Origin of the sequence: Anaerostipes sp. MSJ-23, from assembly GCF_018918155.1 — a bacterium.
Taxonomy (GTDB): Bacteria; Bacillota; Clostridia; order Lachnospirales; family Lachnospiraceae; genus Anaerostipes.
Genome location: NZ_JAHLPY010000012.1, coordinates 1 through 57,671 on the forward strand (window position 1 = coordinate 1; position 57,671 = coordinate 57,671).

Annotated in this window: 58 protein-coding genes and 4 pseudogenes (1 of these 62 running past the window's edge); 50 read left to right on the top strand and 12 right to left on the bottom strand. The window is 35.0% G+C overall.

Annotated elements, in window-relative coordinates; all coding sequences use genetic code 11:
- The first annotated feature begins 155 nt into the window (after positions 1-155).
- Complete coding sequence (locus KQI71_RS08440; RefSeq protein WP_442859895.1) at positions 156-254, top strand: IS3 family transposase; 99 nt, start codon at positions 156-158, stop codon at positions 252-254.
- A gap of 89 nt (positions 255-343) precedes the next feature.
- Here the strand turns inward: KQI71_RS08440 and KQI71_RS08445 are convergent, their stop codons facing one another.
- From KQI71_RS08445 to KQI71_RS08465, 5 genes are all read right to left on the bottom strand, one after another.
- Complete coding sequence (locus KQI71_RS08445) at positions 344-1,204, bottom strand: hypothetical protein (protein WP_216435474.1); 861 nt, start codon at positions 1,202-1,204, stop codon at positions 344-346.
- A 133-nt stretch (positions 1,205-1,337) separates the two neighbouring features.
- The gene (locus KQI71_RS08450; RefSeq protein WP_216435475.1) at positions 1,338-1,730 is read right to left on the bottom strand and encodes a hypothetical protein; all 393 of its coding nucleotides are present in this window, start codon (positions 1,728-1,730) and stop codon (positions 1,338-1,340) included.
- Positions 1,731-1,816: 86 nt separating this feature from the next.
- On the bottom strand, positions 1,817-3,130 hold the full coding sequence (locus KQI71_RS08455) for a GntP family permease (protein WP_216435476.1): 1,314 nt from the start codon (positions 3,128-3,130) through the stop codon (positions 1,817-1,819).
- 71 nt (positions 3,131-3,201) lie between these two features.
- Positions 3,202-4,749 (bottom strand): acyl CoA:acetate/3-ketoacid CoA transferase, encoded by a 1,548-nt coding sequence (locus KQI71_RS08460; RefSeq protein WP_216435477.1) that lies wholly within the window; start codon positions 4,747-4,749, stop codon positions 3,202-3,204.
- A 30-nt stretch (positions 4,750-4,779) separates the two neighbouring features.
- On the bottom strand, positions 4,780-5,556 hold the full coding sequence (locus tag KQI71_RS08465; RefSeq protein ID WP_216435478.1) for an enoyl-CoA hydratase-related protein: 777 nt from the start codon (positions 5,554-5,556) through the stop codon (positions 4,780-4,782).
- Positions 5,557-5,847: 291 nt separating this feature from the next.
- Here KQI71_RS08465 and KQI71_RS12870 point away from each other — a divergent pair, with 291 nt between their 5' ends.
- The 21 genes and pseudogenes from KQI71_RS12870 to KQI71_RS08550 all read left to right on the top strand — a co-directional run bounded on the left by KQI71_RS12870 (position 5,848) and on the right by KQI71_RS08550 (position 23,056).
- Positions 5,848-6,081, top strand: coding sequence for an acyl-CoA dehydrogenase family protein (locus KQI71_RS12870; protein ID WP_330655374.1), 234 nt, complete (start codon positions 5,848-5,850; stop codon positions 6,079-6,081).
- Complete coding sequence (locus KQI71_RS12995) at positions 6,059-6,283, top strand: hypothetical protein (RefSeq protein WP_334300763.1); 225 nt, start codon at positions 6,059-6,061, stop codon at positions 6,281-6,283. The genes KQI71_RS12870 and KQI71_RS12995 overlap by 23 nt, the downstream gene beginning before the upstream one ends.
- The gene (locus tag KQI71_RS12875) at positions 6,219-6,470 is read left to right on the top strand and encodes an acyl-CoA dehydrogenase family protein (protein WP_330655375.1); all 252 of its coding nucleotides are present in this window, start codon (positions 6,219-6,221) and stop codon (positions 6,468-6,470) included. The genes KQI71_RS12995 and KQI71_RS12875 overlap by 65 nt, the downstream gene beginning before the upstream one ends.
- Before the next feature lie 24 nt (positions 6,471-6,494).
- On the top strand, positions 6,495-6,986 hold the full coding sequence (locus tag KQI71_RS12880) for an acyl-CoA dehydrogenase family protein (RefSeq protein ID WP_330655376.1): 492 nt from the start codon (positions 6,495-6,497) through the stop codon (positions 6,984-6,986).
- Between the two features lie 102 nt (positions 6,987-7,088).
- Positions 7,089-7,358, top strand: coding sequence for a hypothetical protein (locus tag KQI71_RS08475; protein ID WP_216435479.1), 270 nt, complete (start codon positions 7,089-7,091; stop codon positions 7,356-7,358).
- Between the two features lie 19 nt (positions 7,359-7,377).
- The gene (locus KQI71_RS08480) at positions 7,378-7,797 is read left to right on the top strand and encodes a MarR family winged helix-turn-helix transcriptional regulator (RefSeq protein ID WP_216435480.1); all 420 of its coding nucleotides are present in this window, start codon (positions 7,378-7,380) and stop codon (positions 7,795-7,797) included.
- A gap of 109 nt (positions 7,798-7,906) precedes the next feature.
- Positions 7,907-8,938 (top strand): LacI family DNA-binding transcriptional regulator, encoded by a 1,032-nt coding sequence (locus KQI71_RS08485; RefSeq protein WP_216435481.1) that lies wholly within the window; start codon positions 7,907-7,909, stop codon positions 8,936-8,938.
- A gap of 175 nt (positions 8,939-9,113) precedes the next feature.
- Complete coding sequence (gene iolG / locus KQI71_RS08490) at positions 9,114-10,127, top strand: inositol 2-dehydrogenase (RefSeq protein WP_216435482.1); 1,014 nt, start codon at positions 9,114-9,116, stop codon at positions 10,125-10,127.
- Positions 10,128-10,187: 60 nt separating this feature from the next.
- Entirely contained in the window at positions 10,188-11,579 is a 1,392-nt protein-coding gene (locus KQI71_RS08495; protein ID WP_216435483.1) for an MFS transporter, read from the top strand.
- Between the two features lie 42 nt (positions 11,580-11,621).
- Entirely contained in the window at positions 11,622-12,521 is a 900-nt protein-coding gene (gene iolE, locus KQI71_RS08500; RefSeq protein WP_216435484.1) for a myo-inosose-2 dehydratase, read from the top strand.
- Between the two features lie 162 nt (positions 12,522-12,683).
- Positions 12,684-13,862 (top strand): MFS transporter, encoded by a 1,179-nt coding sequence (locus tag KQI71_RS08505; protein WP_253288002.1) that lies wholly within the window; start codon positions 12,684-12,686, stop codon positions 13,860-13,862.
- 23 nt (positions 13,863-13,885) lie between these two features.
- Complete coding sequence (locus KQI71_RS08510) at positions 13,886-14,722, top strand: class II fructose-bisphosphate aldolase (RefSeq protein WP_216435486.1); 837 nt, start codon at positions 13,886-13,888, stop codon at positions 14,720-14,722.
- A gap of 50 nt (positions 14,723-14,772) precedes the next feature.
- Positions 14,773-15,249 (top strand): annotated as a pseudogene (locus KQI71_RS12500) (MATE family efflux transporter); the annotation flags it as partial.
- 216 nt (positions 15,250-15,465) lie between these two features.
- Positions 15,466-16,056 carry an MATE family efflux transporter gene (locus tag KQI71_RS12505; RefSeq protein WP_330655382.1) on the top strand — a complete coding sequence of 197 codons (591 nt, stop codon included), beginning with the start codon at positions 15,466-15,468 and terminating at the stop codon, positions 16,054-16,056.
- 125 nt (positions 16,057-16,181) lie between these two features.
- Positions 16,182-17,207 carry a LacI family DNA-binding transcriptional regulator gene (locus KQI71_RS08520; RefSeq protein WP_216435487.1) on the top strand — a complete coding sequence of 342 codons (1,026 nt, stop codon included), beginning with the start codon at positions 16,182-16,184 and terminating at the stop codon, positions 17,205-17,207.
- 188 nt (positions 17,208-17,395) lie between these two features.
- Positions 17,396-18,400: a Gfo/Idh/MocA family protein gene (locus KQI71_RS08525; protein ID WP_216435488.1), complete on the top strand. Its 1,005-nt coding sequence runs from the start codon at positions 17,396-17,398 to the stop codon at positions 18,398-18,400.
- A gap of 109 nt (positions 18,401-18,509) precedes the next feature.
- Positions 18,510-19,340, top strand: a complete 831-nt coding sequence (locus KQI71_RS08530) for a sugar phosphate isomerase/epimerase family protein (protein WP_216435489.1) — start codon at positions 18,510-18,512, stop codon at positions 19,338-19,340.
- A gap of 15 nt (positions 19,341-19,355) precedes the next feature.
- Positions 19,356-20,789 carry an MFS transporter gene (locus KQI71_RS08535; protein ID WP_216435490.1) on the top strand — a complete coding sequence of 478 codons (1,434 nt, stop codon included), beginning with the start codon at positions 19,356-19,358 and terminating at the stop codon, positions 20,787-20,789.
- Between the two features lie 56 nt (positions 20,790-20,845).
- Positions 20,846-21,739, top strand: a complete 894-nt coding sequence (iolE, locus tag KQI71_RS08540) for a myo-inosose-2 dehydratase (protein WP_216435491.1) — start codon at positions 20,846-20,848, stop codon at positions 21,737-21,739.
- A 21-nt stretch (positions 21,740-21,760) separates the two neighbouring features.
- A complete protein-coding gene (locus KQI71_RS08545; RefSeq protein WP_216435492.1) occupies positions 21,761-22,675 on the top strand; it encodes a sugar phosphate isomerase/epimerase family protein in 915 nt (304 codons plus the stop codon).
- 15 nt (positions 22,676-22,690) lie between these two features.
- Positions 22,691-23,056 carry a PTS glucitol/sorbitol transporter subunit IIA gene (locus KQI71_RS08550; protein WP_216435493.1) on the top strand — a complete coding sequence of 122 codons (366 nt, stop codon included), beginning with the start codon at positions 22,691-22,693 and terminating at the stop codon, positions 23,054-23,056.
- Between the two features lie 46 nt (positions 23,057-23,102).
- On the opposite strand, the gene KQI71_RS08555 is transcribed toward KQI71_RS08550, so the two are convergent.
- Positions 23,103-23,864 (bottom strand): DeoR/GlpR family DNA-binding transcription regulator, encoded by a 762-nt coding sequence (locus tag KQI71_RS08555; RefSeq protein WP_216435494.1) that lies wholly within the window; start codon positions 23,862-23,864, stop codon positions 23,103-23,105.
- A 183-nt stretch (positions 23,865-24,047) separates the two neighbouring features.
- Between KQI71_RS08555 and KQI71_RS08560 the strand changes: the two genes are divergently transcribed.
- The 3 genes from KQI71_RS08560 to KQI71_RS08570 all read left to right on the top strand — a co-directional run bounded on the left by KQI71_RS08560 (position 24,048) and on the right by KQI71_RS08570 (position 25,452).
- A complete protein-coding gene (locus KQI71_RS08560; RefSeq protein WP_216435495.1) occupies positions 24,048-24,647 on the top strand; it encodes a cytidylate kinase-like family protein in 600 nt (199 codons plus the stop codon).
- Between the two features lie 160 nt (positions 24,648-24,807).
- Positions 24,808-25,167, top strand: coding sequence for a PTS glucitol/sorbitol transporter subunit IIA (locus KQI71_RS08565; RefSeq protein WP_216435496.1), 360 nt, complete (start codon positions 24,808-24,810; stop codon positions 25,165-25,167).
- A 51-nt stretch (positions 25,168-25,218) separates the two neighbouring features.
- Positions 25,219-25,452, top strand: coding sequence for a helix-turn-helix domain-containing protein (locus KQI71_RS08570; RefSeq protein WP_253288003.1), 234 nt, complete (start codon positions 25,219-25,221; stop codon positions 25,450-25,452).
- Between the two features lie 156 nt (positions 25,453-25,608).
- On the opposite strand, the gene KQI71_RS08575 is transcribed toward KQI71_RS08570, so the two are convergent.
- Positions 25,609-25,767 carry a hypothetical protein gene (locus KQI71_RS08575; protein WP_216435498.1) on the bottom strand — a complete coding sequence of 53 codons (159 nt, stop codon included), beginning with the start codon at positions 25,765-25,767 and terminating at the stop codon, positions 25,609-25,611.
- Between the two features lie 145 nt (positions 25,768-25,912).
- Here KQI71_RS08575 and KQI71_RS08580 point away from each other — a divergent pair, with 145 nt between their 5' ends.
- The 3 genes from KQI71_RS08580 to KQI71_RS08590 all read left to right on the top strand — a co-directional run bounded on the left by KQI71_RS08580 (position 25,913) and on the right by KQI71_RS08590 (position 28,647).
- Entirely contained in the window at positions 25,913-26,773 is an 861-nt protein-coding gene (locus tag KQI71_RS08580; protein ID WP_216435499.1) for an AraC family transcriptional regulator, read from the top strand.
- Positions 26,774-27,002: 229 nt separating this feature from the next.
- Complete coding sequence (locus tag KQI71_RS08585; protein ID WP_216435500.1) at positions 27,003-27,485, top strand: DUF2798 domain-containing protein; 483 nt, start codon at positions 27,003-27,005, stop codon at positions 27,483-27,485.
- Between the two features lie 133 nt (positions 27,486-27,618).
- Positions 27,619-28,647: a LacI family DNA-binding transcriptional regulator gene (locus KQI71_RS08590; RefSeq protein ID WP_216435501.1), complete on the top strand. Its 1,029-nt coding sequence runs from the start codon at positions 27,619-27,621 to the stop codon at positions 28,645-28,647.
- A gap of 42 nt (positions 28,648-28,689) precedes the next feature.
- Here the strand turns inward: KQI71_RS08590 and metE are convergent, their stop codons facing one another.
- Positions 28,690-30,963 (bottom strand): 5-methyltetrahydropteroyltriglutamate--homocysteine S-methyltransferase, encoded by a 2,274-nt coding sequence (gene metE, locus KQI71_RS08595; RefSeq protein ID WP_216435502.1) that lies wholly within the window; start codon positions 30,961-30,963, stop codon positions 28,690-28,692.
- 356 nt (positions 30,964-31,319) lie between these two features.
- Here metE and iolC point away from each other — a divergent pair, with 356 nt between their 5' ends.
- The 5 genes from iolC (at position 31,320) to KQI71_RS08620 (ending at position 37,695) form a co-directional block, all read left to right on the top strand.
- Positions 31,320-32,342: a 5-dehydro-2-deoxygluconokinase gene (gene iolC, locus KQI71_RS08600; protein WP_216435503.1), complete on the top strand. Its 1,023-nt coding sequence runs from the start codon at positions 31,320-31,322 to the stop codon at positions 32,340-32,342.
- Between the two features lie 21 nt (positions 32,343-32,363).
- Positions 32,364-34,292, top strand: coding sequence for a 3D-(3,5/4)-trihydroxycyclohexane-1,2-dione acylhydrolase (decyclizing) (iolD, locus tag KQI71_RS08605; RefSeq protein ID WP_216435504.1), 1,929 nt, complete (start codon positions 32,364-32,366; stop codon positions 34,290-34,292).
- 17 nt (positions 34,293-34,309) lie between these two features.
- Positions 34,310-35,095, top strand: a complete 786-nt coding sequence (locus KQI71_RS08610; RefSeq protein ID WP_216435505.1) for a 5-deoxy-glucuronate isomerase — start codon at positions 34,310-34,312, stop codon at positions 35,093-35,095.
- A 104-nt stretch (positions 35,096-35,199) separates the two neighbouring features.
- Positions 35,200-36,351: an iron-containing alcohol dehydrogenase gene (locus KQI71_RS08615; protein ID WP_216435506.1), complete on the top strand. Its 1,152-nt coding sequence runs from the start codon at positions 35,200-35,202 to the stop codon at positions 36,349-36,351.
- Positions 36,352-36,522: 171 nt separating this feature from the next.
- A complete protein-coding gene (locus KQI71_RS08620; protein WP_216435507.1) occupies positions 36,523-37,695 on the top strand; it encodes a MalY/PatB family protein in 1,173 nt (390 codons plus the stop codon).
- A 29-nt stretch (positions 37,696-37,724) separates the two neighbouring features.
- On the opposite strand, the gene KQI71_RS08625 is transcribed toward KQI71_RS08620, so the two are convergent.
- Positions 37,725-38,216, bottom strand: coding sequence for a hypothetical protein (locus KQI71_RS08625; protein ID WP_216435508.1), 492 nt, complete (start codon positions 38,214-38,216; stop codon positions 37,725-37,727).
- Between the two features lie 4 nt (positions 38,217-38,220).
- Positions 38,221-38,577, bottom strand: a complete 357-nt coding sequence (locus KQI71_RS08630) for a cupin domain-containing protein (RefSeq protein WP_216435509.1) — start codon at positions 38,575-38,577, stop codon at positions 38,221-38,223.
- A 194-nt stretch (positions 38,578-38,771) separates the two neighbouring features.
- On the opposite strand from KQI71_RS08630, the gene KQI71_RS08635 reads away from it, so the two are divergent.
- From KQI71_RS08635 to phnX, 8 genes and pseudogenes are all read left to right on the top strand, one after another.
- Positions 38,772-40,055: a M18 family aminopeptidase gene (locus tag KQI71_RS08635; RefSeq protein WP_216435510.1), complete on the top strand. Its 1,284-nt coding sequence runs from the start codon at positions 38,772-38,774 to the stop codon at positions 40,053-40,055.
- A complete protein-coding gene (locus KQI71_RS08640; RefSeq protein ID WP_216435511.1) occupies positions 40,055-40,723 on the top strand; it encodes a YoaK family protein in 669 nt (222 codons plus the stop codon). The genes KQI71_RS08635 and KQI71_RS08640 overlap by 1 nt, the downstream gene beginning before the upstream one ends.
- Positions 40,724-40,795: 72 nt before the next feature.
- Positions 40,796-41,260: a TspO/MBR family protein gene (locus tag KQI71_RS08645; protein ID WP_216435512.1), complete on the top strand. Its 465-nt coding sequence runs from the start codon at positions 40,796-40,798 to the stop codon at positions 41,258-41,260.
- A gap of 130 nt (positions 41,261-41,390) precedes the next feature.
- Entirely contained in the window at positions 41,391-42,269 is an 879-nt protein-coding gene (locus KQI71_RS08650) for a MurR/RpiR family transcriptional regulator (protein WP_216435513.1), read from the top strand.
- Between the two features lie 161 nt (positions 42,270-42,430).
- Positions 42,431-43,264: pseudogene (locus tag KQI71_RS13000) on the top strand (ABC transporter ATP-binding protein).
- Positions 43,236-45,884, top strand: a pseudogene (locus tag KQI71_RS08660) (extracellular solute-binding protein). The pseudogenes KQI71_RS13000 and KQI71_RS08660 overlap by 29 nt, the downstream one beginning before the upstream one ends.
- 4 nt (positions 45,885-45,888) lie before the next feature.
- Positions 45,889-46,989, top strand: coding sequence for a 2-aminoethylphosphonate--pyruvate transaminase (gene phnW, locus KQI71_RS08665; RefSeq protein ID WP_216435514.1), 1,101 nt, complete (start codon positions 45,889-45,891; stop codon positions 46,987-46,989).
- Positions 46,982-47,758 carry a phosphonoacetaldehyde hydrolase gene (phnX, locus tag KQI71_RS08670; protein WP_216435515.1) on the top strand — a complete coding sequence of 259 codons (777 nt, stop codon included), beginning with the start codon at positions 46,982-46,984 and terminating at the stop codon, positions 47,756-47,758. Before phnW ends, phnX begins: the two co-directional genes overlap by 8 nt.
- Positions 47,759-47,844: 86 nt before the next feature.
- Here phnX and KQI71_RS08675 read toward each other — a convergent pair whose 3' ends face one another.
- Complete coding sequence (locus tag KQI71_RS08675) at positions 47,845-48,387, bottom strand: HD domain-containing protein (protein ID WP_216435516.1); 543 nt, start codon at positions 48,385-48,387, stop codon at positions 47,845-47,847.
- A gap of 209 nt (positions 48,388-48,596) precedes the next feature.
- Between KQI71_RS08675 and KQI71_RS08680 the strand changes: the two genes are divergently transcribed.
- The 6 genes from KQI71_RS08680 to putP all read left to right on the top strand — a co-directional run bounded on the left by KQI71_RS08680 (position 48,597) and on the right by putP (position 54,914).
- Entirely contained in the window at positions 48,597-49,703 is a 1,107-nt protein-coding gene (locus KQI71_RS08680) for a prephenate dehydrogenase (protein WP_216435517.1), read from the top strand.
- A 2-nt stretch (positions 49,704-49,705) separates the two neighbouring features.
- Positions 49,706-50,983 carry a 3-phosphoshikimate 1-carboxyvinyltransferase gene (gene aroA, locus KQI71_RS08685; protein ID WP_216435518.1) on the top strand — a complete coding sequence of 426 codons (1,278 nt, stop codon included), beginning with the start codon at positions 49,706-49,708 and terminating at the stop codon, positions 50,981-50,983.
- Positions 50,984-50,994: 11 nt separating this feature from the next.
- On the top strand, positions 50,995-51,771 hold the full coding sequence (locus KQI71_RS08690) for an HAD hydrolase family protein (RefSeq protein WP_216435519.1): 777 nt from the start codon (positions 50,995-50,997) through the stop codon (positions 51,769-51,771).
- A gap of 18 nt (positions 51,772-51,789) precedes the next feature.
- The gene (locus KQI71_RS08695; RefSeq protein WP_216435520.1) at positions 51,790-53,049 is read left to right on the top strand and encodes a glycoside hydrolase family 10 protein; all 1,260 of its coding nucleotides are present in this window, start codon (positions 51,790-51,792) and stop codon (positions 53,047-53,049) included.
- Between the two features lie 21 nt (positions 53,050-53,070).
- Positions 53,071-53,259 carry a PspC domain-containing protein gene (locus KQI71_RS08700; protein WP_216435521.1) on the top strand — a complete coding sequence of 63 codons (189 nt, stop codon included), beginning with the start codon at positions 53,071-53,073 and terminating at the stop codon, positions 53,257-53,259.
- 128 nt (positions 53,260-53,387) lie between these two features.
- Positions 53,388-54,914, top strand: coding sequence for a sodium/proline symporter PutP (gene putP / locus KQI71_RS08705; RefSeq protein ID WP_216435522.1), 1,527 nt, complete (start codon positions 53,388-53,390; stop codon positions 54,912-54,914).
- A gap of 114 nt (positions 54,915-55,028) precedes the next feature.
- Here putP and KQI71_RS08710 read toward each other — a convergent pair.
- Positions 55,029-56,840 (bottom strand): annotated as a pseudogene (locus tag KQI71_RS08710) (ABC transporter ATP-binding protein).
- A gap of 212 nt (positions 56,841-57,052) precedes the next feature.
- Between KQI71_RS08710 and KQI71_RS12510 the strand changes: the two are divergent.
- The 3 genes in view from KQI71_RS12510 to KQI71_RS13090 are tightly spaced (each overlapping or abutting the next) and all read left to right on the top strand, a layout consistent with a single transcriptional unit that may run on beyond the window.
- Complete coding sequence (locus tag KQI71_RS12510; protein WP_253288005.1) at positions 57,053-57,265, top strand: spore coat associated protein CotJA; 213 nt, start codon at positions 57,053-57,055, stop codon at positions 57,263-57,265.
- Positions 57,262-57,522, top strand: a complete 261-nt coding sequence (locus tag KQI71_RS08720; RefSeq protein ID WP_216435523.1) for a spore coat protein CotJB — start codon at positions 57,262-57,264, stop codon at positions 57,520-57,522. The genes KQI71_RS12510 and KQI71_RS08720 overlap by 4 nt, the downstream gene beginning before the upstream one ends.
- Positions 57,523-57,671, top strand: the 5' portion of a protein-coding gene (locus tag KQI71_RS13090) for a manganese catalase family protein (protein WP_330655381.1). The gene runs 139 nt beyond the window's last position; only the first 149 of its 288 coding nucleotides appear in the window; the start codon lies at positions 57,523-57,525; its stop codon lies off the right edge, out of view.

The following is a 57,671-nucleotide window of genomic DNA, read 5'->3' on the forward strand; positions in this document are numbered from 1 at the left end:
CGTACAATCTTCTTTTTGAATTCTGGTTCATAGTGTTTACTCATTTGTAACATACCTCGTTTCCTCCTAAGATTATATCTTATTAGGTCGAGGTGTTACAACTATGTTATATCACAACAATAGTTTATTATAGCTATTAATAATTAAAATCAGAAATAGAACGATATATAAAGTATTACAATGAACGGAGAATAAAAGAGAAACTAGGCTGGAAGAGTCCTGTACAATACAGACTAGCTCTCATGGTTGCATAAAAAATGCGTAACAGAAATCAATCTGTTACGCAATAAAAGTCTAACTTTTCGGGGCCAGCTCATTTGCTTCCTGGTTATTTTTATATGTTTTATCCTACTAATCTGGAATTTACACCGTAGAACCAAGGGGATTTATAATCATAGTTTGATGTATGAACATGAGCCCATCCTGTTTTCTTTCCGTACTGGAATTGAACATAAACAATACCATCAGATAATGTCACTTTCTTTAAAGTCAGAGTTGTTTTTGCAGGAGCAACGAAACCTATTTTCTTTCCATTATAGAAAGTTAATTTCTTTGCAGTTACAAACTGATTTTTATTAAATAAAGCAGTGTATTTGTCTTTTTTATAATTTCCAATGACACTTTTTACATTACTTGATGTAGAGCTTGCTGCCACTAATTGATTGTTTGTATATTTATATGGAAGTGTCCATGTGATATATCCTGTTTCAGCAGGCTGAGTAGAGTGTTTGATTGTGATATAATTCTTTGATGCAGCAGTGATTTCTCCAGCAGTTGCAATACCCTGATTCAGAGAACTTACAGATACCAGTTTTTTAGATTTGGTATTGTATTTGTAAATCTGATTCATTGCGAGTGAATCACTATCGCCATAACCAATAATCTGGATAAATTCTTTGCTCTTTGACATGCTTGCATATTTTGCACTAATAAAGCTAACAGAACCTGATTTTAATGCTTTTGTGTAAGCGGTTTTTTTGTTGACAGAAACTGTAATTTTGCTTACATAACCTTTACTTTTGGTTGTTGTGATTTTGATCGCATCGGCTTTCCCGTCTCCGTTGATATCAGCAGACGTAGAATATACATTTTTTGACTGTGCAGGAATTTTTTTCGTAGCTGCTTTGGCCATTGTAGGGAATGATACCCCAAGAAGTAATGCGAAAGCTGATGAAACCATTAATTTAGAAAAATTTCCCCTCATAGTAAAATACCTCCTTAATAATACTAAATGTGGGTTGTAAAAAGTTTCATTATCCTTTACAACGTGACTCTATTATAGCACATTTTTTTTAATAGGAACAAACATTTATGTATTTTTCCTGGTACAAAAGAGATTAGGGAGTGGAAGTTGCTCTTGGGGAAAATTTTATCAAAAAAACAAAAATCATACCAAGCAAGAGAGAAAGCACACTCCAAAAATTAAATCCTTGAGAATGACCGGAATATTGATATCCTAAAATTGCAGCGGTGAAATAAAACATACTACTTGTGAAAGAACCAGCGTAGATTATATTTGTATCATCAAGACAATTTTTTTTCCTTGTTATGATACTAATGATTCCCGCAAGAAAAAAACAACCAGCAATTAGAAAAGGCGTGGTACCACCTGGATGGTTCCTAAAATCAAAAGGATGATGGTTTGTAGATGATGTATAAATCAAAAATAAGATAGCACAGCTAATAGAAAAGATTCCAAGAACAAGTTTGATCCGGTGTATTTGTTTCATAGAAATTCCTCCTTTTTCGATCTAGAATTATAAAGAAAGAGACGGCTTAAAGAAACCGTCTCTTAAGTGATAAAGTGTGTATCTGATCAAAGAAAACTTGTTAAAATGATAAAGAGTCCACAATCAATAAAAGGGATAATGATTTGTGTAACTGCGATATCCCAGTAAGCTTCTTTATGTGTTGTTTTGCAAATACCTAATAATGTAATCTGTGCACCCTGGTGAGGGAGGGTATCCAGAGTACCAGCAGCAATCGTAGAGATTCTGTGAATATCTGGAAGGGTAGCACCGAGCTGAAGATAGGTATTTTTTAGGGCTTTAAATGCGACACCCATACCACCGGAGGCAGATCCACAAGCACCGGCGCAGATAGCGACAGTTACCATGACAAAGATCAAAGGTGGCATGGAAAGATGTTTTAACCCAGCAACCAAATCTGCAAATCCCTGGGTTTCTGATACAACTCCGCCAAATCCTACAACAATGGCCGTATTCAAAATAGAAACACCAGAATCAGCAGCTCCTTTATTAAAAATATTGATCCATTCATTCATTCCGTTAATCCGTTTAAACATGAGGATTGTAGCCAAGGCAACACCAGCAAAGACAGAGGTTTCTACTGGAAAAGGATGCCATGGATTGTTAAACAGTACAAGAATTACAAGAATAGGAAGAACTGCAGTAAATGCATTTGGAAGATCTGGATTTTCCTCATCAGAAGGAAGTTCATCTTCGGATAGCTGATATTTCAAAGTAGGATCAAAAAAGCCAAATCCTTTTTTACTAAAAGAACGGGCACGCCATTCCAGCCAGAGGAAAATCATAAGAAACATACCAATGGCTGTCAGTAAAGAAGGAACAAAGGCAGCAGTTGATGTTGTTCCGAGACTGTTCATTGCGATGACATTCTGGACAGAAGGAGAACCAGGACCACTCATCGACCATGTCCAGCATCCTGCAGAAATTGCTGCTGGAATCAACCGCCTCGTTAAATTAGCTTCTTTAAAAAGATTCAGAGCGATTGGGTAGATTACAAAAAATACTACGAAACCGCTTACACCTCCGTAAGTTAAAAGACCGGTAATGATCATAATAATTGGAGCAACAAATTTTCCATGACAAAGTCCAGCAATTGCACGGGCAATTGACTCTGCCGCACCGGTGTACTGATATACCGCACCAAATAGGGCTCCGACAAAAAATACTAAAAAATAACTAGTTACATACTCTGCGGCAGCTGGCATGAAAAGTTTCTTTAAACTATCAAGAACCGGCATACCAGAGCAAATAATCACAAATGATGTCACGAGTGGAGCCAGAATAAGAGCGCTCATTTGTCTGAAGGCTAAAACACCAAACAAAATGATCGCAATTATCAGCACAAGAATATGTAAATTCATATATACATCTCTCCTTTTCTGAGGCGCATTCACGAGCATTTTTCTTTATTCAGTTTTCCATTTCAAAATTTTTATTTAAGACCCATAAGCTCATCTTTAAAAATACGTTCGTCCATAAGTTTAGGTTCTCCATCCATTTTTGGTGTAAATCCCATGTGATCGATGATTTGCGTCTGAATGTCAATTCCAGGGGCCACTTCTATAAGGTAAATACCATCTTCGCGAAGTTCAAATACAGCGCGTTCTGTGATATACATAACCGGTTGTCCAACTTTATTTGCATATTTACCAGAAAATGTAATCTGCTCTACGGCATCAATAAACTTATCAGATTTTCCTTCCTGGTCAATGATTAGTTTTCCATCTTTTGTAGAACATTTTAATCCGCCAGCAGTGAAAGTCCCACAGTAGTAAACACGTTTTGCATTCTGCGTGATATTTACAAATCCACCACATCCAGCAATACGAGGACCAAATTTACTTACATTGATATTTCCATCTTTATCAGCCTGTGCAAGACCTAAAAATGCGTCATCAATTCCACCGCCATCGTAAAAATCAAATTGTGCAGGCTGATCCAAGATTGCTTGGGCATTGACAGAACCACCAAATTGAGGACCACCTTGAGGAACACCACCGACAGGTCCGGCTTCAACGGTTAATGTAAAACGATCATTGATACCTTCTTCGCTCGCAACCATGGAAATATATTCTGGAATACCAATTCCAAGATTTACGATTGTATTTTCTCTTAATTCCATAGCGGCACGGCGTCCAATGATTTTCTTTGGAGAAAGAGAAGGATAGTCAAGACTTCCTAAAGGAACACGGAAATCTCCAGTCATAGATCCGTCATAATCACATCCGACACATTGTGTATGATGTTCCTTATTTTGTGTTACAACAACGGCATCTACATAAATACCAGGGATTTTTACAAGTTTTGGATCGGTATCTTGTACAACTTTTTCAACTTGAACGATAACCTTTCCACCGCAGTTTTTAGCTGCCTGGGCAATGGCAGTCGCCTCTGCAGTACAACATTCATGTTCCATTGTGATATTTCCTTGTTCATCCGCATAAGTTCCACGGATGAGAGCGACATCTACAGGGATTGCTTTATAAAGAAGACGCTCTTCACCACAGATATTTACAACTTCTACAATGTCTTCAGTGGTGACATCATTTAATTTTCCACCTTCTACACGTGGGTCAGCAAAAGTATAAAGTCCAACATGAGTTAATGTTCCAAGTTTTTTTCCGGCAATATCGCGGTAAAGTTGTGACAAAGTTCCCTGTGGAAGATTATAAGCTTTAATTTTATTTTGCATGATCAGTTCACCAAGTTTTGGAGCCATGTTATAATGACCGGCAATAACAGTCGAAGTCATACCTTCATGAGCAAAATGATCGGCACCGCTACCATCACGGTTTCCCTGTCCAGCAGCATAAAAATATGTAAGATTTTTTGGAAAACCAGTTTCCAAAAAACGTTGTTCGAGTGCACTGGTAAGTTCTTCTGGTAAGTCACAGGCTACAAATCCGTTTGTAGAAACAGTCATTCCATCTTCTATCAAATTTGCAGCTTCTGCGGCAGTCATAATTTTAACTTTTGCCATAATTGAATCCTCCTCAAGATTGAAACGCTTTTAAAAATCTTTTAAATTAGCTTTACGTTTTTCAAGGAAAGCGGTCATTCCTTCTTTTTTATCTCCTGTGGAGAAGGCAAGACCAAACAAATCAGCTTCTAAAGTTAATCCGCTAGAAAGATCTGTTTCTGTTCCTGTATTGATTGCTTCTTTAGCAAGAGAAATGGCATAGCTTCCTTTTGTCATAATTTTTTCTGCCATAGCTTTACATGTATCAAGCAATTCGGCCTGAGGGACAACTTTATTGGCAAGACCAATTCTATAAGCTTCCTGTGCATCGATCATATCGCATGTAAAGATCAGTTCTTTTGCACGTCCTTTTCCAATTAGACGTGGAAGACGCTGTGTCCCTCCAAATCCAGGAAGAATTCCAAGGCCAGTTTCTGGCTGACCAAACTTAGCGTTGTCAGAGGCAATGCGGATATCACATGCCATAGAGATTTCACATCCTCCACCAAGTGCAAATCCATTGACAGCAGCAATGGTAACCTGAGGCATTGTTTCAAGTTTTAAGAAAGCTTCTTTTGCAAGCATTCCCATTTTTCTTCCTTCAGCAGGTGTTGCATTGACCATTTCGGAAATATCAGCTCCAGCAACAAAAGCCTTTGCTCCAGATCCTGTTAAAATGACAACTCTGATATCTTTTCGTTCCGCAATTTCGCTAAAACATTGATCAAGTTCAGCTAAGGTTTCACTGTTTAATGCATTTAAAGACTTTGGTCGATTGATTGTAACAACTGCAATTTCATTTTCGACTTCCATTAATAAATTGTTCATGACGTATCCTCCTTAAGATAAAAATAACATATGTTTGTTAAGCAGTAGTGCTCATTGCTTCATAATACAAATAATTAGTATGCGAATAACTTGTATGTTTATAATATGCACTTTTCATAGGGGTCTGTCAATAGGTTTTAGTAAATTTGTATATTTTTGCGAAAAAGTAAAAAAGACTATTGACAAAAGTTACAAAAGAAAATATAATTAGTACGCAAACTATTAGTATACGATATCTAAGCACGCTAATAATTAACACAGATAAGACGTTCTATAAAAGGAGATAAGACTATGGATTTTGAATTAACAAAACAACAAGCTGCAATTCAGGAGACTGCAAGAAAATTTGCACAAGAAGAGTTACTTCCAGGTGTTCTTGAAAGAGATGCAAAAAGTGAATTTCCAGTAGAACAATATCATAAAATGGGAGAGCTTGGTCTGGTAGGACTTCCATATCCAACGGAAGTAGGAGGTCAGGGGGGCAGATTATCTGTCCTATGTATTGGCAGTAGAAGAAATTTCTAAAGTTGATGCTTCTATAGGAATTGGATATTCGGTAGCAACTTCCTTATATGGGGGAAGTATTATGAATTCCACAGCTCCAACGGAAAAGAGAATTTCTGGAAGATGTATTATCTGGAAAATCTTTTGGCTCTTTTGGCTTGACAGAACCAAATGCGGGATCAGATGCCGGAGGATGCGTTACAGTTGCAGAAAAAGATGGTGACGAATATGTATTAAATGGATTAAAATGCTTTAATACGAATGGACCACTGGCAGATTATACGGCTGTTTATGCATTAACAGAGCCAGAGAAAAAAGCAAAAGGATTATCCTGCTTTGTTGTAAAAAAAGGAACTCCTGGTTTCAGCGTAGGAAAGATTGAAGATAAGATGGGAATTCGTTCTGCTTAGGTATCAGAGATGGTTCTTGAAAATATGAGAGTACCAGCAAAAAATATGATTGTAGAATCTGGACAAGGATTTAAACTTGCAATGAAAACACTCGACGGAGGTCGTATTGGTGTTGGAGCGCAAGGCCTTGGAATTGCAGAAGGTGCATTTGAAATTGCAAAAGAATATTTAAAAACAAGAGAACAATTTGGAAAACCATTATATAGAAATCAATATCTTGCATTTAAAATGGCAGAACTTGAGATGGAAATTGAAGCTGCTAAATTAATGCTTTATAAGGCGGCAACTTATAAACAAGAAGGAAAACCATATTCGCTTCCAGCAACAAAAGCAAAGTATTTATGTACAGAAGCTGCAATGCATGTGACAACAGAAGCAGTACAGATGCTTGGCGGAAATGGATATATGAAAGAATATCATGTAGAAAGAATGATGCGTGATGCTAAGATTACTCAGATTTACGAGGGAACTAATGAAATTCAGAAGTTGATCGTAAGCGGAGCAATTTTTAGATAAATTAAATATTTCCCGAATTAACCAGCAAACAAGAGAAACTCCTTCTTTAGAAGTGTCGGTTAATTCCTCCAAACACAGATCGTCATTATAAAGAATAAAATTATGATGGCGATTTTTCTCATAAAATATAATAGGGAACGTCGCTTCTATTCTATGGCGATTGTCTTTTTACGAAAGATGATCACTGATAAAGCGTTACATGCATGGATCAAAGTCATAGAACAGGAAGAAATATATGATCAGATGTGGTTAACTGTTACGACTGTCAGAAGCTACTTCCATAGGAACGACTGTACTGCATGGGAGAGTAATTCACTAGTAAACTTGACAATGTTTTTAAAGAACGCTAGAATCAATGTAGTTAGCGTATGAACGATTAAAGGAGAAAAAATTGGAATTAACACAGTGTATTAATTATTTATTGACGACTGCACAACATAGAGTATTTCAGGAAATGAGTGCTCGTCTGGAACCGTTTGATGTAACTCCGGTACAATATGGAGTTATGTATTGCTTGTGGATGAAACATAAGACAAAACCAAAAGAGATTGCAGCAGAACTTCAACTTGAAAACTCTACAATCTCTGGAGTTTTAGAACGAATGGAAAAGAAAGAATTGATCAAACGCCAGGTAAGTAAAGAAGATCGTCGTTTTATTGAAGTAACATTAACAGAAAAAGGGAAAGCACTAAAAGATCCGATTCTTGAGACGGTAGAAGAAGTAAATCGGGATGTACTAGCAATTATGTCAGAAAAAGAACAGGAGGAACTCAAAGATTCTTTACGTGCATTGGCAGGAATTGCAAAATGAAGATTTTAAAAGAAAAGATGTATCTTGTGGATGCATCTTTTTTTAAGATTGAAATTAAAAATATGCTGTTGTATACTCAAAATAGAATATTAAAAAAAGCAGGTAAAAAATGAAAGTTACAATTCGACAAATAGCAGAAGCGGCTGGGGTATCTAGGGGAACCGTAGATCGTGTATTAAATAATCGTGGAAAAGTTCGTCCGGAAGTGGAAGAACGTGTCCGTAAAATTGCAGACGAACTTGGCTACAAACCCAATCTTTTAGGACGCGCGCTGATTAAAATGAAAGAAGACATTAAAATTGGAGTTATTATTCAGAATACTGGGACACCATTTATAAGTACAGTTTCTGATGGAATTTCTAGAGCAAAGGCAGAGGTAGAAAATTTTGGCGGAACTGTTTATGTTCATCCAGTAGATTATGGGAATGTAGATCAAATGCTTTATGCGATGAATGAGATGAAAGAATATGGTGTTCGTGGGCTTGCATTAATGCCAATTGACGATGAGAAAATTCGTAAGGTTATCAATCGGTTTTCTGCAGAGTATCATATACCAGTCGTTACATTGAATGCAGACATTGCTGATACAAGTAGAATTTGTTTTGTTGGGCAGAATGCAGAACAAAGCGGTCAGACGGCAGCAGGGCTGATGTGTGATGTTTTAAATGGACATCCAAAGAAAATTGCTATTATTTCTGGTATTGAGAGCAATACTTCTTTAAGTCGCAGAATCCGTGGATTTCGCAAAGAAATGGGATTGTTATCTGCAGATACAATATTACTTCCTACAAAATATTGTTTTGAAGATGATAAGACATCTGAGACTATTATTACAAATATTTTAAGGGAACATTCAGATTTAGACGGAGTTTATATTACAAGCCATGGAGAAAAAGGAATTTGTGATGGAATAAAAAAATTGGGGAAAACAGGGAAAATTAAAATTATTACGTGTGATTTATCAGAGCAAAATTATGAATATTTAAAAACTGATGAAATAAAGCTTATAATTGGACAAGATGGTGTTTATCAGGGATATGAATCTGTCATGGTATTGTATCGCTTATTATTTAATAATGAAAAACCGGAACAAGAATACAATTATACAGAAATTGTAATTAAGACCAAATATAATATTTAAGGGAGCAGGGAACCGCAAAAAGTGGTTCCTTGTTTGGCATAATGAACAAAAAAGAGAAGAATATTTTGGTTAAATTACCAATTGTGTGCTCGAACACACAATGTTATAATACAAAACATAAAAGATGTGCTCGAACACAACAATAAAAAGAACGTAAAAGAAAAGGAGATAAGTTATGGTTAATGTAGGAATTATTGGAGCAGGAAGAATCGGACAGGTACATATGAATAGTATTGTAACAAGAGTGCCAAATGCAAAGATCAGAGCAGTCGCAGATCCGTTTTTGAGTGAAGCAGCAGATAAAAAAGCAAAAGAAGCAGGAGCAGAGTATACAACAAAAGATTATAAGGAAGTACTTGCAGATCCTGAAATTGATGCAGTTATTATTTGTTCATCTACAGATACACATTCACCGATTTCTATTGATGCAATCAAAGCAGGAAAACATGTATTTTGTGAAAAACCAATCGATCATGATGTAGAAAAGATCAAAGAGGTAATAGAAACATTAAAAGGAACCAATTTAAAATATCAGGTTGGATTTAATCGACGTTTTGATCACAACTTTGAAGCAGCACAGAGAGCAGTTGCAGAAGGAAAAATTGGAGAACCTCATATTATTAAAATTACATCAAGAGATCCAGAACCACCAAGTGCAGAATATGTAAAGGTATCTGGAGGAATTTTTCTTGATATGACAATTCATGATTTTGATATGGTTCGTTTTTTAGCAGGATGTGATGCAGAAGAAGTTTATGTTCAAGCAGCTAATTTGGTAGATCCTGAAATTGGAAAAGCAGGGGATGTAGATACTGCAATTATTACATTAAAGATGGAAAATGGAGCTCTTGCAGTGATTGATAATTCTCGTCAGGCAGTTTATGGCTATGACCAGAGAGCAGAAGTCTTTGGATCCAAAGGAATGGTAGATATTAAAAATGATTCTGATTCTACAGCAGTGATCAGTAATGCGGAAGGTGTCACAGGAGAAAAACCGCAGTTCTTCTTCCTTGAAAGATACATGGATGCTTATGGAAAAGAAATGGTACAGTTTATTGATGCAATTGAAAATGATAAGGAAACTCCTTTAGGAGTAGAGGATGGATTAAAGCCAGTATTAATGGGGCTTGCAGCAAAGAAATCGTTAGAAGAAAATCGTCCGGTAAAAATTTCCGAAATCGCATTCTAAATCAAAGGACTTCGTTCATACGGACGGACGCTGCCAGAGAAAAAGAAAAGGAGTTAAGAAATGGAGAAACATACAACAGATACGATAGATGAGCAAATGAGACCACTAACCTGGGGAACAAGGGTATCTTATGGATTAGGAGATACAGCCTGTAATGTTGTTTATGGTATGGTTGGAAGTCTGCTGACAATCTTTTATACAGATTATGTAGGAATTAGTGCAGCAGCTATTGGATTGATCATGTTGATTTCCCGTGTTTTTGATGGATGTTCGGATGTGATTATGGGATTTATCGTAAATAAAACTCATTCCAAATGGGGACAATCAAGACCATGGATCCTGTGGATGGCAGTGCCGTATGCGTTGTCAGCGGTTCTGCTATTTACGGTACCGCATACGACAAGTAATCTGCAATTGATTTATATTTTTGTTACTTATAACTTTACTGCAACGATCTGCTATACGGCGTTAAATCTTCCATATGGAAGCTTATCTGCAATGATGACCAGATCTTCAAGAGAAAGAGATATGTTAAGTATTGTACGTATGGCATTATCACCAATCGGAAGAATTATGGCAGTTACTTTTACAACACCATTGGTAAAAGTATTTGGGAATGATCAGGCTGCATGGGTAAAAACAATGTCAATTTGGGCAGTTCTTGCTTTGATTATGCTGATCATCTGTTTTAAAAATTGTGAAGAAAAAGTTCAGATAAAGGCAGTAAAAAAAGAAAAAGTTTCTGCATCAAGAGCAGTGAAAGCACTCCTTACAAATCAATATTTTTGGGCAGTTTTAGTTCTTTGGATGATGCAAAATGTTATCACAAGTATTACAGGAACCATTCTTCCGTATTATTGTAAATATATTCTTGGAAACGATACATGGATGTATAGTGTTTTATATATGATAGAAACATTGGTATTGATTGCAGCAACTTTGTTTAGTCCGCTTCTTTTAAAACGACTTGGTAAGAGAAATATGTCCTTGATTGGCTGTATTGGTTGTTTCATCGGACAGCTTGTATTTATGATAAACCCTGCAAACTTTTATTGGCTGCTTGGATGCTGTATTATTCGAGGAATCTGCTTTGCACCTTTAAATTCGGTTATCTTTGGAATGCTTGGCGATGTCGTTGAATTTGGACAGTGGAAGAGTCATTTAAGACAGGAAAGTTTCATATTTGCCATTGGTTCTGTAGGAACAAAACTTGGAAATGGTATTACAGCAGCTATTTTAACACAGTTATTATCATTTGGTGGATATGTGAGTAAAGTTGGAGTTACTACACAACCGCAGTCAGCAGTTGATATGATTATGAATATTTATAAAGTTGGCCCAATGATTGTATGGATTTCTGTAATTATTATTCTTGTATTATATCGTCTGGATAAGAAATATGATGGAATTATGAAAGATTTGGCAGAAAGAGAAGCAAACGGAGAACTTTAATTTTTAAATATAGTGTGCACGAACACAGAAAGGAATAGAAAAATGTTTAATAAAGAAAAAGTAAAATTAGGAATTGCACCAATTGCCTGGACAAATGATGATCTTCCAGATCTTGGAGCAGAAAATACATTTGAGCAGTGTGTCAGTGAAATGGCACTGGCTGGATTTACAGGTTCAGAAGTTGGAAATAAGTATCCAAAAGATCCTGAAGTATTAAAGAAAGCATTGGATCTTCGCGGAATTGAAATATGCAATCAGTGGTTTTCTTCTTTTCTTATTACAAAACCTATAGAAGAGGTAGAAAAGGATTTCAGAGCACAGCTTACTTTCTTAAAAGCAATGGGCGCCAAGATTATTGGAGCTTCAGAGCAAAGCTACAGCGTACAGGGACAGCAGGATACACCAATTTTTGGACATAAATATATTATGAATGATCAAGAGTGGGACACTTTTTGTAAAGGAATGAACTATCTAGGAAAAATTGCAAAAGAAGAATATGGAATTTCTCTGACATTCCATCATCATATGGGAACGGTTGTACAGGATCCAGATGAAGTAGAACGCATGATGGAAAATACAGATCCAGAATATGTAAGTCTGTTGTTTGACACTGGACATTTTACATACTGTGGTGCAGATCCATTAGAAATGGTAAAAAAATATATAAACCGTATCAAACATGTTCACTTAAAAGATATTCGTCCAGAAGTTGTAAAGGAAGTGAAAGAAAATAATTTAAGTTTCTTAGACGGTGTAAGAAAAGGTGCATTTACAGTCCCTGGAGATGGATGTATTGATTTTGATCCTATTTTTAAAGTTCTGGAAGAAAATGATTATGAAGGATATATGTTAGTAGAAGCAGAACAGGATCCTGCAAAAGCAAATCCATTGGAATATGCAATGAAAGCCCGTAAATTTATTCGTGAGAAAACAGGATTATAAAATGCATATATAATAGAAGAAAGCGCTGTATTTATTGATATGGTGCTTTCTTTTTTTACAGTAAAATTGATTGACAATATTATCATAAAGTGATACATTATAACCATAATATAACTAAAAGTTACTCAAAATATAATCAAAAACAAAGAAAGGAGGATGAAAATGAAGCAAAGAAATGGAATGATGGCAGCAGGAGCTTTTGCAATCTTGTTTACCGGATTTCCACATGTGTGGTCTATTTATCAGCCATACGTTTTAAAAGAAACTGGATGGACAGAAAGTATGGTATCCATATGTTTTTATCTTCCAACATTATTTTTTGTATTTGGGAATATTTTCGGTGGAAGAATTTATGATAAAGGATATGTAAAATCAGTGCTGATAGGAGGTGGACTAATCTTTGCGGGAGGTATGATTTTATCTGCATTGATGTTAGGAATTCATCCAATGCTTACCTATATAACGCTTGGAGTGATGCAGGGAATTGGGCAAGGAATGGTCTATGCGGTTATTCTTGCAACCGCACAGAAATGGTTTCCAGACAGGACGGGCTTTGCGTCGGGAGTTGTTATTACAGCTAATGGGCTTTGTGGATTCATATTATCCCCGTTTAGTAAGATATTGTTAGAAAATGGTGGTGCGAAAATTGCACTGACAGCAGTTGGAGGATTGATTTTTCTATCAACGATCATTTCTTCCTGTTTTGTAAAACAACCTGTAGATCTTGGAAATAAAAAGGAAAAACAATTCACATATGAAACTGGAAAACAATATACGTCATCACAGATGATAAGAACAAAAAAATTTTATTATTTGGTTGCAACGATGATGTGTGGTTTGATGCCATATTATCTTGTATCACCGATTTCACAAACTTTACAAATAGATCGTGGAGTTGCACAAACAATTGCAGTTGGTTCAGTTATGGCAGGATCTATTTTTAACGCTGGAATTCGTCTGGTGCTGCCTTCTATTGCAGATAAGGCAGGACGTATTCAATGTATACAGGGAGTTTTCATAATGGCGATGGTTGCTATGGCATTTTTGCTAAGCGGAAGTGGAACGCTTACAACGGTAGCAATTGTTGTTGCATATGGATGTTTTGGTGGAATTATGGGAAGTTTTCCATCATTATCGAGTGAAATTTTTGGGCTGCGTTATGCAGGACAGAATTATGGAATTATTATGTCAGGGATTGTGATTGTAACCATTGTTTCGCCGGTTATTTCTAATATTGTGCAAAATTATGGAATGTCAGAATCTGTAAAGTTTGTTCTTGGCCTTTGTTTTGGTGTGGCCGCCATGATATTTAGTATGTTATTAAAAAGAGAAATAAAATAAATTAGGAAAGGAAGTATAAAGTTATGTCACTTGTAAAAATGAAAGATCTGCTCCTTAGAGCACAAGAAGAAAACAGAGGATGTGGTGCATTCAGTGTCGGAAATATGGAAATGGTCAAAGGTGCCATTCAGGCAGCAGAGGAGCTGAATACACCGATCATTCTACAGATTGCAGAAGTAAGACTAGGACATTCCCCTCTTCACTTAATGGGGCCAATGATGTTGGAAGCGGCAAGAAAGGCCAAAGTAGATGTTGCAGTTCATTTAGATCATGGACTTAAAATTGAAACAATTAAACAGGCACTAGAATATGGATTTACTTCTGTAATGTTGGATGCCTCCAGGGATTCTTTTGAAGACAATATTGAAAAGACAAAGAATGTTGTAGAACTTGCAGCAAAATATGGAGCAACGGTAGAAGCGGAACTCGGATTGGTTGGAGGAAGTGAAGATGGAAAGAGTGATCATGGGATTCGCTGTACCAATCCAGAAGATGCAAAAATTTTCTGCGAAAAAACAGGAATTGATGCACTAGCGGTTGCAATTGGAAATGCACATGGGGACTATCCAGTTGCTCCACAGTTAGAATTTGGTGTTTTAGAAGAAATTCATAAAAAAACAGGAACACCGCTTGTTCTTCATGGCGGAAGCGGAATCTCGGATGCAGATTTTCAGAAAGCAATTTCTCTGGGAATTCGAAAAGTTAACATAGCAACGGCAAGTTTTAAGAGTTTGACTGCAGAAGTTGAAAAATATCTTGCAACAGAAGGGGAACATAATTATTTTGATATGAATGAAGCAATGGTTCTTGGAACTTATAAAAACGTGAAACACCATATTGAGGTATTTAATTGTAAATAAAAAAGGAAAAGAAAATGATTCGGGATAAAGGATTTTATAGATTGTTTTTTATGCTTGCATTGTCACTTGCTTTGAAAAATTTTCTTGTATATAGTGTAAATTTTGTTGATAATGTTATGCTTGGTTCTTACAGCGAAAATGCTTTGTCTGGATCAGCTCTTTGTAATCAAATTCAGTTTTTTCTTCAGATGCTTGTGACGGGAGCTGGCTAAGGTGTTATTGTTATGGGAAGTCAGTATTGGGGCAAAGGAAAAATGGGACCAATTGTTCATTTGATTGGAGTTACACTCCGATTTGGAATAACAATTTCAATATTCTTATTTTTGATTGCTTTGGCAGCTCCATCACAGCTTCTTGGTCTTTTAACGAATGATTCAGCGGTGATAGCAGAAGGGATAAAATATCTTCAGATTATATGTTTTACCTATCTAATTTTTACTGTGACTAATATTTTGACAGCATCTTTACAATCTATAGGAATTGTTTCTGTTGGATATCTTACATCTGGTGTAACATTAGTATTAAATATCTGTTTGAATACATGCTTGATTTATGGAAAATTTGGATTTCCAGAATGTGGAATCCAAGGAGCTGCTTATGCAACGCTTGTGTCAAGATGTGTGGAACTCATCATTGTTATTTTTTACTTGAAATATAGAGAACATCAGCTGAATCTTACCATAAAAAAATTAATACATATTGATAAATCTTATATAAAAGATTATATTCATGTTTCCCTTCCGGTGCTTTTGAACCAGGCACAGTGGGGACTTGCACAGATGATTCAAACAGCAGTGCTTGGCCATTTAGGAGCTGCTGTCATTGCGGCAAATTCTATTGCGGTAATTGTATTTCAAATGGTATCTGTTTTTGCATATGGAGCAGCAGGAATCGTGATTGGACGAACCATTGGAGAAAATAATATGAAAAAACTTCGGCAGATGGTACGTACATTGGAAATCCTATTTTTGGGAATTGGAATTTTTTCTATTAGGAATTTTGTCCTTGAATTTTATCATATTTCCGGGCAAGCTTCTTTCATGGCAAAGAATTTTATGTGTATTCTTGCAGTGACTTCTGTTGGGACAGCTTATCAGATGGCCTGTGATAATGGAATCATTCAGGGTGGTGGTGATACCAGTTTCAGTATGAAAATGAATTTAATCAGTATGTGGCTGATTCTTGTTCCATGTGCGTGCATAGCGGCATTTGTAAGAAATGATTCCGCACTCATTGTATTTTTTATTTTGAAATCGGATCAGTTGTACAAAATTATTCCTGTAAAATTAAGACTAGAGCGATGGAAATGGGTAAAAAAAGTGACAAGGGAATAAATAATAAGCAGGTATTGGAAAAATTTTTCTAAATAGCTGCTTTTTTCTTTTCAAAGATGAAAAGTATCGTTATAATATAAATGTAATAAATGCGTGCACGATAACGCAAGAAGGAGGATGGAAAAATGGCAGTAACAATGCAACAAATTGCAGATCTTGCTGGTGTGTCTAGGGGAACCGTTGACAGGGCATTAAATAATCGAGGACGAATTCGGCCAGAAGTTGCTCAAAAGATTAAAATGATCGCAAAACAACTTGGTTATCAGCCTAATATTGCAGCAAAAGCACTTTCAACAGCAAATCATACTTTAAGGATTGGTGTAATTCTTCAGTATGCGGATACTCCAACAATACAGACGGTGTTTGAAGGAGCACAGGATGCCAAGGAAGAAGTGGAACGCTTTGGAGGACGTGTAATGATTGAACAGATCAAAGGCGGTGATGTCAAACAAGTATTATCAATTATGTCCAGTTATAAAAAACTTGGTGTCAAAGGAATTGTTTTGATGCCGACGAATGATGAACTGTTGAAAAAAACGATCAACCGTTATGTACAAGAAGAGATGGAAATTATAACCATCAATTCTGATCTCGAAGATACAAAAAGAAGATGCTTTGTTGGACAGGATAATTATGCTGGAGGCAAGGTAGCAGGAGGTCTTATGGGAGAAATCCTGCCAGAAGGTGGAAAAGTTATGATTATATCGGGTTCTGCGGATAATACAGCAACCGTGAAACGTACGAATGGATTTGTAGGAGAATTGAAACAGCATTATCCACAGATTGAAGTTATGGAACCAAGATTTGCATATGATGATGATTGGGTAGCGGGAAAACTTCTGGAAGAACAGCTTGAAATTACTCCGGATTTAAAGGGAATTTATATGCCGGCACAGGGAGAAAGTGGTGTGTGTAAAGTCTTAGAAAAATATGAGATGGATAAAAAGATTAAGGTGATTGCACATGATTACGAAGGGGAAAATAGAGAAAATTTAAAAAAAGGCATCATTAATTTTGTATTAAGACAAGATGCATATGCACAAGGATATGAGTCAGTCATGGAAATTTTTCATAGTCTTTGTGGAAATCCGGGACATAGAGAAGAATTTTGGTATGAAGATATTGTTATAAAAACGAGATGTAATCTTTAAAAGAAAATGGAAAGGTGAAGGAGACCTTTCCGTTTTTTTAGCTTATAAAAAAGGATTAATGATACAATTTCACAAAAAACAAATCAAATCATTGTGCAGCTTTGACATTGCGTGCACGCGCACGCGATGATAAGATAAATACATCAAAAGGAAAGCAAATAAAAAACATATGTAACGGAGGTAGAAAAATGTTAAATGTAGGTGTTATCGGATGTGGCGGAATGGGAAAAGATCATATCAAACGACTGACAGAAAAAATTCAAGGAGCGCAGGTTGTTGCAGTGTCTGATGTATTCGAAGAAGGTGCAAAAGAAGCAGCAAAAATAGCGGGAGGAGCAAAGATTTATAAGGATGGAAAAGATCTGATTAACGATCCGGAAGTTGATGCAGTATTTATTGTTTCTCCTGGATTTGCTCACGCAGATTCTTTATTACAGGCAATTGAAGCAGGAAAAAGAGTATTTTGTGAAAAGCCGTTGGCTACAACAGCAGAAGATTGTAAGAAAGTAGTAGATGCGGAAGTTGCTTCAGGTAAACATCTGATCCAGCTTGGGTTTATGAGAAGATATGACAAGGGGTATGTTCAGGTAAAAGAGGCATTGAAATCGGGAGAATATGGAGAGCCATTAATCCTTCATTGTACACACAGAAATCCTGAAGTTGGTACAAATTATAATACACCAATGGCAGTTCATGATACGGCAATTCATGAGATTGATACACTGCATTGGTTGGTAGATGATGAATATGAAAGTGCTCAGGTTCTTATGCCAAGAGTAACAAAATATTCTCATTCAGAATTAAAAGATCCACAGATTATGTTGCTTCGTACAAAGAAAGGAATTTGTATTGATGTTGAAGTATTTGTAAATTGCAAGTTCGGATATGATATCAACTGCGAAGTTGTCTGTGAAGATGGAGCAATTAAGATGGCACAGCCTCCATATCCATCAATCAGAAAAGATGCTGCAGTTTCTACAAAGATTGATACGGATTGTTTTGTAAGATTTAAAGATGCATATGACACAGAAGTACAGAACTGGGTAGATTGTGCAGCGGAAGGAATCATTAACGGACCAACCGCATGGGACGGATATTTGGCAGCTGTTACAGCAGATGCACTTGTAAAAGCCCAGGAGACTGGTAATGTGGAACCGATTCATACGGATGAAAAACCAGATTTTTATCGATAAGTTTTATTATGGGAAAAAGAATGGATGCTGATGAAAGCAGTCATCAGCATCCGAAAGTTATAAAAAAGGGAAAAAATAAAATTGTGTGTTTTATCAGGAGGATAAGAATATGAAGATTGGATTTAATGAAGCAACAGCACTTGAATGTAAAGGACAGTCTTTAATTGCAGATTTGGAAGCATGTGAAAAATATGGATTTGATTATATTGAAATCCGTTTTGATTGTATCAAAGATTATTTAAAAGAACATATATTAGAGGAACTAGCAGATTGGTTTCAGAATCATCATTTAAAACCATGGGCATATAATACTTTGATTTTCTTTAATCAAAGAGATGAAGAAGGGGTAAAGGAAATTGATGAAGAGACAGATTTTATTATTGAAGTATGCAAAGCAATTGGAATGAAAATGTTGATTACAGTACCATCTTTTGATGTAAAGGATAAAACCATAACAGAAATTAAGGATGAAGCTGTTGAAAGACTTCGTTACTTATCTGATAAGGTAGGAAAGGACATTAAGATTTCTCTAGAATTTTGTGGTGCTCCAAATTGTTCGATCAATCAGTTTGGAATTGCTTATGATGTTGTGAAGGCAGTAGATCGTGATAATGTTGGAGTAACGGTTGATACTTTCCATTTCCATGAAATGTGTTCAAAACTGGAAGATTTAGAAGCAGCAGATGGAAATAAAATTTTTGCATATCATTTAAATGACTGTGAAGATTTACCACTTGGATCTTGTGGAGATGATAAACGTTTATGGCCAGGAGAGGGTGTTGTTGATCATGCAGGTATCGCAGCAGCTTTAAAGAAAATTGGATTTGACGGTGTATGTACTATTGAGGAATTTAGACCAGAATATTATGAAATGTCGCATGATGAAAATGTAAAAAAATCTGCAGAGGTAACAAAAGAGTTTGTAGAAAAATACTTCTAAAAAGGGGGTACATCAATGTCTGTAAATGAACAAACACTCCATGTAAACCCGGAGGAAAATTTTGAAGAACTTGATCAAGAATTTGCAAAAGTAAAGTTATCAGAAAAACTTGCTTATTGTGTAGGCGATCCAGCGTTGACGGTTGTTTACACACTAGCAAATACTTTATTGGTTTATTTCTATACAAATGTCATTGGATTATCAGCCGGAATTATTGGTATGATTATGCTATTATCCAGAGGATTTGATGGTGTTTCCGATATTATCATGGGTACGATCATTGATCGTACCCACTCAAAATATGGAAAAGCCAGAGTATGGATTTTAAGGTTGGTTGTTCCGTATGCTATTGCTGCAGTGTTATTAATGACGGTTCCAAATACAAGTACAACATTGCAAGCTATCTATGTGTTTATTACCTATAATCTGTTAAATACGGTAATGTATACTGGAATCAGCCAGCCATTTCATACACTTGGTTCTTTGATGAGTCGTGATAAACATGAAAGAGAAACGATCAGTAATATTCGAATGGCTCTTTCTATTACAGCAAGTATGATTGTTACAGCGTGGACTTTGCCGATTATTAACTGGACAGCAGATAAGATCCATAATACACAACTTGCATGGATTATTGTTACAACTGCTTTTGCAATCATTTCGGTTCTTATTTTATTAAATACATTTCGATGTTGTCAGGAACGTGTAAAGGTTGGAGAAAAAACAGAAGAAAAAATTCCAGTATTAACAGCGTTAAAAGCAATGGTACAAAATCGTTATTTTTTGATTTCGCTTGGTTTAATGTTATTTTATACGATTTATCAAATTATTCTTGGAATTGATTTAACTTATTACTGTCAATATGTAATGGATGATGTCAATTTAGTAATGCCGCTTTCCATGGCAGAAAAAATTCCAATGATTTTTATTATTTTATTACTACCAAAATTAATTCCAAAGTACGGAAAAAGAAATCTGATTGTATCTGGATGTATTCTTGGAATAATTGGACAGATTATGTTTCTGTTTAATGATACAAGCATTCCACTTGCAATTATCTCTTCCATTGTACGTGGAGTTGGAATGTCTCCTTTCTATGGAGTACAGTACTCACTTCCAAGTGATGCAATTGAATATGGACAATGGAAAACAGGAAAGCGTATTGAAGGATTGATGTTCTCTTCTATGAGTTTTGGTCAAAAATTTGGAGCCGGAATCACGAATGCTATTTTAGGTGGTGTTTTATCAGCAGTTGGATATAATGGACTTGCTAAAACCGCGGCAGATCAAGCTCCAGCAGCAATTTCTGTAATCAAATTTACATATTTATATATACCAATTGCTGTGTGGGTAATTATGATGCTCATTGCTATGTGTTATAAACTTGATAAAACTTATAAAGAAATGATGGCAGAGCTATCTGTGAGAGAATTGTCAGGAAAATTATAAGGAGATATCTTTCAGAGGAGAGACCTCCGATATTTTGAAAATGAAAGGTGAAAAAGATGTTAGATAAAAAGAAAGTAAAATTAGGAATCGCACCAATTGGATGGACCAATGATGATATGCCAGATCTTGGAAAAGAAAATACCTTTCAGCAGTGCGTCAGTGAAATGGCACTGGCTGGATTTACAGGATCAGAAATCGGAGGAAAATATCCAACGGATGTTAAAGTATTAAAGAAAGCATTAGATCTTCGAGGAATTCAAATCTGTAATTGCTGGTTTTCAAGTTTTTTGATTTCAAAACCATACGAAGAAACAGAAAAAGAATTCATAAGACAAACAGATTTTTTAAAAGCAATGGGAGCGAAAGTTATAGGTGTTTCTGAACAAAGCTATAGCATTCAGGGAAAAGATCAGCCAATTTTTCAAGGAAAATATATCATGAATGATGAAGAATGGAAACTTCTTGTAGATGGTCTGAACAAACTTGGTAAAATTGCAAAAGATAAAGGGATGATGCTTACATTTCATCATCATATGGGTACGGTTATACAAACGGAGGAAGAAATTGACCGTTTTATGGCGGAAGTAGATCCAGATCTTGTATATTTATTATTTGATAGTGGCCATTGTTCTTTCGCAAGAATTGATCCTGTAAAAGTATTGAAGAAATATATTGATCGTACAAGACATATTCATTTGAAAGATTTAAGATCGGATGTTGTTGCACAGTCAAAAAAGGAGGGATGGAGCTTTTTAAAAGGAGTTAGGGAAGGAACATTTACCGTTCCTGGAGATGGTGATGTGGATTTCGCACCAATTTTTGATATTATTGAAAAAAGTGGTTATGAAGGATATGTTGTTGTGGAAGCAGAACAGGATCCTGCAAAAGCAAATCCACTGGAATATGCAATAAAAGCGAGAAAATATATTGCGGAAAAAACGGGTTTATAAAAGAAAACGGAGGTATGAGAAATGAAAATAGCATTTGATGTTGACGTTCTTGCAAAACAGATGGACATTAATCGGATGGTTCATCAGGTTGCAGATTGGGGATATCGGTATATTGAACAGTCTCCTCATCCAAGAATCAATCCTTTTTATAAACATCCTCTGTTTTCAAAAGAATGTGAGGCAGAATATCGAAAAGCACTCCGGGAGACCGGAGTGGAGATTTCCTCCTTTATTGTCGTTTATCGATGGTCTGGCCCAATGGAAGAACAGAGAAAAATGGCAGTAGAAAATTGGAAACAGATGATTGAGATTGCAGTTGACATGGGAGTACCCGTGATCAATACTGAATTTTCTGGTGATCCGAATCAGCAGGAAATTTGCAATGGAATGTGGTATCGTTCGATGGAGGAATTGTTACCAATCATAGAAAGGGAAGGGCTTCGAGTGGAAGTACAGTCTCATCCGTATGATTTTTGTGAATTAAATAAGGAAGCCTGTGATCTGGTAAAATCGTTCCGTTCACCAAACCTTGGTTATGTATATTCTTCTCCGCATGGATTCTTCTATGATGAAGGAAAAGGGGATGTCAGAAGTATGCTTCGATATGCTGGAGAGGAACTGACCCATGTATTGTTCGCAGATACCTTTAACCAGACATTGGATTGTCGTTATATTGCAAATCCGCCATGGTTAAACCAGAGAGGGAAATCGGATGTAACGATTCACCAACATTTGGCTATGGGAGAAGGAGATGTGGACTTTGAAGGGATCTTTGAGACATTGAGAGAAATGGATTTTGCAAATCGACAGTTAAAAGAAGATGCGCCGAAGGTTGGAGGCGATAATATTGCTTGTGTTTCGATGTTTGGATTCCCGGAAAAGATGGATCGTCAGGCGCCAGAAGCAAGAGAAAGAATTGAAAGAGAATTGCTCTAGAAAGGAATCCAAGGAATGAAAACAATTTATGAAACAACAGTGAAAAACTTTGGAAGCGACGTAGCAGCGTTTGCACAAAAAGGCTTTTTGATTACATTTGGTCATAAAACATTAAGTACGTTGAAGGATTTTTGCTATTTTGTTGAAGTAGTCCCTTTGGAAGAAAATATTGAACCTGGAGATATTCTAAAAATTGATGATCAGAAATATGAAATTTTAAGAATAGGAAGTATTGCATCTGATAATTTGTCCACACTTGGTCATATTACTATTTTCTTTACAGAAGAAGGAGAATGCCTTCCTGGAAGCATAAGGGTAAAAGGAAACAAATTTCCGGTTATTAAAAAAGGCAGCATCATAAAAATTCAAAGAAATTCTTAAAAAGAATGAAGCGTGTAAGTCGAGTGAAAACTTACACGCTTTCTTTTTATATAGTTTCAATTTCAATCGTATTATTTTGACAAAAATCTAGAAATTCTTGCTCAGGTAACTGATCAGTAAGAATATAACTAGCATCTTCGAGAGGGCAGTAGGTCATTAAAGAAAAACTTCCAAATTTGGAATGATCAGCAAGAATATATCGATAAATACTGTTTTCAACAACTGCTTTTTTTACAAGATATTCTTCCTGAGATGCATTGGTAAGACCGCTTTGAATGGAAATTCCGGTACAGGACATAAAAGCTTTTCCAATATTGTAAGATTTGACATAGTCTGCAATTTCGCTGTCAACAAAAGATAAAGTTTCTCTTTTGAGAAAACCAGGGAGAGAAATTACCGTTAGGTTTTCGTATGGAAGAGCTTTTAAGGATACTTGCAGACTATTTGTGATAATAGTACATGTTTTGTTTGAAATAAAATCAATAATACTATGACAAGTTGTTCCGCTGTCAATGAAAATAGTATCGCCGTCTTGAATATGTGTGGATGCGAGATGACAGATTGCACGTTTTTCTTTCATGAACTGTTGATGTCGTTCAGAAAAAGGAATAAGTGTTTTGGAAGAAGCACGATCTGCAATCGTTACACCTCCGTAAACTTTTTTAATTTTTCCTGTTTTTTCAAGAGCAGCAATATCTCTTCGGATTGTATTTTTTGATACTTGGAATTGTTCACACAAAGTATCCAGGGAAACAGATTTCTTCTCTTTAATATATAATTCAATTTCATCAATTCGTTTCGTACGCATAAAAACCTCTGATTTTTTATTTCGCAAAATGCGATTTTTTTTCTTTTCTAATTATAATATATTTGTGTAAAAATAGAAAGAGGAAACAAGAAAATGAATTGACAAAATGCCTAAAAAATGATAAATTATAACCAAAAGATGACCGAAAAATAACAATAAAATACTCAAAAGAAAGGAAAGGTTATGGGAAATACGTTAATTACCATTAGTAGACAGCATGGAAGTGGTGGGAAAAAAGTTGCAGAGATTTTAGCAGATAAACTTGGTGTTTGGTATTATAATAGAGAGATTCTTTATATAGCAGCAGATAGGATTGGGTATGATTCTTTCGATGAAGCTGCTATGAATGAAATTAATTATAAAAAAGCTTCCAAATATATGGAAGGATTGAGTATTATGATGGGCTCAGGAAGTCATATTCCGGTATATAATCAGATGTTTCAGGAACAGTCAAAAATCATTAAAAAACTGGCTGGGTATGGTTCTGGTGTATTTTTAGGAAGATGTGCAGATTACGTATTGAAAGATGAACCAGGGGTGTGTTCTGTATATCTTTATGCGGATGAAGAATACAGAGTAAAACATCTGTCAGAAGTAGAAGGAAGAAATGTAACTCTAGAAGAAATTAAAAAAGAGGATAAAAGTAGATCTTCTTATTATAATTATTATACTGGAAGAAATTGGTATTGTATGGAAAATTATCATCTTGCAATTAATCTTGCAACGATTGAAGCAGAAGAAGCAGCTGATCTGATTCTTGATTATATGAAAAAAAGGAAATAAATAATTAAAGTGTTTATTCAGTTTAACTCAATTGCCCAAAGAAAGATGTGTGCTTAAAAAGTGCACATCTTTCTTGCTGTATTGAATATTCTTTCTTGATTCTTTGATCAGAAAGGTATAGTATAAAGCCAGCACGTTGTTTGACTTAGAAGGAGAAAAAATGATTTTTGAGACAAAGGTAACCGGGATTGGAGAAGAAGCTAAGTACTTTTTTGAAAAAGGGCAGCTGATTACTTTTGGAGAACATGTATTGGAAACATTGAAAGATTTTTGTTGTTATATTGAACTTCGTCCGGTAGAAAAGAAAATAAAGCCGGGACAAAAATTTGTGATTGATGGAAATAGTTTTGAAATTCTTAACGTTGGAGAGATAGCTGAAGACAATTTAAAAAAACTTGGACATATAGTTATTAAATTTGTACAAGAAAAGCAAACAGATTATCTGGCAGGAGGAATTTGTGTAAAAGGAAGTAAAATTCCAGAATTGAAAGTTGGAACAAAAATTTCCATTGAAGAATAATAAAGTAGAAAAGGAATAAGAATGAAAATAACGATTAAATAGATTGCCGAGATGGCAGGTGTGCATCGTTCTACGGTAGATAAAGTATTGCATAACAGGGAAGGCGTCAGTCAGGAAGTAAGAGAACGGGTGCAGAAAATTATTGATGAGTACCAATATAAGCCAAATCCAATTGGTCAGGCTTTAAAAAAACAAGAAAAACCGATAAAAATTGGAGTTCTTTTATGGAATTGCAATTTTAGGTGTATTGATGATCGTAATTTTTCTTTTCTACCATTTAGATAAAGAATATCCGACAATTATCAAAGAATTACTTGATCGCGAAGCAAAAGTAATTTTAAAAGAATAATGTTAAAATGAAATAAAAACAGCAGGTATACCTATCATTTGGATACCTGCTGTTTATGTTACCTTTCTCGTTTTTGACATTCCTTTCCTCCTTTATTTATCAAGAGGGATATAGCGTCCGCCGGTCATTGCTGCAGTTGCACTATTAAAAAGTTCAGCATTGTCGATCAGATATTTTACAAAACGTTCTTTCAGAGAAAGTTTTTTTGTATGTGTAAATTTTGCGTTTACAGTCTGTGTTGTAGTTGTCATAATGAATTCTCCTTTCTACAGTTTTATATTTGTTTTTTACGGTTCATATGGTATCATGACAGATAGAAAAAAAGTAGATGGTTTTTTGACTAATTATTAGGGCAATATTGATCTCATGGGAAAAAGAAGGAAGGAATTTTAATTTATGTATGAGATGCTGTACAGAATGGAGCGAACTGGAATCGACATTAAATACTGGACAAATCGTGGGCAGTATACACCGCCACATTGGCATGGAGCAATTGAACTATTGTATATCCTGAATGGAGAAGGTGCTGTTACATGCGATGGAAAAGAATATCTTGTACAAGCGGGACAGTTTATAGTAATAGATTCGGATAAAATTCATGAGATGAAATGTGCCAAAGTTTCTATGATGTTGATCATTCATTTTTCAAGAAAAAGGATGGAAAATTATGTACATGATTTAGGACAATTTGAGCTTTTTTCATGCGAAGAGATTTATGAGAAAAAAGATGAAAAAAAATATCAGGAGATTTGTCAGATGTTAAGGAGCCTTGTTCCGTTATATGTAAGAGAACCTGTTGGGTACCTCTTAAAAAGTCAGGCGATCGCTATGGAAATTTTATTTGAACTTTTAAATCATTTTTCCAGAAAAAAAGAAAAAATAAAAAATGGAAAAGATGAAGAAACATTAAAAAGATTAAAGGAGATTACGGATTATATTGAACAACATTATAAAAATACAATTACTTTGGAGGAAATTTCTTCTTCTTTTTTTTTGAGCAGAGAGTATTTTAGTCGCTTTTTTAAGAAGAATATGGGAGTAGCATTCTCACGTTATGTAAATCAGATTCGGCTCATGCATATTTACTATGATATATGTAATAGTGATGAAGGAATTATGAAGCTTGCAGAGAAACATGGATTTCGAAATTATAAAATGTTTAATAAGATGTTTCATGAGACATATGGCTGTACACCAAGTCAGGCGAGGAAGCAAAAGCTTTCTATGTATATACAAAGTAACCAATGGAATGAATGAAAGAAAAGAAAAAATTATTAAAAATAATGAAAACATCGATGTATAGAAAAAAAGACTTATGAGGGAAGAAAAAAATATGTATAATAATCAACGATAAGCAAGAAGAATCAATAGATAAACGCAGTGAGATTGTACACAGATAGTGGAGATTGCAACGAGTTTGTAGTTTCTGCTATTTTTTTGCTTGTTGTAAAATTGTAAAAAAGTTGAAAATTAAGGAGGAGAAAAAATGCCGCAAAATAAAAGAGAAAGTTTAATTTACACAGTCATGATGTGTTTTACCATGGTATTATGGATGAGTATGTACAACGTATCTCTTCATATGGGAAGTTTATCGTTGGAGACAATAAAAGAGGGATGGGTAGGGTTCCCACTGGCCTATATCGTAGCAATGTGTTGTGACTGGTTTCTTGTTTCTGGATTAGCCAAAGGATTTGCTTTCCGTTTTCTTGTAAAGCCAGAAAGTAGTACAATGCGTAAAGTGATTTGTGTTTCGTGTTGTATGGTAGTTCCAATGGTAATTCTTATGTCGCTTTACGGGGCATTGGAGGTTAGTATTACTTCAGGAGATATGACACATGTTGGAGTGATATGGCTAACAAATATTCCAAAGAACTTTGTAATGGCATTACCATTTCAGTTAATGATTGCAGGTCCACTGGTTCGTTTTGTTTTTCGTAGTGTTTTTCCGGAAGGAAAAGTGTTGGCGTAAAAATGCAAAAGAGAAAATTCGAAAGAGAATTTTCTCTTTTTTTGTTTGGATTTATTTACTTTTTTATAAAAGAAAGATATAATGTAAGAAAAATGTGCTATTTGTGTGCAATAAAAAGAAATGAGGAAAGCACATGGCGGGAACAATTAGAGAAATTGCAGAGAAGGCAGGGGTATCTCGTGGGACAGTGGATCGTGCTCTGAATCACAGAGGACGTGTCAATCCGGAAGTGGCAGAGAGAATTTGTCGTATTGCTGAAGAAATGGGATATAAATCTAATCGGAAGAAAAAAAGAATACAGAATTCCGGGCAAGGAATTCGAATCGGGATTATTACACAACTTGCAAAATCTTCTTTCATAGAACCGATTCATAAAGGGATTGCTCAAGCAAGAAAAGAGTTGGAAGATTTTGGGGCAGAAATTTTTTTGAAAGAAATCGATAGTGTTGATGAAAACGCACAGTTAAAAGCAATCGATGATCTTATTGCAAAAAATGTCAATGGGCTTGCGATTATGCCAGTTCAGTCAGCAAGAATTAGAGAAAGAATCAATCAGCTGATTGAAGAAAAACAGATTCCAGTTGTGACGTTTAATTCTGATATTGTCGGTACAAATCGTACTTGTTTTGTTGGCCTTGATAATGAACGAAGTGGAATGACAGCGGCAGGTCTTATGGGAATGCTGACGAGAGGTATTGGCAAGGTTCTTGTAATTACTGGATTTTTTACGAATAGCGTAAATAATCTCCGAGTAGATGGGTTTGTGAAAGAAATTAAACAATCCTATCCAGAGTTGGAACTTCTTGGGGTTCAAAGTAGTTTTGATGAAACAAAAGAAGTAGAAAAAATTATTGAAAATACAATAGAAATTGCACCGGATCTGGCAGGGATTTTTGTTGTATCAGGTGGACAGTCAGGTGTTTGTATGGCATTGGAAAAAATGAATCTTGTGCAGCGGCCATATGTTATTGTGTATGATGCAACACCAAAAAATGTAAAGGCTCTCAAAGAAGGAAAATATGATTTCCTTATTGATCAGGAAGGATATGAGCAGGGTTATCGTCCTCCGCACATTCTTTATAACATGATTCAAAAAGGAGAGCCAGCGCCAAGAGAATATTTTTATACGGATATTAAGATTAAAACAAAATATAATTTATAGAAAAAATGAGAACTTCAAATTCATGAGGTTCTCATTTTTTATTTATTTATAATTTTTTCTTAATTCTTTTGCTGCAGCAACAAGATTTACAAGACTCTTCTTTGTTTCTTCATTGCCTCTTGTTTTTAAACCACAGTCAGGGTTTACCCAAAGTTTTTCAGGTTCAATTTTTTGAAGTATTTTTACCAGAGCTTCTTTGATTTCTTCTGTAGAAGGAACTCTTGGAGAATGAATATCGTAAACACCAGGTCCAACTTCTGTTTTAAAATGATTTTCTTTTAAGGAATCCAGGATCAGAAGATCAGATCTGGAAGCTTCAAAGGTAATAACATCTGCATCCATGTCATCAATAGCAGGAATGATATCTGTAAATTCGCTGTAGCACATATGAGTATGGATCTGAGTTTCTGCCTTTACTTTGCTATGTACAAGACGGAAAGCAGGAATTGCCCAGTCAAGATATTCGCTATACCAGTCAGATTTACGAAGTGGTAATTTTTCACGAAGAGCAGCTTCGTCAATCTGAATTACACGAATTCCATTTGCTTCAAGATTCAATACCTCATCACGAATAGCCAGTGCAATTTGATAAGTACTTTCTTTGATAGAAATATCTTCTCTTGGGAAAGACCAGTTCAAAATAGTAACAGGTCCTGTCAACATACCTTTCATTGGACGATCTGTCAAGCTTTGTGCATAAACAGACCAATCAACGGTCATTGGTTCTGTGCGGGAAACATCACCCCAGATAATTGGTGGTTTTACGCAGCGTGTTCCATAGGATTGAACCCATGCTTTTTCTGTAAATAGATATCCATTTAATTTTTCACCGAAATATTCTACCATATCATTTCGTTCAAATTCTCCATGAACAAGAACGTCAAGATCAATTTCTTCCTGAAGAGCAACGCATTCTGCAATTTTTTCTTTATTAAACGCAATATATTCTTCTTTGGAAATATTTCCTTTTCGGAAAGCTGTTCGATTTGCACGAATATCGCTTGTCTGAGGAAAAGATCCAATGGTTGTTGTAGGGAAGAGTGGTAAATGGAAAACTTCTTTCTGAATTTTTTCGCGTTCATAAAAATCAGGAAAACGTACAAAATCATCTTCGTTAATTTCATTTACTCGTTTTTGGACTTCTGGATCATAACAATTTTCTCTATGATCAAACAAACTTTTGTTAGCTAAAAACGCAGGATGGGATTCATAAGAATCAAGCTCGCTTAATACTTTTAAATCCGCTAATTCAGTTAATTTTTCTTCTGCAAATGCAAAATGTTTTGTATAAGTATCTGCAAGTTTTGTTTCATTTTTCAGTGTATATGGAACATGCAATAAGGAACAAGATGTATTAATGACTGTATGAATACCTGCGCTCTTTAACCATGCCAGAATAGACAAGGAATCTCCGTAATGATTTCTCCATATATTTTTTCCATTGATGATACCGGCAAAGAGGATTTTGTTTTCTGGGAAATCGTTTGCTTTCAAGAGAGAAAGTGTTTCTTTTCCTTCAATAAAATCAAGACCGATTCCGTCGAAATCAAGAGAAGTAAGTTCTTGGTAAATATCACGAACATCTCCAAAGTAAGTCTGGATTAAAATTTTTACAGATCCTTTATTGGAAAGTATGGTAGTATAAAGCTGTTTAAACAGATCAATATCTTCTTTTGAAAGATCATGAACCAGATATGGTTCATCAAACTGTAACCAGAGGGCATCTGTTTTTTGCAATTTTTCAAGGACTTCTACATAAGCAGCAGCTAAATCTTGTGCAAAATCTTTTGCTTGTTTGACTCCTGTATAACGAATTAACTTTAATAAAGTAAAAGGTCCTGTAATTACAGGTTTTGTTTGGATGCCAAGGTTTAAGGCTTCTTCAAATTCATCAAAGAGTTTTGTACCAGTCAGGCGAATCGCTGTATCGTCTTCGATTTCGGGTACCATGTAATGATAATTGGTATTAAACCATTTTTTCATAGCAAGTGCACGAACATCTCTATGCTCCTTCTGATATCCTTTTGCCATGGCAAAATAAGTATCAAGTTCTGATAAGTGAAGATCTTTATAACGTTTAGGAACAATATTAAATAAAACAGCAGTATCAAGAACATTATCATAAAAAGAAAAATCATTTGATGGAATAAAATCTAAACCACTTTCTTTTAAAATGGACCATTGTGTTTTTCTAATTTCTTTTGCTGTTTCCTGTAGTTCTTCCTGTGTAAGATTTTGTTTAAAATATTTTTCAGTTGCAAATTTTAATTCTCTTAAAGTTCCCACGCGAGGATAACCAATGATTGATGTAAGCATATATATCTCCTTTTTTATTTTGCTTACTGTTATTGTATATGCACATAAAAAAAGTGTAAAATATGGAAAAAATAAAGTTCGCTATAACTATAAGTTATGGAAAACGATGTGTGTGAATTTGAGAAAGCACACAAGAAGAATAAAAATGTGCTTTTGCGTGTCAAAACACTATAAATAGTGCAAATTAAACAAAAAATCAGCAAAAAGATATGCAAATATACAAAAAGAAAAAAGATCAAAAAAAGGACTTGCACATTTTATGCGTGCGTGTTAATATAAGCACATAAAGAAAACACGCAATAATAAAAATGAAAGCACACAGAAGCACGCAAATAAAGAATAATGAGGTGAAAGTTATGAAGTATGTGGAATTTGATGAAACAAGACCTATGGATTTAATTTTACTGGGACGTGTAGCGATTGATTTTAATCCATCGGAAGAAGAACCTTTTGGACCACTTGAAAATGTAAGAACTTTTAAAAAATATGTTGGAGGATCTCCTGCAAATATCGCTGTTGGTGTTACAAGACATGGTTTGAAAGCAGGATTTCTTGGAAAAGTTTCAGATGATCAATTTGGAAAGTTTGTTGTTGATTTCTTTAAGAAAGAAGGAATTGATACAAGTCATATTACCAAGTGTACAAATGGAGAAAAACTTGGACTTACTTTCACAGAAATGTTATCAGAAAAAGAAAGCAGTATTTTAATGTATCGTAATTGTATCGCAGATTTACAATTATCTGTAGATGATATCGATGAAGATTATATCAGACAGTCAAAAGCAATTTTGATTTCAGGAACAGCACTTGCAGAAAGTCCTTCCAGAGAAGCAGCATTAAAAGCAGTTATGCTTGCAAAGAAAAATAATACAAAGATTATTTTTGATATTGATTATAGAGAATATAATTGGAAAAATACAGATGAAATTTCTATCTATTATTCCATGGTAGCAAGAGAGGCTGATATTATTATGGGATCTAGAGAAGAATTTGATTTAACAGAAAAACTGATTCAGCCAGGAAGAACAGATGAAGAAAGTGCAGCGGCATGGCAAGCATATAATGCGAAAATTGTTGTTATCAAACATGGAATGAAAGGTTCTACAGCATACACAATTGATGGACAGAATTTCTCAATTAAACCATTTCCAGTAAATGCAAGAAAAGGATTTGGAGGAGGAGATGGTTACGGATCTGCATTCCTCTATGGAATTTATCAGGGATGGGAAGTAATTGATTGCTTGGAATTTGGATCTGCAGAAGCTTCTATGATGGTACGAAGCAATTCTTGTTCAGAAGAACTTCCAAATCCGCAGCAAGTAAAAGATTTCATTAAAGAAACAAAAGAAAAATATGGTGAAATGATTGCTAGAGTTTAGATCGATTGGAGGAGAAGAAAAATGGCGAAAACAACAAGAATGACAGTTGCACAGGCAATTGTAAAATTTTTAGATAATCAGTATGTTTCCATGGATGGAGAAGAAACAAAATTTGTAGAAGGTTTCTTTACAATCTTTGGTCATGGAATTGCAGTAGGACTAGGAGAAGCATTAGATACAAATCCTGGAAATCTTCGTGTTCTTCAGGGAAGAAATGAACAAGGAATGTGTCATGTAGCAACTGCTTATGCAAAACAAAATGGAAGAAAAAAGATTATTCCTTGTGCCTCTTCTGTTGGACCTGGAGCAGCTAATATGGTAACAGCATGTGCAACAGCAACTGTAAATAATATTCCATTGTTGGTATTTCCAGCAGATACATTTGCATCCAGACAGCCAGATCCAGTACTTCAGCAGTTAGAACAAAGCAATAGTCTTTCTACAACAACAAACGATGCATTCAAACCAGTATGTAAATATTGGGATCGTATTACAAGACCGGAACATATTATGACAGCATTGATCAATGCAATGAGGGTATTAACTGATCCTGCAGAAACAGGAGCATGTTGTATTGGGCTTTGCCAAGATGTAGAAGGTGAATCTTTTGATTTTCCAGATTACTTTTTTGAAAAAAGAGTTCACAGAATTACAAGACCAGTTGCAGTAGAAGAAGAAATAGAAGATGTTGCAAAAGTTATTGCAGGGGCAAAGAAACCGCTTGTCATTGTTGGTGGAGGTGTTCGATACTCAGAAGCTGGAGAAGAAGTTGAAAAATTCTGTGAAGAATTTAAGATCCCATTTGGAGAAACACAGGGAGGAAAGAGTGCATGTAAATCAAGTCATCCATATTGTATGGGAGGAATTGGTGTTACTGGTACTTATGCATCGAATGTACTTGCAAAAGATGCAGATGTTGTTATTGCAATTGGAAGCAGAATGTCTGATTTTGCAACAGGCTCTAAGAGACAGTTTGCAAATCCAGATGTAAAATTTGTATCGATCAATAATAGTAGGTATCATGCATATAAACTGGATTCTGTAAAGGCCGTTGGAGATGCAAAAGTAACGGTAAAAGCATTAACAGAAAAATTGAAAGAAATGGGATATGTTTCTTCTTATCATGGAGAAATTGAAGAGGCTAAGGCTGTATGGGAAAAAGAAATGAAGCGCTTAGCTGAGTATAAATATGATGAAACATTTGAACCAATGATTAAAAGTCTAGATCCTAGAACGATTCCAGAATTTGTAAAACTTACAAAAGGGAAAATTACACAGACAGCAGCTCTTGCAGCAATTCGTGAAGTAATTGATGATGATGCTACGATTATTACAGCAGGAGGAAGTCTTCCAAGTTGTATGCAGCGTGTATGGACAACAGATAAGAGAGGCGGATATCATGCAGAATATGGATATTCTTGTATGGGATATGAAGTGGCAGCAGCTCTTGGCGTAAAACTTGCAGAACCTAACAATGAGGTTTATGCAGTTGTTGGAGATGCTAGTTTCCAGATGTTACATAGTGAAATTATGACAATGATGCAGGAAAAACAGAAAGCGAATATTCTTGTTTTTGATAACTGTGGATTTGGATGCATCAACAATCTTCAGATGACACATGGAATTGGATCTCTTGCTACAGAATTCCGTTATAGAGAAGGAAATAAACCTTGTGGAGATTTAATCCCGGTAGATTATGCGAAAGTAGCAGAAGGCTATGGATTAAAATCTTACACATGTAAGACGATTGATGAGTTGAAGGCAGCATTAGAAGATGCAAAGAAACAGACCGTTGCATGCCTGTTTGATTTAAAAGTTATTCCAAAAACAATGACAGATGGATATGAATCATGGTGGAATGTTGGAATTGCTACAACTTCCGAAAAAGAAAGTGTAAGAGAAGCATGCGAAGAGGTTATGCAAGGTAGAAGAGAAGCAAGAGCTTACTAGGAAAGAAGGAAGAATAGATGAGCAAAGTGTTTGGATATCCGGAATTTAATGAAAATGGAGAACAAATTTTAACAACATACGACAATGATTATAAAGCAATGCTAATGGACATTCGTGTATATCGAATGAAAGCCGGAGAAGAAAAAATTTTCCAGAAAGATGGAGAAGAAACAGCAGTTCTTTTATTAAGTGGAAGTATTGAATTTGAATTCGATGGTCAAAAAGAGAAAGCAGATCGCAAAGATGTGTTCACAGAAGGCCCATGGTGCGTACATGTCTGCACTGGCTCAAAAGTTAGTGTAAAAGCGCTGGTTAACAGCGAAATCCTTGTTCAATCCACAAAAAATAACACAAAGTTTGCATCAAAATTATATAAACCTGAAGATGCACCATGGGGATACTCCTGTGTTGGAAAATTTGGGAATGTAGCGAAACGCCGTGTGAATACAATTTTTGATCATGATATTGCACCATATTCTAATATGGTACTTGGAGAAGTATTAAATGATCGCGGAAATTGGTCTGGATATCTTCCTCACAGACATCCACAACCGGAAACTTATTATTTTAAATTTGATCATCCGGAAGGATTTGGAGCAAGTTTTGTTGGCGATCAAGTATTTAAGAGTACAGATGGAAGCTTTTCAGCAATTCCAGGAGGAGAGCTTCATCCACAGGCAGTGGCACCTGGGTATCAGATGTACACATGTTGGATGATTCGCCATTTGGATGGAAATCCATGGTTACAGACAGATCGTAATGAAGATGAAAGATATTTATGGCTTCATGATGCAGAATTCTAAAAAGAATAAAGAGATATAACCTATACCTGTAAGCTGTGCAGGTAGCACTGCATAGCTTACGATTACATACAAATTTGAACTAAAAAAACAGGAGGAAAAACGAAATGGCAAGAGAATTTATCGCCCCAGGAAATATTTTTACAGGTGCTGGTGCACTAGATATGGCGGAAGAAAAATTAAGCCAGTTAGGAAGTAAAGCTTTAATTGTTACGGATAAAGTTATGGTAGAGCTTGGAAACTGTGAAAAAGTAGAAACAGCTTTAAAAAATCAAAAGATTGATTATATTGTATATAGTGAGATTAATGGAGAACCAACCGATACAATGATTAAGAATGGATTGAGTCTTTATCAAGAAGACGGATGTGATTTCTTGATTGCATTGGGTGGAGGAAGTCCGATTGATTCTATGAAAGCGATCGCAGCTCTCGCAGCAAATGGTGGAAATATTTCTGATTATATGGGAAAAATTATTGGGGGAGATCTTCCAACAATGGTAGCAATTCCAACAACTGCGGGAACAGGTTCTGAAGCAACACAGTTTACCATTATTACAGATACAGAAAATGATGTAAAAATGTTATTAAAAGGTGCTGTATTAATGCCAGATTACGCGATCATTGATCCACAGTTTACAATGACAGCACCTCCAAAAATCACAGCTGCAACAGGATTGGATGCCCTCACCCATGCTTCTGAAGCATATACATCCAAACTTGCGCAGCCATTATCTGACACATTCGCTCTTTCTGCAATTAAAAGAATTTTTAAATATCTTCCAATTGCTTTTCATGATGGAAAAAATGTAGAAGCAAGAGAGCAGATGTCAATTGCAGCATTGGAAGCAGGAATTGCATTTAATAATGCATCTGTAACACTGGTTCATGGAATGAGTCGCCCAATAGGGGCATTATTCCATGTTGCTCATGGACTTTCCAATGCTATGCTGTTAAAACAGTGTTTTACTTATGCATTAGATGGTGCATATGATCGATTTGCTGATCTTGCAAAAGCAATTAATGTAGCATCAGATAGCGATTCTGATCAAGAAGCAAGTGAAAAATTCTTACAGGCTGTTGTTGGTATTTGTGATGAACTAGAAACACCAACATTAGAAGAATATGGAATTGATAAAGAAGAATTTTTCAATGTCATTGATAAGATGGCGGCAGATGCTATGGAAAGTGGAAGTCCATCTAATACAAGAAAAGCAATGACCGTAGAAGATGTAAAAGAAATTTATAGAAAACTATGGTAATTATAATTCCTCTTCGTCCTAACAACCAAATAATTTGATAAACTTTTTTGAAACCGTGAGACGGGATACCATCTGGCTGAAACATACAGCTGGCTGGTATCCCGTTTCTCGTAGAATAAAAAAAGAAAATCTGATAAAATAAAAAGAAGTTCACAAACAGGAGGAAATTTCATGGAAAAAAATCTTGATTTTGATAAAATTGAAAATAGAAGGAATACAAAATCACTAAAATATGATTTTGCCAAGAAAAAAGGAATGCCAGAAGATGTACTTCCTTTATGGGTAGCTGATATGGATTTTCAGACGTCTAGTTACATTAAAGAAGCATTGAATCATTATATTCAAAAAGGAATTTTTGGATATAGTGAAGTACAGACATCATATTTTGAAATTGTCAGAGATTGGATGAAGCGACATCATGAGTGGAATATTGAAGAAAAGTGGCTTGTTAAGACACCAGGGGTAGTTTTTGCACTTGCAATGGCAGTTAGAGCTTTTACAAATCCAGGAGATCATGTGATGATTCAATCACCAGTATATTATCCATTTTCTGAAGTAATTAAAAATAATGGAAGACAGGTTGTCAGTAGTGATCTTGTGCTAAAAGAAGATCATCGATATCATATAGATTTTAAAGATTTTGAAAAAAAACTCATAGAAAATGATGTGAAATTATTTCTGCTTTGTAATCCTCATAATCCGGTTGCAAGAGTATGGACAAAACAAGAGCTTGAAATGATCGGGGATCTTTGTCTGAAACATAGTGTTATGGTTGTCAGTGATGAAATTCATGCAGATTTTGTTTTTAAAGGAAAACATCAAGTATTTGCAAATATCAAAGAAGCTTATAAAAATATAACAGTCACTTGCACATCGCCAAGTAAAACGTTTAATTTGGCTGGATTGCAGATTTCTAATATTATAATTGCAGATCCTAAAATGCGCAGAGCTTTTAGAAAAGAAATACAGGCAGCCGGAGCAGGGCTTTTAAATACATGTGGATTGATCGCATGCGAAGCTGCTTATACGAAAGGTGAAGTATGGTATGAGGAAATGAAAAAGTATGTAGAAGCAAACATTCAATATACAAAGGAGTATGTACAAAAAAATCTTCCGGGAGTGACGATGATCGATCATGAAGGAACCTATCTTGTTTGGCTGGATTTTAGAAAAACTGGATTCAGCCATGAGGAGTTGGAAAAGAAGATCATTTACGAAGCTAGATTATGGTTGGATAGTGGAGCGATTTTTGGAAATTGTGGAAGAGGATTTCAGAGGATCAATGTTGCCTGTCCGAGGGCAACGTTAAAAGAAGCATTGAAAAGAATCCAAATGATCTTATAAAAAAGGAAGGAGAAATCATCCTTCCTTTTTTATTGGTTTCTTAAAAATTCGTAGTATTCACCAAGTTCTAGAACAACGTCATACAATTGTTTTTCGTTCCAGTCTTCTGAAAGAACAAAGAGTGCTTTGTGGAAAAAGAAGAAAATTTTTTCGTCAAAAGTTTCTTCTTGGCTTTGGCAAATTACATAAGAAGCCATGGTTTGGATGCCAAGCAAAATAGAAATTTTTAACCTCCGGATTTCTTTTGGGGCTTTCCATAGTCTTTTCATGTCATAATTATCAGAATTTCCACATGGTGCTGCGCAGCCTTCACACATTGGAGCAACTCTTGACTTTTCACGTTTTATTTGCAAAATAGTATTTTGCAAAGCATCTTCTGTAATATCTGGCTTTTTAGAATCTGCCAGTGCAGAAAGAATTAGGAGATCTGTTTGGCTTGTTTTTGTATGCATAGAACAAACTTTAGAAAGTCCTATTATGCAACCAAGAAGCTGATCACGTAGTGATGAAAGAGAAATCATAATTTTATATGTCCTGTTCTAATGGGAAAATGACAACAAGCATCATTTTAAATGCTTCTGGTGCGTGGACAGAATGTGGTTTTTTCGCAGGCATAACGAGTGATTCACCAGCATTTAAGAAATATTCTTTACCGTCAACAACGAATTTTCCAGTTCCTTCCATAACAGTAACCATAGCATCTCCAATGGAATCGTGGGTACCGATTTCTTCTCCTTTTGCAAATGAAAATAGAGTAACACTTACATAGTCATTTTGTGCAAGAGTTTTACTAACAACCTGACCTTCTTCTGCATGTACTTGATCAGCTAATTTTAAAATTTCTTCGTGACGAATATTTTTGATATATGGATATGTGTTCATAATAAAAACTCCCTTCATTTTTTATGTTTTTATTATAAGCAAAAGGAATAAAAAAGTCTGTTGTTTTAACAACAAAAACTTGACAAAATTCTTAATTGCATAACCATCATATGAAATTCATATGATGGCGCTTCTTTCTTTTCTAATATAAGTATGATAAAATATTCGTTAAGAAATTTTTGGGAGGCTTTATCGTGGAACAAAGCGTGAAAAACTTATTGAAATTTATCGAAGAGAGTCCAAGTTGTTTTCATGTAATTGATAACGTAAAAAAAAGATTTTTGGATCATGGGTTTATACAACTACAAGAAAAGAAACATTGGAATCTGAAAAAGGGTGAGAATTATTTTGTTATAAGAAATGGAAGTACCATTCTTGCATTTCATATGCCGGAACGTGATTTTTCTGGTTTTCATATTGTAGCAAGTCATAGTGATTCACCGACGTTTCGAATCAAGGAAGATCCAGAAATTGAGGTTGAAAAACATTATACAAAATTGAATATTGAAAAATATGGTGGGATGATTCCTGATACATGGTTTGACCGTCCTTTATCAGTTGCTGGGCGTATTATAATAGGAAGAAATGCAAAAATTGAAAGTCGTTTGTTTCATGTAGATCGTGATTTGCTTATAATTCCTAATTTGGCAATTCATATGGGAAATCGTGGACCAAGAGAAATAAATCCACAAAAAGATTTGCTTCCATTATTCGGAGGACTTTTGGAGAAGGATGCATTTACAAAAATGATTGCAAAAGAAGCAGCGATTTCGGAAGAAGAATTGTTATCATACGATTTGTTCTTGTACAATCGTATGAAAGGAACAGTTCTTGGAGAAGAAGAAGAGTTCCTCTGTGCGCCAAAACTAGATGATCTTGAATGTGTCTTTTCCTCTGTAGAAGCAATGTTAAATAGTCAGTTATCGGATGACTATGTAACGATGTGTTGCATTTTTGATAATGAAGAAGTTGGAAGTGGAACAAAACAAGGAGCAGGTTCAACATTTGTACCAGAGATTTTAAAACGTATTTGCTGTTTGTCTGGAAAAACACAAGAAGAATATTTTATGGCAGTGGCGGATAGCTTTTTAATGTCGGCAGATAATGCACATGCAGTGCATCCAAATTATGTGGAAAAGACAGATCCATCAAATCGTCCTTATATAAATGAAGGGATTGTTTTAAAATATAATGCGGCACAAAAGTATACAACGGATGCACAATCAGGTGCACTTGTAAAATACTTATGTAAGAAATATGAAATACCATACCAGGTTTTTTTCAATCGCTCTGATATGGCAGGAGGTTCTACGCTTGGAAATATTCTGACGGGGCAGGTTTCAATGAAAGCTGCAGATATCGGACTTCCACAACTTGCAATGCATTCTGCTTATGAGACTGCAGGCATTCGAGATCTTCATAGCATGATTCGTTTGTTAAAAGCGTTTTATGAACTTGGAAAGGAAGTGGAAATCTGATGGAAAAAGAACATCTACAAATGTCAGAAAGTTTTTTCCTTTCGGCAATTCTTGCAGTCGTGGGTGGCTTTTTAGATTCTTACAGTTATTTGATGCGTGGACATGTATTTGCAAATGCCCAGACAGGGAATATTGTTATGTTTGGTGTCTATATAGAAAAAAGAAATTTTGAGCAGGCGCTTTATTATCTGATTCCTATTCTCGCATTTGCACTTGGTGTTGTCCTTGTAGAATTTGTAAAAAAGTTTTATAAGGAGGAACATAGAATTCATTGGAGACAAAGAGTAGTCGTTTTGGAAGTGATTATGTTAACCATCGTTGGATTTATTCCATTTGGTAAGATGAACGTAATTGCTAATGTGTTAATTTCGTTTGTATGTGCCATGCAAGTTGAAACATTTCGAAGAGTGCATGGACATCCATTTGCGAGTACGATGTGTACTGGAAATTTAAGAAGTGGAACAGAGTCATTTTTCCAATTTTTTAAAACAGGGGATTCTTCTTATAGAAATAAGGGATTTCATTATTATGGAATCATAGCCTTTTTTGTTTGTGGTGCAGTCATTGGCGGCTTTTTAACTGGAAAGGCAGGAGAACATTCCATTTTTATCTGTAGTGTTTTGTTAGCTATTTCTGTAGTGCTAATGATCAAAGAATATAGAAATTAAAATTTACATAAATGAAAATAAATATCTTTGCATACAATAGGTACTATAAGATTGTATGTGGAGGTATTTTTTTTGAAGGTAAAATGGAAAACACTGGTGATTTGTTTGGCAATTCCTTTGATTGCAGGGACTTTATCGGGGGCACTTGCAGGAAATAGTATGGAAATTTTTGAGAATATGAAAAAACCACCATTGTCACCACCCGGATGGGTTTTTCCTGTTGTTTGGACGATTTTATATCTTTTAATGGGGATTGCTTCTTATTTAATTGCAGTATCGTCACAATCAACTCAGCGTATACAGGCCCTTCGAATATATGGATGGCAGTTATTTGTTAATTTTTTATGGCCAGTACTCTTTTTTCAGAAACAATGGTACTGGTTTTCTTTTTTCTGGCTTGTGTTATTGTGGTATCTTATTTTAACCACTATGATTCATTTTGGAAAAATTTCGAAAGATGCGGCAAAACTCATGATTCCTTATCTTTTATGGGTTACATTCGCTGGATATTTGAACTTATGGATTGCAGTTTCTTGAAAAAATTTTATTTTACGAACATTTAACAATTTTGCTGATTTTTCTATTTGGTGCTCTGATAAAATAGAAGAAAACAAGATGCCAGTAAAAAAATACAAAAGTTTGTAATAAAAGTACAGGAGAGGATCTTATGAAGAACGAATTTATTTTGCGAATAGAAACAAGATATGGAGATATGAGAACATCAGAACAGAAAGCGGCAGATTATGTAATACAAAATTTAAAGGAAGTAGCAGATATGTCCATTGGTCATCTGGCAAAAGAATGTGGAGTAAGTCAGCCGACGATTCTTCGTATGTTGCATGCCATCGGTTTTCATGGATATAAGGAATTTCGTCATGCTTTAATTAAGGAACTTGCAAGAACTCAAGATTCTAGAAATAGTGAGACATTATTATATGGTTATTCTTTAAGTAAAGAAGATCAATTAGAGGATATTCCAAAGAAGATTGTAACAACAACAGCAAAAATCATGGAAGAAAATTTAAAAAATATTTCCTTGAAAACGTATGAAAAAGTAATTGAAGTATTGAATCATGCAAGACTTATTGATATATACAGTGTGGAGAATTCCAATGTTACAGCAAAAGATCTTTTGACGAAACTTTTATATTTGGGACTGAATTGTCGTCATATGGATGATGTTTATCATCAACGAATTTGTGCTAGCAATCTTACACCACAGGATGTTGCGATTGGAATTTCCTACAGTGGATGTTCACAGGATACTGTGGAAAGCATGAAAGCAGCCAAAAAAAGTGGAGCAACAACGATCGTTATTACAAATTTTAAAGATGCGCTCATTAGCCGGTATGCAGATCTTTTGATTTGTACCAGCCAGGAACAATTATTTTATGGAGATGCTATTTTTTCAAGAACATCGCAGCTTGTACTTGTAGATATGATTTATATGGGATTGCTTGTATCTGACTATGAAAAATATTCCAAATGTTTAGATAAGAGCAGCAAAGTCATAAGAGATAAAGCATATATAGACGAACATCTGTAATTTTACTACAATTTTTCAAAGTAAAAACCATGTGAAGTTTTACGTGAACTTTACATGGTCTTTATTTTTTTATGATAGTTGAAAAAAAAAGCATATTGTTATAATGGGTCGTGTTTGAAACAGAAAAATAATTGAAAAAAGCAGGAAAAAGGAGCTTTAAAATGTTAAAACTGGAGAATATAAAGAAATCCTATGATGGAACGATAGTTCTTGATGGAATTAATCTCGATATTGAAGATGGAGAAATTGTTTCAATTCTTGGTCCATCAGGATGCGGAAAAACAACATTATTAAATTTAATTCTTGGAATTACAGAAGCAGATAGTGGAAAAATTATTTATAACGGAGAAGATATGACGAATCTTCCAATGGAAAAGAGAGGATTTAATATCGTTTTTCAGGATTATGCCTTATTTCCGAACTTGAATGTTTATAAAAATATTACATATGGATTAAGAAATAAGCCAGGAATTTCAACAAAAGAGGAAGTAGATGATTTGATTGATTTACTTGGCCTTCGGGAACACTTATCCAAAAGAATCGAGCAATTATCTGGTGGATAAAAACAACGTGTAGCACTGGCAAGAACCATGGTAATGAAACCAAAAATCCTTCTTTTAGATGAGCCATTAAGTGCGTTGGATGGGGTTATTAAAGAATCAATTAAAGATCGTATTAAGACGATAGCAAAGGAATATCATTTGACGACAATTATCGTGACACATGATCCTGAGGAAGCGCTTACTTTATCTGATCGTGTACTAATTGTTCATGAAGGAAAGATTGCACAGTTCGGTCATCCGGAAGAAATTATTCATAAGCCAAGTGATACCTTTGTAGAAAAATTTATTTTAAATCAGTTAAAGATTAAAAGAAATAATATTTATACGCTGTTTGAAGAAAATCAGACAAAGCAAAAAAAGAGCGGACAGTCAAGTATCATAGAGTATAAGAAAGGAGAGAAAAATGAAAAAGAGAAAAAACCTGGAAATTAAAATCATTTATACTGTGATCGTATTACTCTTTCTTGTATTTCTTGCAATTCCTTTTGTAAATCTTTTGAAGCAGGCATTTCTTGGAGATGGAAGTTTTACAATTGGATATTTTAAAAGTGTACTGACATGATCTGGATTTTTAAAAGCGTTAAAAAATAGTTTGATTGTTTCACTAAGCAGTGCATTGATTACAACGGTACTTGCCTTTTTGCTGGCATATACGATTCATTATGCGAATGTGTCACAGAAATGGAAGAGACTCGTTCATTGGGTAGCACTTCTTCCAATGTTGCTTCCAACAATTACTTATGGATTTGCGATTATTTATTCTTTTGGAAAACAAGGACTTTTAACTCGATTGTTTGGTCATGAATTTTATATGTATGGATACCCTGGACTAACACTTGGATATGTCATCTATACAATACCGACAGCATTTATGTTGATTTATAATACGATGAGTTATATTGATAAAAAATTTGGTGTTGTGTCTAAATTGATGGGAGACAATGCAATTGCAAATTTCTATATATCGGTTCTTCGCCCATTATGGGGGACTCTTGCAACATCTATGATTCAATCGTTCTTTTTAAGTTTTACGGACTTTGGTATTCCAGCATCGGTTGGAGGGCGTGTTGATACAATCGCAGGTATTTTGTATCAAGAAATGCTTGGAAGCATTCCAGATTTTAATCGTGGAGCTGTTGTTGCTCTTGTTATGCTAATGCCATCAGTGATTAGTATTATTATTTTGAAATGGCTGGAACGTTACAATATCCGGTACAACAAGATTTCTGCGGTGGAAATAGAAAAAAATATGATAAGAGATGGTATTTTTGGAGTACTTAGTGCTGGAATCATGCTTTGTATATTATCAATTTTTGCAGTTATCTTTGTAATACCATTTGTAAAAGAATGGCCGTATGAAGTTCGATTTAGCCTAGAACATGTAAAATCTGTAATTTCCGATCCAGATCTTTTAGGGGTTTATACAAACTCATTGTTTGTGGCAGTTGCAACAGCGGTGATTGGTGTGTTGGTAAGTTATGGGGCAGCATTAGTAACAGCAAGAAGTACTTTAAATTCAAAATTAAAGAATGTTTTGGAGGGAATTGCACTTGTGATTAATACAATTCCTGGAATGGTACTTGGTATTGCATTTTTTACCTTTACCGGAACAAGTCTTCAAAATACGTTTATAATTTTAATTATTTGTGATGTTGTCCATTATTTTTTTACACCATATCTTATGGTAAAAAATTCTCTGTCTAAGATGAATGCATCTTGGGAAACGACAGCAATGTTGATGGGGGATTCCTGGTTAAAAACGATTATTCGTGTAGTAACACCAAATGCAATAGGAACGATCATTGAAGTGTTTAGCTATTATTTTGTTAATGCAATGGTAACGATCAGTGCCGTTATTTTCTTAGCAGGTGCATATACGATGGTTATCACAACAAAGATTAAGGAACTTCAATACTACAATAAATTTAATGAAGTTTTTGTATTATCAATTTTGATTTTAGCAACCAATATCATTGCAAAGTATGTATTTCAATGGTTGGCCAACAGAAAAACACAATCTAATAAAGGAAGGAAACAAAAAAACATGAGAAAATTTGTAAAAAAAGCTGCGGTTATTTGTGTTGCAGGTCTTATGGCAGTCACGGGTATTGCTATGACAGGCTGTAGTTCTAAAAAGACAGATAATAAAGTTGTTATCTATTCTAACGCTGATGATGAAGCAGTGGATGCGATGAAAAAAACATTAGATTCTAATGGATATAAAGGAAAATATACATTCCAGACTTTTGGTACATCCGAACTCGGTGGCAAGCTGATTGCAGAAGGAAAACAATTGGAAGCAGATTTGATTACGATGAGCACGTTTTATGTAGAGAGTGCGCAGAAGAAAAACCATATGTTTAAAGATTTGACATTTCAAAGAAATCTGTTGAAAGAAAATGATTTTGCATCATATGAATCTCCAATTACGGCACAGGAGGGAACTTTAATTTTGAATACAAAAGTAATGAAACAAAATCACCTTCCAACTCCAAAGTCAATCAAAGATCTTGCGAAACCAGTTTATAAAGGATATATTTCCGTAACAGATGTAAAAGCATCTTCAACGGCATGGTTACTTATTCAGGGATTAGTATCACAATATGGAGAAAAAGGAGCACAAAATATTTTAAAAGATATCTATAAAAATGCAGGCGATCATATTGAAGATTCTGGGTCAGGGCCGATCAAAAAAGTGAGAGCTGGAGAAGTTGCCATTGGATTTGGTTTAAGACAACAGGCAGTTGCAGATAAAAAGAATGGGCTTCCAATTGATTATATTGATCCAACAGAAGGAAACTTTACTTTGACAGAGTCCGTAGCTGTATTAAATAAAAATGATAATAAGAGTAAACTTGCAATGAAAATGGCAGAATGCATTGTTAAAAAAGGAAGATCTGAAATAATCAAGAATTATCCAGTGCCTCTTTATAAAGGAGAGAAAGAAGCAAAAGATCAGATATCAGGAAATCCAAAAACATATAAAGAAAAATTGACATTGGATTTATTAAAGAAACATCAAGAATTATCAGAGAAAGCGATGGGAAAATAAAACGATGAAAAAATATAAATTATTAACACCAGGACCACTGACAACAACAGATACAGTAAAGAAAGAAATGTTATTTGATCATTGTACATGGGATGATGATTATAAAAAGATTACACAAGAAATAAGGAATGGGCTTTTAGAGCTTGCTCATGCCAATAAAGAGGACTACACAGTAATTTTAATGCAGGGAAGTGGGACGTTTGGAGTAGAATCTGTTCTTACAAGTGCGGTTGGAAAAAATGATAAACTTTTGATTGTTGCAAATGGAGCATATGGAGAACAGATGGAAGATATTGCAAAACATGCTGGAATTTCTTATTGTATTTATCATCAGGATTATGATAAAGTGCCAGATGCCGAGGAAGTAAAGCGTATTTTGGAAGAGGATAATGCGATTACTCATGTTTCTATGGTACATAGTGAGACGACTTCTGGTATTTTAAATGATATTGAAAGTGTTATAAAAGTTGTAAAGGGAAAAAATAAAACAATGATCATCGATGCTATGAGTAGTTTTGCAGGAGTTGACATTCCGGTGCAAGACCTTGGAATTGATTTTCTAATTAGTAGTGCGAATAAATGTATACAGGGAGTTCCAGGATTTGCTTTTATTATAGCAAAAATGGAGGCATTAAAGAAGACGAAAGGACAGGCAAGAAGCTTGGCACTTGATCTTTACGATCAGTGGGAAACAATGAAGAAAGACGGAAAGTGGAGATTTACTTCCCCAACACATACCGTTCTTGCTTTTGCACAGGCAATGAAGGAATTAGAAGAAGAGGGCGGTATTGCGGCAAGATCAAAACGTTATTATCAAAATAATCGTGAAATTATTCGTAAATTTAAAGAAATGGGATTAAAAACTTATATTGATGAAGAACACCAAGGACCGATTATTACAACTTTTTATTTTCCAGAAGATGCAAATTTTGATTTTAAAGAAATGTATGCATATATCAAAGACAGAGGCTATGCAATCTATCCTGGAAAAGTAACAGAAGCTGAAACATTTCGTATTGGAAATATTGGAGAAATTTATCATGAAGATGTGGAAGCTCTTTGTAACATTATGAAAGAATTTCTGGAGGAGAAAAAACATGGATAAGAAAACAGAAGCAGTTATTTTTGACTGGGCAGGAACAACGGTTGATTATGGATGTTTTGCACCTGTGCAGGCATTTACGGAAGTATTTAAAGAGTTTGGAATAGAACCAACGATAGAAGAAGTAAGAAAACCGATGGGAATGTTAAAGATTGATCATATTCGAACCATGCTTTCTATGGAGAGAATTCAAAATTTATGGAGAGAAAAATATGGGAAACCTTCTACAGAAGAAGATGTACAGAAGATGTATACAATTTATGAAAAAATGCTTCTTAGTGTATTGGATCAATTTGCAGAGGTAAAACCAAAAGTAATCGAGACCATGGAATCTTTAAGGAAACATGGAATAAAAATTGGTTCTACAACTGGTTATACAGATAAGATGATGGAAATTGTAACAAAAAAAGCAAAAGAAAATGGATATGAGCCTGATGCATGGTTTAGTCCGGATGCTGTTCATCAAAAAGGTCGTCCATATCCATATATGATATTTAAAAATATGGAAACCTTGGAAGTAACATCGGTAGAACATGTTATCAAAGTTGGTGACACGATTTCTGATATAAAAGAAGGAAAGAATGCAGGAGTTCTTTCTGTTGCAGTTTTGGAAGGAAGTTCTGAGATGGGGCTATCACAAAAAGAATATGAAGCACTGTCAGAAGAGGAAAAACAAGATCTTTGTGAAAAAACAAAGCAGAACTTTCTGGAAGCAGGAGCGGATTATGTTATCCGCGATATGTCAGACCTTTTAGGTATTGTTTCATTATAAATAAAAACACACTGGAATTTCGGAAACAATGAAATTCCAGTGCGTTTTTTTGTACAGAAAATGAAAAAGTTCTTTCTAATGAAAAATCAGATTTTTCCAAAGACCTGCTCTACCAGACGACAATACTCTGCATATTCATTGAATTCGTTTAATTCACGAAATCCTTCAATCATGCCTTTGTAATACCAGCCTTGTGTGTCTTTGTCCTTCATATTAAATCTCTGCCATAATTCTTCTCCGAGAATTTTGTAATCTCTTGCAATAGAACGAATATTTGCAAGTTTATCTCCAAGTGCGAGAATTTTTGCTTCTCTGGAAGCTTCGTTTTTCAGAAATTCAATGGTTCGTCCTTTTCGTTCTTTCCATGTCTTACTTTTATCTTCACTTTCTTTGCCTACATGGGCAGCAATAATGTCACCAAACTCTTTGCGAATATCTTCTATAGAGATATCTTCACAGTCTTCAACAACATCGTGGAGAACTGCTGCACATAACATATTTTCGTCAAGAGTCATAGCAGATACGATAGCCGCAACTTCCATCGGATGAATAATGAAGGGAAGATTTGTGCCTTTTCTTTTCTGTCCATTGTGTGCTTTTGTTGCGTAAATGACGGCTTTTTCAAACATGTGAGATGCTCCTTTGGTTGGTAGTTTTCTTCGTCTAACCCAATGATAAATGATTTTTTTCTACGATTCAATAGAATTTTGCGTACTTTTTTCCGAAATTTATGGAAGATTGTAGAAAAAACACTTTTTTGCTTTAAAGTGTGATAGTATTGACTTTTTACAAAACCAACGGTAAAATAATAGCAAGAATCAAAGGAGATAAAAGAAAAATGAGAGATACTAATTTTACCATTGGATTTATCGGACTTGGATTAATTGGAGGATCTATTGCAAAAACAATACGAAGAGTATTTCCCAATTACCATCTGATCGGATTTGATGAGGAAAAGGATACACTAAAAGAAGCATTGGATGATGGAATTATTGATGAGATAGCTACAGACTGTGGAGTAGATTTTGCAGACTGCAACTATATTTTTTTATGTGCTCCGGTACAATATAATGTACAATATCTTTCTGTATTGAAAAAATCCATTGGAAAACATTGTATTCTTACGGATGTTGGGAGTGTAAAAGGTGAAATTCATAAAGAAGTAGAAACACTTGGAATGGAAGAGTGTTTTATTGGAGGACATCCGATGGTAGGGTCTGAGAAGGCTGGTTTTTCTTTTAGTTCCGATCGTCTAGTAGAAAATGCCTACTATTTTATTACACCGACAAAAAAGGTAAGTGAGGAAAAAGTAAAAGAGTTTACGAATTTTATAGAAGAACTTGGTGCACTGACGATCCTTCTAGATTACCAGAAACATGATGCTTATACAGCTGCTATCAGTCATGTTCCGCATATTATCGCATCAGAACTTGTACATCTTGTAAAAAATATGGATACTGATAATGGAATTTTAAAACAGCTGGCAGCTGGTGGATTTAAGGATATTACAAGAATTGCATCTTCTTCACCGGTTGTATGGGAACAAATTTCATTATCAAATCGAGAAAATATTAAAGAGCTGTTAAAACAGGCGAAAAATCAGCTGGATCATGTTATTCTTGCGCTGGATGCACAGGACCATACATATTTAAATAACTATTTTAAAGAAGCAGGAAAGTATCGAGATTCTGTACCAGATATTGCAATGGGACTTATGGAAAAATCTTATGAAATTTTTGTCGATATTCCAGATGAACCTGGAACAATTGCAACGACAACAACATTACTTGCACTAAATCAAGTTAGTATTAAGAATATCGGTATCATTCATAATCGCGAATTTGAAGAAGGTGTTCTGAAAATAATGTTGTATGATGAAGCGTCTGCAAATCGGGCAAAAGAAGTATTAAGAGATAAAAATTACATAGTATATGAGAGGAAATAATAATGAAACTGACAAAAATAAAAGGACTACAAGGAGAACTTTCGATTCCAGGAGACAAATCAATCAGCCATAGAGCGGTTATGTTTGGAGCCTTATCAAAGGGTACAACACATATCCGTAATTTTCTTTCCGGGGCAGATTGTCTGGCAACGATTGACTGTTTTCAAAAAATGGGAGTAGAAATTAAACAAGACGGAACAAATGTAACAGTATGTGGAAATGGGCTTCACGGTTTAAAAAAGCCAAATACAATATTAGATGTTGGGAATAGCGGAACAACCACTCGATTGATTTCAGGAATTCTTGCTGGACAGGATTTTGAGACCGTATTATCTGGAGATGCCTCTTTAAATAAACGTCCCATGGGAAGAATTATGAAACCACTTCAAATGATGGGAGCAGATATTGAAAGTGTGAATGGGGATGGATGTGCACCATTAAAAATCAATGGAAAAACATTAAAAGCAATTCATTATAATTCACCAGTAGCATCTGCGCAGGTTAAGTCATGTGTTTTATTAGCTGGTCTTTATGCAGATGGACAAACGAGTGTTACAGAGCCTGCACTTTCAAGAAATCATACGGAATTGATGCTTAGAGCCTTTGGCGTTGATGTAAAATCTTCAGGAAAAACGGCAACCGTTACTCCACCGCAGGAAATGCATGCATGCGATATTACAGTTCCTGGAGATATTTCCTCTGCAACCTTTTTCATTGTTGCGGGGCTTATTACTCCAAACTCTTGTATCCGATTAAAAAATGTTGGAATCAATCCAACAAGAGATGGAATTTTACGTGTATGTAAAGATATGGGCGCTGATATTACTATGGAAAATGTAGAAGATCATGGAGGCGAACCAACAGCGGATCTGATTGTGCGTACCAGCAAATTAAAAGGAACTGTTGTAGGTGGAGATGTTATTCCAACATTGATTGACGAAATTCCTGCGATTGCACTTTTGGCTGCATTTGCAGAAGGAGAAACAATCATTAAAGATGCACAAGAATTAAGAGTAAAAGAATCTAACAGAATTGCATTGACCGTTGATAATCTTGTAAAAATGGGTGTTGATGCACAGGGAACAGAAGATGGAATGATCATTCATGGAGGAAATCCCTTACATGGAGCAAGTATTCACTGTAAATATGATCATCGAATTGCTATGACATTTTCAATCGCTGGAATTAATGCAGAAGGAGAGACTGTGATCGAGGATTCTGAGTGTGTGGATGTATCATATCCAACATTTTATGAGCAATTAGAACAGTTACGGTTATAAGGAAGGATATCATGGAAAAAAAGTATTTCTTTTTTGATATTGACGGAACATTGACAGATCGAACGACTGGAAAAGTTGTAAAAAGTGCATTGGAAACATTAAAAAAACTAGAAGCAGAAGGACATTTTGTTGCAATTGCAACAGGACGTGCACATTACAAAGCTCAAAAATTTATAAAAGCAAATGGCTTTAAAAATATGGTATGTAACGGCGGAAATGGAATCGTAATAAATAATAATTTTGTAGAAAATATTCCACTGAATCGAGAGGGCTGCATTAAAATTATCCGACAGGCAGAAAGTCTTGGATATGGATGGTGTGTAGCCCTTGATGATACAAAAGATGTTTACATGAAAGATGATCTTTTTCTTCAACAGGCAGGAAAAAGGAAAGAACCAACTAGATATATCATAGATGATTCTGTTATAATAGAAAAGATACCTCAGTTTTTAAAAGTTTATCTTTCTATTCCAGCTGAGGAAGAAGAAAAACTGACAACAAAAGAACTGGTAGGACATTTGAGGTTTGAACCGGAATATCTGATGTTTCAACCGGATAATAAACGTGGAGGGATCCTCAAGATGATGGAACATCTTCATGCAGATCCCAAACATGTTGTTGTCTTTGGAGATGATTATAATGATATGGATATGTTTTGTAAAGATTGGATGTCAATAGCTATGGGAAATGGATGTCAGGAACTTAAGGAGATGGCAGATTATGTGACAGATACCAACATAAATGATGGAATAAAAAAAGCATGTAAATATTTTAAATGGATAAATTAGGGAAGTAGAAGTATAGGAATGAAAAAAATAAAATTATTGGTATTACTTTTAGTGAGTGCGATGTTTGTAGATTTATGCAGCCAGACTGTAATTCAGGCGGCACAAACAAAGGCACCAAAGTCTGTAACAGCGAAAAAAACAGTGAAAAAAGCAACAGAAGAAACTTACAAAGCAATGTGGTTTTCTTATTATGATTATTCTGATTATCGTGATCAGGGTAAAAAAGTAAATGCATCCACCTTTCAGTCTTATATGACAGGTGTTGTAAAGAAGGCTAAAAATGTTGGAATGAACCGTATTATTGTTCAAGTAAGACCATTTGGAGATGCAATGTATTCGTCAAAATATTTTCCATGGTCGAAATATATTTCAGGAAAGCAGGGAAGAAATCCGGGATTTGATCCTTTGAAGATTATGGTTTCCGTTGCTCATAAAAATGGAATGAAAATTGAAGCATGGGTTAATCCATATCGAGTAACTCTTGGAAGTACAAATATCAATGGACTTTCAGCAAATAATCCTGCGAGAAAATGGTATAGTCAAAAGAGTACAAAAAGAAATGTATTAGTTTATAATGGAAGTATTTATTATAATCCATCTAAAAAACAAGTTAGAAATCTGATTGTAAATGGGGCAAAAGAAATCGTGAAAAAATATGATGTTGATGGAATTCATATGGATGATTATTTTTATCCATCTTTCACATCAAGCAATGTAAAAACTGCATTTGATGCTCCAGAATACAATAAATCTTCTTATAAAAAGCAAGGAAAAAGTATTGCTGCTTATCGAAGAGAACAGGTAAACTTACTTGTACGTCAGATGAAAAAAGAAATTCAGAAAGTAAAACCAGAAGTTACTTATGGAATCAGTCCTGCTGGAAATATTGATAATTTGACAAGTAACTATTCTTATTATGTAGATATTAATAAGTGGCTTAACTCCAAAGACTATGTAGATTATATTGCTCCACAGGTTTATTGGGGATTCCATCATCCAACGGCGGCATTTGATAAAGTAACAGATCGTTGGGTAAAAGCTGCAAAAAGCAAAAAAGTAAAACTATATCTTGGAATTGGTGTTTACCGTGTTGGATATAATGTAGGACAGAATTCAGCAGAGAAATCAGAATGGAGATCGGATCGGAACATTCTAAAAAAACAGGTACAATATGGATTGAAAAAATCTGTTGATGGATTTGCATTTTTTGATTATCAGGACTTTAATCGTTCCGGAAGTAAAAAAGCAGTAGCACAGTTAAAGACAGTTTTAAAATAAAGAATGAAAGGGTGGGAAGATATGAATAAAAAAGTGTTATGCAAATCAAAAAACAATCGTTTTTTAACAGGAGTTTGTGGCGGAATTGCAGAATATTTTCAAATAGACCCTACCTTGGTAAGAATTATTGCTGCACTTTTTTGTACAACAGGGTCAGGATTATTAATTTATATTGTGGCAGCAATAGTTATGCCAGAACGTGTAGAATAGCATCTATATTGTGGGCATTATTTGATTTTTCCCATGCATTGTGCTAAAATATTGCAGTATATTGTAAACCAAGTCAGTAATGACTTGGTTTCTTAACATAACAAAATACTAGAAGAGGAGAATATCATATGAAGCTACCTATTTTAATTGCTATGGTTGCGTATATGGCGCTTGTTGTATGGATTGGCGTAATTTATAGCAAAAAAAATAAAACATCGGAAGATTACTTCCTTGGTGGAAGAGGACTTGGACCTTGGGTGACTGCTATGAGTGCAGAGGCATCTGATATGAGCAGCTGGCTTTTAATGGGATTGCCAGGGCTTGCTTATGCAACTGGATTCAGCAAAGCCGGATGGACAGCAATCGGTCTTGTTCTTGGAACTTATTTAAACTGGAAAATTATTGCAAAGCGTTTGCGTCATTACACAGAAGTATCTGAAAATTCTATTACAGTACCGGATTTTTTTAGCAATCGTTTTAAAGATGAGAAAAAAATCTTAAGTAGTATTTCAGCAATTATGATTCTTGTATTTTTTACTGTGTATACAGCATCCGGATTTGCAGCATGTGGTACTTTATTTAATTCTGTTTTTGGGTTAAATTATCAGGCAAGTATGATTGTATGTGCAGCCGTTATCGTTGTTTATACTTCATTAGGAGGATTTTTAGCTGCTAGTACAACAGATTTAATTCAAGGACTGTTAATGTCATTTGCAATTGTCATTGTTTTAATTATCGGTGTAGTTACTGTTGGAGGAGTTGGAAATGTCATTGATTATGGAAAAGGTTTAGAAGGCTTTTTTGATTTAATGAAATACCATGATCCGGCAAGTGGACATGCAGTATTTCAGGGAGTTATTCCGATCCTTTCAGGACTTGCTTGGGGTCTTGGATATTTTGGAATGCCGCATATTTTAGTGCGTTTTATGGCAATCCGTGATCCGGAGGAAGTAAGAAAATCTAGAAATATTGCCATGATTTGGGTATTAATTTCTTTAACTGTCGCTGTATGTATTGGATTTACAGGCGCTGCTTTATATCCAAATGTAAAAGAACTTGCTGGAAATGGAAATCAGAGAATTTTCATTTATATGACAACACATTTATTTCATGGATTTATTCCATTATTAATAGCGGGAGTTATTTTATCTGGAATTCTTGCTGCAACAATGAGTACCTCTGATTCTCAACTTTTGATTGCATCAGCATGTGTATCTAAGGATTTGTTCCATGGAATTTTTAATAAAAATGCAAAAGAAAAACATATTTTAATGATTTCTAGGTTAACAACGATTGTTATTGCATTGATTGCGGTTTTTATTGCTATGGATGAGAATAGTTCAGTCTTTGGATTAGTAGAAAATGCATGGGCTGGATTTGGTGGAGCTTTTGGTCCATTAGTATTATTTTCATTATTCTGGAAACGTACAAACTTAAAGGGTGCGATTGCCGGAATGTTAAGTGGTGGAATTATCGCATTTATCTGGCCGTTTACCTTAGCAAAACTAGGTGGAATTTTCAGTATTTATTGCTTACTGCCTGCATTTATTATTTCTTCTATTTTAATCGTAGTTGTAAGTTTATGCACAGAAAAACCATCGGATGTTATTCAGAAAGAATTTGAAGAAGCGAAGCGTTTAAGTAAAGCAGAATAAAATGGTAAGTTAATCTATATTAAGTGTTTTTCTTTCATTTTATGAGATTTAATTTACATTAAATAAATGATAAAAAACAACCAAAGCAAATTGTGCGATGGTTGTTTTTTTTTATTATTGAAGATTTTCTAGACGATAAAATTCTCCCTTTTTCTGCATAAGTTCTTCATAAGATCCACATTCCATTACACCACCATTTCCAATGACTGCAATTCTATCTGCGTTTCGTATGGTGGATAGCCTATGAGCAACAATTAAAGTAGTACGACCTTTTACAAGATGTTGAATGGAATCCTGAATTTTCTTTTCTGATACACTGTCCAGAGCGGAAGTGGCTTCATCGAGAATAAGAATCTGTGGATTTCGAATAAAGGCTCTTGCAATAGAAATACGCTGCCTTTGTCCACCAGATAAATTTTCACCATGTTCTGTAATCATAGTATCTAATCCATTTGGAAGGTTTTGAATGACATCTTCCAAATTAGCGGCCTTTATAATTTCCCAAAGTGTTTCATCTGAGATGTCAGTTGCTCCGTATGTAATATTTTCATGAACAGTTCAAGTAAATAAAATGGATTGCTGTGGAACAACAGCAATATGTTCCCGGTAACTTTGTAAATTCAAATCCATAAGATCCTGATGATCAATTTTTACATGCCCCTTTTGTGGACGCAGGAAGCCAATCGTAAGATTCAAAATAGTCGTTTTACCAGATCCAGATCCACCAACAAATGCTATGGTTTCACCAGACTTGATATGAAGATTTAAATTAGAAAGAATTGGATGATCTTCGTTTTTATAAGAGAAACTAACATTTTCAAAGGAAATATCTCCATGAAGTTTAGAAATTTTCTTTTTCTTTCTAGTATCTTCAATGTCATTGGCACAAAGGACATCTCCGATAGATTCAATTGATTCTAGTCCTTTGGTAAGAACTGGAAGCAAGGTAACAACACCAGCAATTTGAGCTACGATACTGGAAAAATATGTCTGATAAAGAGTGATATCTCCGATACCAATCATTCCCTTCCAGGCAATATAAGCGGTAAATGCAAGGCAAAAAACTTGAAAAATCTGAAAAGCTACCCAGCTGATAGAAGAAAAATATGTCTGAATCATATCAAGCTGCAGTCCTTTTTGAGCAACTTTTTTTAGTTGTTCCCCCATTTTTTTTGTTTCCTGTTCTTCCATGGCATGTGCTTTTGTTACAGGAATCATTTCTACCATTTCCATAACTTTTGCAGAAGTTTCTTCCATTTCACGGCGAAATTCTTTGTTATGGACTTTGATTTTTCCCTTAAAGGCAATCATGATAATTACCGATACTGGAATTGTGCAAACAAAAAATAAAAAAACAATTTTACTCTTAAAAATAACGACACCAAAAGAAACGGCAATATTTAAAATAATTGCAAGCAGTGAGATAAAAATTTGCGATGCAAGATTTTGTACTTGTTCGACATCACGCATAATTTTTGACTGTAATCTTCCAGATTGCATTTCTTTATGATAACCAATGGATAATTGTTGTAATTTACAGACAAGAGCACCACGTAATTCTTTTTCTACCGTACGAATTGTTTTTGCATATAACCATGTATGGATATAATTGGTTGGAATATTTTGTACAAGAAAAATAATCATAATTATGGTGTTTATTGTTAATGTTTGAACCATGTTATTTTTGGGATTTGTCACAGCATTAATAATATTGGCAGTAACAATTGGTAGCACCCAAGTTGGGGAGTGTTTAATAATAAAGAATAAAATAGACCCCATAAGTGCAAGGTAATGCCCTTTAAATAAAGAAAGTAGTGTAATTAGACTACTTTTTTGATGTTTCTTAAAGTTTTCCATCATAATGGCTTCTTCTTGCCACATAGAATCCGTTTGCTGTTCTGGATGGATATCATTTCTGGTATTCATAATATTTTTAAGCCTCCTGTCTCTGGAAATCAGTTCCAGATAATCTTTCTTTAGTAGTTTAAAGGAGGGAATATTTGAAAGCAATAAGCAACAAGAAAATGTCTTATTTTTACAGTGAAGTTGTCTGATTTTACCAGTAATTTAACATCTGATTTTCACACTTTCAGGAAGATCACATAGACTGTTAGTACAAAGAAGAAAGAAAAATAATCATGGAACGACGTTGTGAATGTAATATGGATATGAGAAATCAAAAACGCTGGGGAAATCGTCGTGATGGAGTTGATTCCATGCAGGTTGCGATGCAATATGTACCGTGGCAGCAATGGAACCAGATTTATTGTCCAGAAGAGGGACTTTCTTGTGGAACGATCTTTCCAGAATTAAATAAACCATTTTATGGGAAGGGGGCATGTCGTAGATGAATCAGTATGATCAGAAAAAGCTTCTGGAATATATTAATGCAGTCAGTTTTGCGTTGATAGATACAACTTTGTATTTGGATACTCATCCAAGGGATCAGGAAGCAATTCGAAATTTTAAACAGTATCAAAATGCAAGAAAAAAAGCTCTAAAAGAATATGCCCAGTACTTTGAACCACTTACGATTGATTCTGCAGAAATTACGGATACGTTTACATGGACGACAACGAGTTGGCCATGGATGAAGGAGGGGTGTTAAATGTGGAATTATGAAAAAAGATTAGAATATCCAATACGAATAAAACAAAATAATCCACAGCTTGCAAAAGTAATTATTACACAGTATGGTGGACCAAATGGGGAACTTGGAGCTTCCATGCGGTATTTATCACAGAGATTTGCGATGCC

Coding starts and splice junctions, on each gene's coding strand:
- KQI71_RS08445 (WP_216435474.1), bottom strand. CDS start 1,204: ATGAGGGGAAATTTTTCTAAATTAATGGTTTCATCAGCTTTCGCATTA.
- KQI71_RS08450 (WP_216435475.1), bottom strand. CDS start 1,730: ATGAAACAAATACACCGGATCAAACTTGTTCTTGGAATCTTTTCTATT.
- KQI71_RS08455 (WP_216435476.1), bottom strand. CDS start 3,130: ATGAATTTACATATTCTTGTGCTGATAATTGCGATCATTTTGTTTGGT.
- KQI71_RS08460 (WP_216435477.1), bottom strand. CDS start 4,749: ATGGCAAAAGTTAAAATTATGACTGCCGCAGAAGCTGCAAATTTGATA.
- KQI71_RS08465 (WP_216435478.1), bottom strand. CDS start 5,556: ATGAACAATTTATTAATGGAAGTCGAAAATGAAATTGCAGTTGTTACA.
- KQI71_RS12870 (WP_330655374.1), top strand. CDS start 5,848: ATGGATTTTGAATTAACAAAACAACAAGCTGCAATTCAGGAGACTGCA.
- KQI71_RS12880 (WP_330655376.1), top strand. CDS start 6,495: ATGAGAGTACCAGCAAAAAATATGATTGTAGAATCTGGACAAGGATTT.
- KQI71_RS08475 (WP_216435479.1), top strand. CDS start 7,089: ATGATGGCGATTTTTCTCATAAAATATAATAGGGAACGTCGCTTCTAT.
- KQI71_RS08485 (WP_216435481.1), top strand. CDS start 7,907: ATGAAAGTTACAATTCGACAAATAGCAGAAGCGGCTGGGGTATCTAGG.
- iolG (WP_216435482.1), top strand. CDS start 9,114: ATGGTTAATGTAGGAATTATTGGAGCAGGAAGAATCGGACAGGTACAT.
- KQI71_RS08495 (WP_216435483.1), top strand. CDS start 10,188: ATGGAGAAACATACAACAGATACGATAGATGAGCAAATGAGACCACTA.
- iolE (WP_216435484.1), top strand. CDS start 11,622: ATGTTTAATAAAGAAAAAGTAAAATTAGGAATTGCACCAATTGCCTGG.
- KQI71_RS08505 (WP_253288002.1), top strand. CDS start 12,684: ATGAAGCAAAGAAATGGAATGATGGCAGCAGGAGCTTTTGCAATCTTG.
- KQI71_RS08510 (WP_216435486.1), top strand. CDS start 13,886: ATGTCACTTGTAAAAATGAAAGATCTGCTCCTTAGAGCACAAGAAGAA.
- KQI71_RS08520 (WP_216435487.1), top strand. CDS start 16,182: ATGGCAGTAACAATGCAACAAATTGCAGATCTTGCTGGTGTGTCTAGG.
- KQI71_RS08525 (WP_216435488.1), top strand. CDS start 17,396: ATGTTAAATGTAGGTGTTATCGGATGTGGCGGAATGGGAAAAGATCAT.
- KQI71_RS08530 (WP_216435489.1), top strand. CDS start 18,510: ATGAAGATTGGATTTAATGAAGCAACAGCACTTGAATGTAAAGGACAG.
- KQI71_RS08535 (WP_216435490.1), top strand. CDS start 19,356: ATGTCTGTAAATGAACAAACACTCCATGTAAACCCGGAGGAAAATTTT.
- iolE (WP_216435491.1), top strand. CDS start 20,846: ATGTTAGATAAAAAGAAAGTAAAATTAGGAATCGCACCAATTGGATGG.
- KQI71_RS08545 (WP_216435492.1), top strand. CDS start 21,761: ATGAAAATAGCATTTGATGTTGACGTTCTTGCAAAACAGATGGACATT.
- KQI71_RS08550 (WP_216435493.1), top strand. CDS start 22,691: ATGAAAACAATTTATGAAACAACAGTGAAAAACTTTGGAAGCGACGTA.
- KQI71_RS08555 (WP_216435494.1), bottom strand. CDS start 23,864: ATGCGTACGAAACGAATTGATGAAATTGAATTATATATTAAAGAGAAG.
- KQI71_RS08560 (WP_216435495.1), top strand. CDS start 24,048: ATGGGAAATACGTTAATTACCATTAGTAGACAGCATGGAAGTGGTGGG.
- KQI71_RS08565 (WP_216435496.1), top strand. CDS start 24,808: ATGATTTTTGAGACAAAGGTAACCGGGATTGGAGAAGAAGCTAAGTAC.
- KQI71_RS08570 (WP_253288003.1), top strand. CDS start 25,219: ATGGCAGGTGTGCATCGTTCTACGGTAGATAAAGTATTGCATAACAGG.
- KQI71_RS08575 (WP_216435498.1), bottom strand. CDS start 25,767: ATGACAACTACAACACAGACTGTAAACGCAAAATTTACACATACAAAA.
- KQI71_RS08580 (WP_216435499.1), top strand. CDS start 25,913: ATGTATGAGATGCTGTACAGAATGGAGCGAACTGGAATCGACATTAAA.
- KQI71_RS08585 (WP_216435500.1), top strand. CDS start 27,003: ATGCCGCAAAATAAAAGAGAAAGTTTAATTTACACAGTCATGATGTGT.
- KQI71_RS08590 (WP_216435501.1), top strand. CDS start 27,619: ATGGCGGGAACAATTAGAGAAATTGCAGAGAAGGCAGGGGTATCTCGT.
- metE (WP_216435502.1), bottom strand. CDS start 30,963: ATGCTTACATCAATCATTGGTTATCCTCGCGTGGGAACTTTAAGAGAA.
- iolC (WP_216435503.1), top strand. CDS start 31,320: ATGAAGTATGTGGAATTTGATGAAACAAGACCTATGGATTTAATTTTA.
- iolD (WP_216435504.1), top strand. CDS start 32,364: ATGGCGAAAACAACAAGAATGACAGTTGCACAGGCAATTGTAAAATTT.
- KQI71_RS08610 (WP_216435505.1), top strand. CDS start 34,310: ATGAGCAAAGTGTTTGGATATCCGGAATTTAATGAAAATGGAGAACAA.
- KQI71_RS08615 (WP_216435506.1), top strand. CDS start 35,200: ATGGCAAGAGAATTTATCGCCCCAGGAAATATTTTTACAGGTGCTGGT.
- KQI71_RS08620 (WP_216435507.1), top strand. CDS start 36,523: ATGGAAAAAAATCTTGATTTTGATAAAATTGAAAATAGAAGGAATACA.
- KQI71_RS08625 (WP_216435508.1), bottom strand. CDS start 38,216: ATGATTTCTCTTTCATCACTACGTGATCAGCTTCTTGGTTGCATAATA.
- KQI71_RS08630 (WP_216435509.1), bottom strand. CDS start 38,577: ATGAACACATATCCATATATCAAAAATATTCGTCACGAAGAAATTTTA.
- KQI71_RS08640 (WP_216435511.1), top strand. CDS start 40,055: ATGGAAAAAGAACATCTACAAATGTCAGAAAGTTTTTTCCTTTCGGCA.
- KQI71_RS08650 (WP_216435513.1), top strand. CDS start 41,391: ATGAAGAACGAATTTATTTTGCGAATAGAAACAAGATATGGAGATATG.
- phnW (WP_216435514.1), top strand. CDS start 45,889: ATGAAAAAATATAAATTATTAACACCAGGACCACTGACAACAACAGAT.
- phnX (WP_216435515.1), top strand. CDS start 46,982: ATGGATAAGAAAACAGAAGCAGTTATTTTTGACTGGGCAGGAACAACG.
- KQI71_RS08675 (WP_216435516.1), bottom strand. CDS start 48,387: ATGTTTGAAAAAGCCGTCATTTACGCAACAAAAGCACACAATGGACAG.
- KQI71_RS08680 (WP_216435517.1), top strand. CDS start 48,597: ATGAGAGATACTAATTTTACCATTGGATTTATCGGACTTGGATTAATT.
- aroA (WP_216435518.1), top strand. CDS start 49,706: ATGAAACTGACAAAAATAAAAGGACTACAAGGAGAACTTTCGATTCCA.
- KQI71_RS08690 (WP_216435519.1), top strand. CDS start 50,995: ATGGAAAAAAAGTATTTCTTTTTTGATATTGACGGAACATTGACAGAT.
- KQI71_RS08695 (WP_216435520.1), top strand. CDS start 51,790: ATGAAAAAAATAAAATTATTGGTATTACTTTTAGTGAGTGCGATGTTT.
- KQI71_RS08700 (WP_216435521.1), top strand. CDS start 53,071: ATGAATAAAAAAGTGTTATGCAAATCAAAAAACAATCGTTTTTTAACA.
- putP (WP_216435522.1), top strand. CDS start 53,388: ATGAAGCTACCTATTTTAATTGCTATGGTTGCGTATATGGCGCTTGTT.
- KQI71_RS12510 (WP_253288005.1), top strand. CDS start 57,053: ATGGAACGACGTTGTGAATGTAATATGGATATGAGAAATCAAAAACGC.
- KQI71_RS08720 (WP_216435523.1), top strand. CDS start 57,262: ATGAATCAGTATGATCAGAAAAAGCTTCTGGAATATATTAATGCAGTC.